Annotated in this window: 38 protein-coding genes and 1 tRNA gene; 11 read left to right on the top strand and 28 right to left on the bottom strand. The window is 63.8% G+C overall.

The features are described from left to right. Positions 1-25: 25 nt before the first annotated feature. From def to gltX, 3 genes are all read right to left on the bottom strand, one after another. Positions 26-562 carry a peptide deformylase gene (def, locus tag DW661_RS06985; protein ID WP_118935155.1) on the bottom strand — a complete coding sequence of 179 codons (537 nt, stop codon included), beginning with the start codon at positions 560-562 and terminating at the stop codon, positions 26-28. A gap of 18 nt (positions 563-580) precedes the next feature. Beyond that, positions 581-3,034, bottom strand: coding sequence for a primosomal protein N' (gene priA / locus DW661_RS06990; protein ID WP_118935157.1), 2,454 nt, complete (start codon positions 3,032-3,034; stop codon positions 581-583). Between the two features lie 211 nt (positions 3,035-3,245). Further along, positions 3,246-4,721: a glutamate--tRNA ligase gene (gene gltX / locus DW661_RS06995; RefSeq protein WP_118935158.1), complete on the bottom strand. Its 1,476-nt coding sequence runs from the start codon at positions 4,719-4,721 to the stop codon at positions 3,246-3,248. A 301-nt stretch (positions 4,722-5,022) separates the two neighbouring features. Between gltX and metK the strand changes: the two genes are divergently transcribed. From metK to DW661_RS07025, 6 genes are all read left to right on the top strand, one after another. Beyond that, complete coding sequence (gene metK / locus DW661_RS07000; RefSeq protein WP_118935160.1) at positions 5,023-6,303, top strand: methionine adenosyltransferase; 1,281 nt, start codon at positions 5,023-5,025, stop codon at positions 6,301-6,303. Positions 6,304-6,616: 313 nt separating this feature from the next. Further along, positions 6,617-8,224 carry an L-serine ammonia-lyase, iron-sulfur-dependent, subunit alpha gene (gene sdaAA, locus DW661_RS07005; RefSeq protein WP_118225765.1) on the top strand — a complete coding sequence of 536 codons (1,608 nt, stop codon included), beginning with the start codon at positions 6,617-6,619 and terminating at the stop codon, positions 8,222-8,224. 149 nt (positions 8,225-8,373) lie between these two features. Next, positions 8,374-10,089: a L,D-transpeptidase gene (locus tag DW661_RS07010; protein WP_158568427.1), complete on the top strand. Its 1,716-nt coding sequence runs from the start codon at positions 8,374-8,376 to the stop codon at positions 10,087-10,089. Positions 10,090-10,221: 132 nt separating this feature from the next. Beyond that, positions 10,222-11,643 carry an efflux RND transporter periplasmic adaptor subunit gene (locus DW661_RS07015; RefSeq protein ID WP_118935165.1) on the top strand — a complete coding sequence of 474 codons (1,422 nt, stop codon included), beginning with the start codon at positions 10,222-10,224 and terminating at the stop codon, positions 11,641-11,643. After that, positions 11,643-12,416 (top strand): ABC transporter ATP-binding protein, encoded by a 774-nt coding sequence (locus DW661_RS07020; protein WP_118935167.1) that lies wholly within the window; start codon positions 11,643-11,645, stop codon positions 12,414-12,416. The genes DW661_RS07015 and DW661_RS07020 overlap by 1 nt, the downstream gene beginning before the upstream one ends. Beyond that, entirely contained in the window at positions 12,413-13,627 is a 1,215-nt protein-coding gene (locus DW661_RS07025) for an ABC transporter permease (protein WP_118935169.1), read from the top strand. Before DW661_RS07020 ends, DW661_RS07025 begins: the two co-directional genes overlap by 4 nt. 233 nt (positions 13,628-13,860) lie before the next feature. Here the strand turns inward: DW661_RS07025 and cobK are convergent, their stop codons facing one another. From cobK to cobM, 17 genes are read right to left on the bottom strand one after another with little or no spacing between them, the layout of a single operon-like run. Then, positions 13,861-14,634 (bottom strand): precorrin-6A reductase, encoded by a 774-nt coding sequence (cobK, locus tag DW661_RS07030; RefSeq protein WP_117633800.1) that lies wholly within the window; start codon positions 14,632-14,634, stop codon positions 13,861-13,863. Continuing rightward, positions 14,631-15,272: a precorrin-8X methylmutase gene (locus tag DW661_RS10240; RefSeq protein ID WP_117806204.1), complete on the bottom strand. Its 642-nt coding sequence runs from the start codon at positions 15,270-15,272 to the stop codon at positions 14,631-14,633. Before DW661_RS10240 ends, cobK begins: the two co-directional genes overlap by 4 nt. After that, positions 15,273-15,788: a cob(I)yrinic acid a,c-diamide adenosyltransferase gene (locus DW661_RS10245; protein ID WP_199584865.1), complete on the bottom strand. Its 516-nt coding sequence runs from the start codon at positions 15,786-15,788 to the stop codon at positions 15,273-15,275. After that, positions 15,785-17,284 (bottom strand): cobyric acid synthase, encoded by a 1,500-nt coding sequence (locus DW661_RS07040; protein ID WP_233547470.1) that lies wholly within the window; start codon positions 17,282-17,284, stop codon positions 15,785-15,787. The genes DW661_RS10245 and DW661_RS07040 overlap by 4 nt, the downstream gene beginning before the upstream one ends. Continuing rightward, positions 17,277-18,500: a histidinol-phosphate transaminase gene (locus tag DW661_RS07045; RefSeq protein WP_158568428.1), complete on the bottom strand. Its 1,224-nt coding sequence runs from the start codon at positions 18,498-18,500 to the stop codon at positions 17,277-17,279. Before DW661_RS07045 ends, DW661_RS07040 begins: the two co-directional genes overlap by 8 nt. Continuing rightward, positions 18,497-19,471, bottom strand: a complete 975-nt coding sequence (gene cbiB, locus DW661_RS07050; protein ID WP_118935175.1) for an adenosylcobinamide-phosphate synthase CbiB — start codon at positions 19,469-19,471, stop codon at positions 18,497-18,499. The genes DW661_RS07045 and cbiB overlap by 4 nt, the downstream gene beginning before the upstream one ends. After that, entirely contained in the window at positions 19,471-20,472 is a 1,002-nt protein-coding gene (locus DW661_RS07055) for a histidine phosphatase family protein (RefSeq protein ID WP_117786288.1), read from the bottom strand. The genes cbiB and DW661_RS07055 overlap by 1 nt, the downstream gene beginning before the upstream one ends. Further along, complete coding sequence (cobS, locus tag DW661_RS07060) at positions 20,469-21,236, bottom strand: adenosylcobinamide-GDP ribazoletransferase (protein WP_117758118.1); 768 nt, start codon at positions 21,234-21,236, stop codon at positions 20,469-20,471. Before cobS ends, DW661_RS07055 begins: the two co-directional genes overlap by 4 nt. Further along, positions 21,233-21,781: a bifunctional adenosylcobinamide kinase/adenosylcobinamide-phosphate guanylyltransferase gene (locus DW661_RS07065; RefSeq protein ID WP_117806199.1), complete on the bottom strand. Its 549-nt coding sequence runs from the start codon at positions 21,779-21,781 to the stop codon at positions 21,233-21,235. The genes cobS and DW661_RS07065 overlap by 4 nt, the downstream gene beginning before the upstream one ends. Beyond that, the gene (locus DW661_RS07070; protein WP_118935177.1) at positions 21,778-22,920 is read right to left on the bottom strand and encodes a nicotinate-nucleotide--dimethylbenzimidazole phosphoribosyltransferase; all 1,143 of its coding nucleotides are present in this window, start codon (positions 22,918-22,920) and stop codon (positions 21,778-21,780) included. The genes DW661_RS07065 and DW661_RS07070 overlap by 4 nt, the downstream gene beginning before the upstream one ends. Continuing rightward, positions 22,913-24,295: a cobyrinate a,c-diamide synthase gene (locus DW661_RS07075; RefSeq protein ID WP_233547471.1), complete on the bottom strand. Its 1,383-nt coding sequence runs from the start codon at positions 24,293-24,295 to the stop codon at positions 22,913-22,915. Before DW661_RS07075 ends, DW661_RS07070 begins: the two co-directional genes overlap by 8 nt. Continuing rightward, positions 24,292-25,764, bottom strand: a complete 1,473-nt coding sequence (gene cbiE / locus DW661_RS07080; protein WP_118935180.1) for a precorrin-6y C5,15-methyltransferase (decarboxylating) subunit CbiE — start codon at positions 25,762-25,764, stop codon at positions 24,292-24,294. Before cbiE ends, DW661_RS07075 begins: the two co-directional genes overlap by 4 nt. Next, positions 25,752-26,495 carry a precorrin-3B C(17)-methyltransferase gene (gene cobJ, locus DW661_RS07085; protein WP_042435525.1) on the bottom strand — a complete coding sequence of 248 codons (744 nt, stop codon included), beginning with the start codon at positions 26,493-26,495 and terminating at the stop codon, positions 25,752-25,754. The genes cbiE and cobJ overlap by 13 nt, the downstream gene beginning before the upstream one ends. Further along, positions 26,495-27,586, bottom strand: coding sequence for a cobalt-precorrin 5A hydrolase (locus DW661_RS07090; protein WP_233547472.1), 1,092 nt, complete (start codon positions 27,584-27,586; stop codon positions 26,495-26,497). The genes cobJ and DW661_RS07090 overlap by 1 nt, the downstream gene beginning before the upstream one ends. A gap of 42 nt (positions 27,587-27,628) precedes the next feature. Continuing rightward, on the bottom strand, positions 27,629-28,318 hold the full coding sequence (gene cobI, locus DW661_RS07095) for a precorrin-2 C(20)-methyltransferase (RefSeq protein WP_117757225.1): 690 nt from the start codon (positions 28,316-28,318) through the stop codon (positions 27,629-27,631). Further along, positions 28,311-29,495 carry a cobalt-precorrin-5B (C(1))-methyltransferase CbiD gene (cbiD, locus tag DW661_RS07100; protein WP_233547473.1) on the bottom strand — a complete coding sequence of 395 codons (1,185 nt, stop codon included), beginning with the start codon at positions 29,493-29,495 and terminating at the stop codon, positions 28,311-28,313. The genes cobI and cbiD overlap by 8 nt, the downstream gene beginning before the upstream one ends. A gap of 1 nt (position 29,496) precedes the next feature. Beyond that, complete coding sequence (gene cobM, locus DW661_RS07105) at positions 29,497-30,288, bottom strand: precorrin-4 C(11)-methyltransferase (protein ID WP_118935183.1); 792 nt, start codon at positions 30,286-30,288, stop codon at positions 29,497-29,499. A 458-nt stretch (positions 30,289-30,746) separates the two neighbouring features. On the opposite strand from cobM, the gene DW661_RS07110 reads away from it, so the two are divergent. The 5 genes from DW661_RS07110 to DW661_RS07130 all read left to right on the top strand — a co-directional run bounded on the left by DW661_RS07110 (position 30,747) and on the right by DW661_RS07130 (position 36,291). Next, positions 30,747-31,673: a sirohydrochlorin cobaltochelatase gene (locus tag DW661_RS07110; protein ID WP_117583469.1), complete on the top strand. Its 927-nt coding sequence runs from the start codon at positions 30,747-30,749 to the stop codon at positions 31,671-31,673. 146 nt (positions 31,674-31,819) lie between these two features. Next, complete coding sequence (locus DW661_RS07115; RefSeq protein WP_118935185.1) at positions 31,820-32,353, top strand: hypothetical protein; 534 nt, start codon at positions 31,820-31,822, stop codon at positions 32,351-32,353. Positions 32,354-32,357: 4 nt separating this feature from the next. After that, positions 32,358-33,929 carry an ABC transporter substrate-binding protein gene (locus DW661_RS07120; protein WP_147356440.1) on the top strand — a complete coding sequence of 524 codons (1,572 nt, stop codon included), beginning with the start codon at positions 32,358-32,360 and terminating at the stop codon, positions 33,927-33,929. 22 nt (positions 33,930-33,951) lie between these two features. Further along, positions 33,952-34,974, top strand: coding sequence for an iron ABC transporter permease (locus DW661_RS07125; protein WP_118935189.1), 1,023 nt, complete (start codon positions 33,952-33,954; stop codon positions 34,972-34,974). Continuing rightward, positions 34,975-36,291, top strand: coding sequence for an ABC transporter ATP-binding protein (locus tag DW661_RS07130; protein ID WP_117757229.1), 1,317 nt, complete (start codon positions 34,975-34,977; stop codon positions 36,289-36,291). A gap of 111 nt (positions 36,292-36,402) precedes the next feature. Here DW661_RS07130 and DW661_RS07135 read toward each other — a convergent pair whose 3' ends face one another. The 8 genes from DW661_RS07135 to DW661_RS07170 form a co-directional block, all read right to left on the bottom strand. Continuing rightward, on the bottom strand, positions 36,403-37,014 hold the full coding sequence (locus tag DW661_RS07135) for a TetR/AcrR family transcriptional regulator (RefSeq protein ID WP_158551920.1): 612 nt from the start codon (positions 37,012-37,014) through the stop codon (positions 36,403-36,405). Between the two features lie 116 nt (positions 37,015-37,130). Continuing rightward, complete coding sequence (locus DW661_RS07140; RefSeq protein ID WP_117757230.1) at positions 37,131-38,438, bottom strand: lysylphosphatidylglycerol synthase transmembrane domain-containing protein; 1,308 nt, start codon at positions 38,436-38,438, stop codon at positions 37,131-37,133. Between the two features lie 150 nt (positions 38,439-38,588). Then, positions 38,589-38,665, bottom strand: a tRNA-Glu gene (locus DW661_RS07145). Between the two features lie 128 nt (positions 38,666-38,793). Then, positions 38,794-40,188, bottom strand: coding sequence for a CCA tRNA nucleotidyltransferase (locus DW661_RS07150; protein ID WP_118935191.1), 1,395 nt, complete (start codon positions 40,186-40,188; stop codon positions 38,794-38,796). 164 nt (positions 40,189-40,352) lie between these two features. Beyond that, positions 40,353-41,285, bottom strand: a complete 933-nt coding sequence (locus DW661_RS07155) for a 1-phosphofructokinase family hexose kinase (RefSeq protein ID WP_117583462.1) — start codon at positions 41,283-41,285, stop codon at positions 40,353-40,355. Positions 41,286-41,468: 183 nt separating this feature from the next. Next, the gene (locus DW661_RS07160) at positions 41,469-42,401 is read right to left on the bottom strand and encodes a 1-phosphofructokinase family hexose kinase (protein ID WP_055250439.1); all 933 of its coding nucleotides are present in this window, start codon (positions 42,399-42,401) and stop codon (positions 41,469-41,471) included. Between the two features lie 74 nt (positions 42,402-42,475). Beyond that, positions 42,476-44,179: a phosphoenolpyruvate--protein phosphotransferase gene (gene ptsP / locus DW661_RS07165; protein WP_035138206.1), complete on the bottom strand. Its 1,704-nt coding sequence runs from the start codon at positions 44,177-44,179 to the stop codon at positions 42,476-42,478. Between the two features lie 133 nt (positions 44,180-44,312). After that, the gene (locus DW661_RS07170) at positions 44,313-44,576 is read right to left on the bottom strand and encodes an HPr family phosphocarrier protein (protein ID WP_022094575.1); all 264 of its coding nucleotides are present in this window, start codon (positions 44,574-44,576) and stop codon (positions 44,313-44,315) included. Positions 44,577-44,812 lie beyond the last annotated feature (236 nt).

Here is a 44,812-nt window from a genome sequence, read left to right on the forward strand (position 1 = left end):
GCGGGCGCCCCGGGGACGGACAAACCTACTCCGTCTCGCCCGGTCGAGCGCCGCGGGCCAGGGCGTCCTGGTACTCCTTGACGGCCTTGAGCCTCTGCATCGGCTTCAGTCGCTCGAACATGGTGTTGCCGTGCAGGTGATCGATCTCGTGCTGCAGGCACACGCAGAACAGGTCGCCCGAAGCCTCATAGCGAATCAGGTTGGCATCCAAGTCGTACGCCTCGACGACGACATGGTCGGGACGCTCGATCTCGCAGCTAATGCCGGGGATGGACAGGCAACCCTCGCTATACGGCACGAGATGGTCGCTCTGCTCAACAATGACGGGGTTGATGAGCACGTATGGGTCGTAGTCATTCTTGTCGGTGTAGTCGCAGTCGATGGTGACGAGCTGAATGAGTTCACCGATCTGCGGGGCAGCAAGGCCGCAGCCGCCGTTCTCGAACATCATCTTCTTCATCTTCTCGGCAAGCGCCTCGATCGCCGGGGTGATCTCCTCGATGGCGGCGCACTCCTGGCGCAGACGAGGGTCGGGCGACAGTACGATTCCGTTGGCTTCCATGGCCATCCTTTCGGGTTGTTACATCAAATCATAGGCGTCGACGTCAACGCTTACGCTCACGCCGCGCACGGAGCCCACCTCATTGAGGCAGGCGTCGATATCATCAGAGACATGGTACCCCACGGGCGACTTCACAAGCAGGTGGAAGCGATAACGGTCCTTGGCTCTCTCGATTACACACGAAGCCGGGCCCAGCACCTGCGGCACGGCACTCCCTGCCCGCAAAAAGTCGGGCGCGGCGGCATGCCAGCGGCGCTTAAGGAGTTTTGCAATGCGCCCAATGTAGTCCTGCGCGTCATCCGCGTTCGCCGACCACACCAAAATGTTGACCAGGCGCACAAAGGGCGGATACAGCGCGTCGCGCCGCTGGTCAAGGTCGTAGTCGGTAAAGATAGAACGGTCGTGCTCGACGACGGCGCGAATGACCGGATCCTCGGGCAGATAGGTCTGGATGATGACCTCGCCGGGACGATCGCCGCGGCCGGCGCGGCCCGCCACCTGCTCCAGCAGATCGTAGGCGCGCTCCCCTGCGCGGAAGTCCGGCAGCTTGAGGGCGAAGTCAGCATTGACCACACCCACGAGCGTGACCTCGGGAAAGTCGAGACCCTTTGCGATCATCTGGGTGCCCAGCAGCACCGCGCAATCGGCGGCATCGAACTGCTCGAGCAGCTTTTTGTGCGCATCCTTCCCGCGCGTGGAATCGGCATCCATGCGAATAATGGCGACGTCCTCGGGCAGCATCTGGTGCAGCGCGTCCTCGATCTGCTGAGTGCCCAGCCCCATTTTTGCCAGGTAGCGACTGCCACATTTGGGGCAACGGCTCGTGGGCGCGGGATACGGCTGCACGCGCCAAGACGAACCGCATGTGTGACACTGCAGCGTGTGCGTGCGCTCGTGATACGTAAGCGCGGTGGAGCAGTGGTTGCAGGTGGGAACGCAGCCGCACTCGCGGCACATCAAAAACGGCGCAAAACCGCGGCGGTTGTGCAGCAGCACGGCCTTTTCGCGGCGCTCGACCACACGCTCCAGGCCTTCCATCAGCGGTTTTGAGAACATGGAGCGGCTGCCGTGTGCGAACTCGCGACGCAGGTCGGCAATGCGGACCATAGGCAGCACGGCGTGTCCGGGGCGCTCGGGCATCTCGACACGCGTCCAGGTGGCACCGTTATACATGCCGCGGCGGCAGCGGTCGAGGGCCTCGGCAGAAGGCGTGGCCGACCCCAGCACGAGCGGGCAGCGATAGCGGCGCGCCATCTCGGCTGCCACCTCGCGCGCATGGTAGCGCGGACTGGAGCCCTGCTTGTAACTAGTCTCGTGCTCCTCGTCGATGATGATGAGACCAAGGTCGCTGAGCGGGCAAAAAAGCGCCGAGCGGGCGCCGACCACCACGCGGGCCGCACCGCTGGCGACCATATCCCACTGGTCGAGACGCTCGCCAGCAGAAAGACGCGAATGGAAAACGGCCACCGTCTCGCCAAAGCGCGAGCGGAAGCGGCCGACGGTCTGGGCCGTCAGCGAGATCTCGGGCACCAGCACGCAGGCAGAGCGACCGGCTACGAGCACGCGCTCGATGGCGGAGAGGTAAACCTCGGTTTTGCCGGAGCCGGTGACGCCGTCGACCAGCACCACGTCGCCATGAGCGTCCAGACGGGCGCGCTCAATCTGCGCGAGCGCTTGCTGCTGACCGTTCGTAAGCGCGACCGGCGGTTTGCCGCTTGCAGAGGACAGCGTAGTCTGCTCGCTGCAACCGCGCCAGGCGCGGCGCTCTTCCACCACCACGACGCCACGTTTTTCGAGCGCCTTGATGGTCGCCGACATACTGTTATAGAGAAGGTTGAGGTCGCGCGTCGTGACAGGACCACACTGGAGCGCCTCGATGAGTTGGCGCTGGCGGACCGCGGTCTTGGGTGGCGTGTAGTCAAAGCCTTCGGGCGTAAGCATCACCCAGCGGTTTTGGATGGGTTTGACGGCTGGACGTTCAACCGTCCACACGCCGTCGTCGCCCTTGACCACACGCGGGCTGCCACCCGGAGGCAAGAACAGGCGCAGGCACTCGGAAAGCGTCGCGACATACTCGCGGCTCATCCAACGTGCGATGCGGGCGGCTTCGGCGGTAAAGAGCGGTTTGCTGAGGATGGCCTCGATGGGCTTGATGCGCACGGGGTCGAGGGCGTTGTTGCCCGGCAGATCGCCCAGATCAGGCGCAATGTCGACGACATAGCCCGCGGCGGCACGGTTACCAAAGTGGACCAGGACCGTGGACCCGATCTGGACCTCGTTGGCAAGGGACTCGGGGATGCCGTAAGCAAACGGTTCCGACAGCGCACGGGTGGGGATGTCGAGGACCACGCTCGCGTAGGCGGCAGGGGGCTCGGGCGCAGGCTTAGACTGAGCCGAGGCAGCGGCAGGCTTGGGCTTCACCGGAGCTTCCTCCGGTTCCGGCGAACCAAACAGCGACAGTTGTTGAGCCATACACCACCTCTAACGAACGGACCTGAAAGGGGTGGGACAAAATAATCAGTAGAGTTTGTCCCATGGCCGATACGAGTGTCGAGCTTGTTGCGTCACTCGAACATGGGACAAACACTACTGATTATTTTGTCCCAGCAACCCACTCATCGGTACAGAAACAAGAGCCCCGCTCGGGTGGAACGGGGCTCGGATACAAACGTTTGCGCAGCGATTACAGCGCCATCGTGCGGGCGCGGTCGATGCGCGCCAGGCAGTCGTCGCGGCCGACGAGCGCCATGGTCTCGCCCAGCGGAGGGCTCACCATGTTGCCGCAGACAGCGACGCGCACGGCCTGGAACACCACGCGCTTCTTAAGGTCCATCTGCTCGGGCAGCGGCTCAAGCGCGGCGTCGATGGCCTCGGCAGTCCAATCGTCCACGCCCTCGAGCGCGGCCTTGGCGGCGTCCAGAATTGAACCCATACCCTCCTTGGCCAGGCCCTTGTTAACGGATTTCTCGTCATACTCGAGCGTCTCGGCCGTAGCAAAGATGGGAGCGGCGACGGTCACGGCGTCGGCCGGCATCTTGGTGCGCGGCTTGACGATGGCGGCAAGCGCATCAATCCAGTCCTCGCCGTACTCGACGTTGCCCTCGATGAGACCCGCCTCGTGTAGCTCGGGGACCATGATCTCATCGGCAAACTGAGCATCGGACATGCCGTTGATGTACTCGGCATTGACCCACTCGAGTTTCTTGGGGTCGAAGGTCGCCGGGTTCTTGGAGATGCGGTCGAGCGAGAACTTGCTGGCCAGGACATCGCGCGGGATGATTGTGGTCTCGCCGTCGAGCGACCAGCCGAGCAGCGCCAGGTAGTTGACGAAGGCGTCGGACAGGTAACCAGCGTCGCGGTACTCCTCCACCGAGGTGGCGCCATGGCGCTTGGAGAGCTTCTTGCCGTCGGCGCCCAGGATCATGGAGATGTGGGCGAACGTGGGCACGGACGCGCCGAGGGCCTCGTAGACCATGACCTGACGCGGGGTGTTGGACAGGTGGTCGTCGCCGCGGATGACATGGGTGATCTTCATCATGGCGTCGTCGACGACGGTCGCAAAGTTGTACGTGGGCGTGCCATCGGAGCGGAAGATCACAAAGTCGTCGAGCTCCTTGGCGTCGAAGGTCACCTCGCCGTGGACGGCATCGTGGATGACGACGTCGCCGCGGTCCTCGGGCACCTTGATGCGTAGGACGTAGGACTCGCCGGCCTCGATGCGACGGCGGGCCTCCTCGGGATCAAGATCGCGGCAACGGCGCTGATAGCCCTGGAAGGGGTCCTTGCGCTCCTGCGCGGCCTTGCGATCGGCGTCGAGCTGCTCCTTGGTGCAGAAGCAGGGATAGGCCTTACCCTCGTCCCAAAGCTTCTGGGCGGCCTGCTTGTACAGGTCCAGGCGCTCGGTCTGGGCGTAGGGGCCAAAGTCTCCGCCCACCTCGGGACCCTCGTCCCAGTCCAGGCCCAGCCAACGCATGGCGCGCAGGATAATCTGCGTGTTCTCGTCGGTAGAGCGGGTGGGGTCAGTGTCGTCGATACGCAGGATGAACGTGCCGCCGTTTGCACGGGCGAAAGCCCAGTTATAGATAGCGGTGCGGGCGCCGCCGATGTGCAGCTTACCCGTCGGTGAGGGTGCAAAGCGGACGCGAACGTCTGATGCCATGGAAATCTCCTCGATTGCAGGATGGATGTTTAACCGCACCAGTATAAAGCAACAATGCCCACCTCCGCACAAAGGGCACCGACCCACTCATTGGGGACTACTCATTGGGGCCAGACTTAAATGACCAGTCGTTGTAGTCATTGGGGACATTCTTGGTTTAAGACTGGTCATTTAAGTCTGTCCCCAATGAGTAGGTGCGGAAAGGGTGTGAATGTTTGATTTACGCGCTATGATGTGCCCTTGCATAGAGAGCCCGGCGGAATGGTAACGGTCGCCGGGACACGTTTTTGAAAGGACAATCATGTCAGAAGAACTTCGTTCCATCCCACCCCAACACGGGTCCTTTGTTTTTACGTCGGAGTCGGTGACCGAAGGTCATCCCGATAAGATCGCTGACCAGATCAGTGACGCCGTCCTCGACGCAATCCTCGCCAAAGAAATAGAGCTCCAGGAGCAGGGCTACATCGCCCCCAACGGCGTGCCGGCCAACGTGGAGAACGTCCGCTGCGCCTGCGAGACCCTCGTGACCACCGGCACCGTCATCGTCGCCGGCGAGATTCGCACCCAGGCCTACGTCGACGTACAGGAAATCGCCCGCGGCGTCATCCGCCGCATTGGCTACAACCGCGCCAAGTTCGGTTTTGACTGCGACACCTGCGGCGTTATGAGCCTCATCCACGAGCAGTCGCCCGATATCGCCCAGGGCGTTGACGAGTCCTTCGAGACCCAGACCGGCGCTACCACCGACCCGATCGACCTGATCGGCGCCGGCGACCAGGGCATGATGTTCGGCTATGCCTCCAACGAGACCAAGACCCTCATGCCCATGCCGCACTACCTGGCAAGCCGCCTGGCCGAGCGCCTGGCCGCCGTGCGCCACGACGGCACCCTGCCCTACCTGCGCCCCGACGGCAAGACCCAGGTCACCGTGCGCTATGAGGAAGGCAAGCCCGTCGAGGTCACGACCATCGTCATCTCCACGCAGCACGCAGCCGAGATCGAGGACATGGGCAAGATCAAGGACGACCTCATCGAGCATGTCATCGCTCCCGTCATGGCTGCCGAGAACATGCCGTGGAACAACGCGGACATCTATGTGAACCCCACCGGTCGCTTTGTCGTGGGCGGCCCCATGGGTGACACGGGCCTGACCGGTCGCAAGATCATCGTCGACACCTACGGCGGTTACGGCCGTCACGGTGGCGGTGCCTTTAGCGGCAAGGATTGCACCAAGGTCGACCGCTCCGCCGCGTACGCCGCGCGCTGGGTCGCCAAGAACGTGGTCGCCGCCGGTCTGGCCGACCGCTGCGAAGTCGAGCTTGCCTACGCCATCGGCGTTTCCAAGCCCCTCTCAATCATGGTCGACACCTTCGGTACCGCGCATGTTGCCGAGGACAAGATCGTCGAGGCCGTTGAGAAAACCTTCGACCTGCGCCCGGGCGCCATCATCCGCGACCTAGACCTGCGTCGCCCCATCTACGAAAAGACGGCAGCCTACGGTCACTTCGGCCGCGAAGACGCCGACTTCACCTGGGAGAAAACCGACCGAGTCGATGAACTCAAAGCAGCCTGCGGCCTGTAAGCTAACGAGAAAAGCCACAGCCAAATAGAAACGCACCAATAGAAGTACCGGCTCCAACCGGTACTTCTTTTTTATTAATCCGGTGGTGAAGATATATCGATATGAGCCCACGCTGCGTCACCAGCTAATGAATTTTGCAGCATGCGCACTTCTACCATGTATCCTTAGTCCCGAGGGGCGGGGCATAAGGTCGATCGCGAGTTCCGCACGAGCCGGAGAGCACTTAATGTGCTCTCCGTGCGAGCAGGACTGCCCGAGCAGGCGACCTTATGCCCCGCCCCTCGGGACGACGAGACAAGGCAAAGGAGCAGCCATGGCAGGCAAGCCGCAAACACTAGCTACGACCTCGGCATTCGAGATCTTGGGGCCCGTCATGGTCGGCCCCAGCTCATCGCACACCGCTGGCGCCCTGCGCTGCGCCCAAGTTGCCGCCAGCCTGCTGGAAGGCCGCATCACTAAGGTCACCTTTGGCCTGTGGAACTCCTTTGCCCACACCTACCGCGGCCACGGCACCGATCGTGCGCTCGTCGCGGGCATCCTGGGCCTCGACACCGATGACGAGAACATCAAGCAGGCCTTCGACCTCGCGCACGAGCAGGGCCTCGAATATCACTTTGACATCAAGGGCGACGACGCCTCCATCCACCCCAACACCGTCGACATCGACATGGTCGACGACACGGGCGCCACGGCCCAGGTCCGCGGTGAGAGCCTGGGCGGCGGCAAGATGCGCATCAGCCGCATTAACGGCGTCGGCGTCGACATCTCGGGCATGTACTCCACACTCTTCGTGGCGCACTACGACGTCCCCGGCGTGCTCGCCGCGCTCACGAACCTGCTCGCCTACGCACACGTGAACATCGCCTTCTGCCGCACCTACCGCACCGAAGTGGGCGGCCAGGCCTACTCCGTCTTCGAGACCGACGGCGCGCCCGACGACACCGTCGTCCCCATGCTCCGCAAACTCGACAATGTCGATTACGCGACCTTTATCGAGCTCCCCGGTTCTGCCTCGTCGCTCTCCCCCGGTGTCTCGGCAAAGGAGATCTTCGACGACGGCGAGCAGCTGCTCGATGCGTGCGCCGAGCTCGGCCTGAATATCGGCGCCGTTATGGCCGTGCGCGAGGCGCGTCTGACCGGCGAGGCCCACGCCGTCGCCGCCATGCGCCGCGTGCTCGACGTCATGCGCGAGGAGACCACGACCCCCATCGTCAATCCGCAACGATCGCTCGGCGGGCTTATCGGCGGCGAGGCTAAACTCGTCGATGCCACCGGCCGCAACGATTTGAGCACGAGCCTGATGGGCACCGTTCAAACCGACGCCGTGGCCCGCGCGATGGCCGTGCTCGAGCGCTCCGCCACGATGGGAGTGATCGTCGCCGCTCCCACGGCAGGCTCCGCGGGTGTCGTGCCCGGCTGCGTGCTGGCGCTCGCCGATCACCTTCAGCTCGACGACGAGCAGGTCATGGACGCGCTCTACTGCGCAGCCGCCATCGGCCTCAACCTCACCACGAGCGCCTGCGTCGCCGGTGCCGAGGGCGGCTGCCAGGCTGAGGTAGGAAGTGCGGCCGCCATGGCAGCCGCCGCGCTGGTGCAGATGCTCGGCGGCACGCCCGGGCAGGCGCTCGACGCCAGTTCCATCGCGCTGAGTAACTTGCTGGGCCTCGTTTGTGACCCCGTCGGTGGCCTCGTGGAGGTACCCTGCCAAAACCGCAACGCCATCGGCGTGGCAGCCGCCTTTAGCTCGGCGCAGCTTGCACTTGCCGGTATCAAGAGCCTGGTGCCGTTTGACCAGATGGCGCACGTCATGCTCTCCGTGGGCCACGCGTTGCCGGCCACGCTGCGCGAGACGGCAAAGGGTGGCATCGCGCAGGCTCCGGCCGCACTTTCGGCCTGTGCAAAATGCGGTGTGTGCGGATAGCGACAAAGAAAGACTCGAAGGTGGGACAAATGTCCCACCTCTTTTGAATGCCACCGTTTCCATACCACAAACAACTAGGTAATCGCTATAATGCAAGCCCAGTAAAAACACGATGAGCCGCAAGGCGAAATTCGAAGGATATGCATACGATGTCGCAAAACGATCGAACTCAACTGATTCCCGATCCGCAGCAGCCGAGCAGGCACACCGGCGGCGTTCAATCGCCGCGTCCTATCGCGCCGAGCCGCGGTCAGCAGCGAGGTGCGGCAAACGTTTCCCAACGTCCGAACAAGCAGCATCAGCAGCGCCAGACAAATGGCAATGCGCCCAAGCAGCCCCCCACGCACGCTCGAGGCGATCGCGGCCCCGCACGCAAACCCGCCGAAAACAATAAGTCGGGCAAAAAGACGACGCTCTTTGTCGTTCTGGGTCTTATCGTCATTGTCTATATCGTAGGCGTCGTAGCGTTTTCGCAGGTAGCCTACCCCAACACCACTATCGCCAGCGTCGATGTCTCGTTCTCCAACGCTTCGTCTGCCGCCACCAAGGTCAACTCGGCTTGGAAGCACTATAAGCTCACCGTGACAGGCGATGACTTTAGCTGGACCTATCAGCCCGAGTCCGATGAGCCCATTGTCGACGGCGAAGCTGCCGCAAAAGAGATTATCAGCCGCAACGAAGCCATTGTATGGCCGGTTCGCCTTGTAGAATCCTTAAGCGGCAAGACCAAAACAACCGCTAGCTCCAACGAAGTCGATCTTGATCAAGACGTCGACCTGTCCATGCTCTCCGACACCTTTGACCAAAAGCAGTTTGAGAAGGATCTGGGCGCCGCCATCGACGAGTTTAACGAGGGGCGTTCGGGCGCGTTCGAGGCCAATAGCTCCTATGACGAGCAGGCCGGCAAGTTTACCGTCGAGAAGGCGCGCTCCAACGAAAAACTCAACCGCGAGCATGTCATTAAGTATGCCGAGCTCGAGCTTGCCTCGCTGGCCGAGACCGTAGATCTTTCCAAGCTCGGCAACGATGCCTATGAGCCGCTCAATGGAACGCTGACCGATGATCAGATTCAGTCTGCATGCGATGCCGCCAACAACTTCTTGGGCGTCAACGTGACCCTCAAGCTCAACGGCGAGGATGCCGGCAAGGTTGATGGCAGCTCCGTGTTGCAGTGGATCAGCTTTGCCGATCCGGCCAACCCCACGCTCGATACGTCGCAGATCAGCAGCTGGGCAGCCGAGCTCGCCAACGGCTTTAATACCGTGGGCTCCACTCGCTGGTGGACGCGCGCCGATGGCAAGCAGTGCGCCGTCGAAGGCGGCGACTTTGGTTGGTCCATCGACAGCAGCTCGCTCGCCAAGCAAGTCGAGGACGCCATCAACAACAAGCAGACCGGCGAAATCGAGATCAAGTACTCCCAGAAGGCCGACACATTTACCGCCAAGGGCGAGCCCGACTGGAAGGCCTATATCGACGTCGACCTGTCCGAGCAGCATGCGCGCTACTACGACGAGAGCGGCAACATCGTGTGGGAGGCCAACTTTATTTCTGGCAAACCGGGTGAAGACGCCACCCCCGAGGGCGTATGGCAGATCAACAGCAACGATGGCGCCAGCAAACTCATCGGTGCCAAGGACCCCGAGACCGGCAAGCCCAAATACGAGAGCCCGGTAAGCTACTGGATGCCGTTCGAGGGCAATATGGTCGGATTCCACGACGCCACCTGGCAAAACGATTCGAGTTTCGATAACGCCGAATCGTACAAGTGGTGCGGTAGCCACGGTTGTATCAACCTGCGTCTGGCCGATGCCAAGTCGCTCCACGAGCGCATCAAAGTCGGCCTCTGCGTGGTCGTGCACTCGTAACGCAGCTAACGTCTACAACAAGTAAACAGCACGGCGACAAAACTTACAGTACCGTCATCCGCAACTTCTATACGCCCGCCTATCGCGACGGGCGTATATACTTATCGGAGCCATATCGATAAAGGAGACGCTATGTCCAAGGTCCCCACGATCAATCCGGGTCCTGACGATTCCGATCGCATGCCCCAAGATGCCACCGAGACCCTGCCGATTATCAGCGCTGCAGACACCAAGCAGCCCCAAACGAGTCTCGACGATTCGACCGATATCTCCGATGAAGAAGCCTATGCAAAGCTCAAGGCAAAGCGTGCCGAACGTCGACGCAAAAAGCTGATTCGACGCGGCATTGCCGCCGGCATCGTGGGTGTCATCGCGCTCATTGCAATTGTCGCAACTCTGGTTATCAATGCGCAGCCACAGGGCGATAGCGGGCCTGCGACCGACATGGTGACTGAGGGCACGTTTAGCACAACGGTCGAGGCAAAAGGCCAGCTCAAACCCATTTCGTCCTCAGTGGTCTCCCCTTCTGTCGACGGCACGGTCGATTCGATCAACGTGCAGGCAGGCCAATCCGTCAACGAGGGCGACGTGCTTATGACCATTAAAAACGAAGAGCTCGATCGCAACGTTGCCGAGGCGCAGCGTGCAGTTGCAGCCGCTCAAGAAGATCTCGCCAACGCGAAGAAAGCCGCAGCTGCCGCGCAGGCCAACCCAACGACGGACGTCGACGGAGGTTCCGCAGCGGCTGGCATCTCCGCCGCATCAGCGGACACGAACGCCGTATCGGCCGCGCAGCGCAGCCTCACATCGGCCCAGGCAAACCTCGATCAGGCGAACGCCAAGGCCGCAAGCCGTACGGTCACGGCCCCGAGCTCGGGCAGCATCGTGGCGCTCAACGCCAAGGTGGGCGCCACGGTAACAGGCGGCATGATCATGGGCGAAAGCGATACGAGCGGCGGCAAGCAGTGCATGCAGATCGCCGACCTGTCCAAGATGAAGGTGACGGTTCAGGTGGGCGAAAAGGATATCGCCAAAATTGCCGTGGGCCAAAGCGCCAACGTGGCCTATCCCGCGTTTCCCGATATCGTGAGCCAGGGCACCGTCACGGCTATCGCCTCGGTAGCAAACTCCGACTCCTCCTCCGGGAGCGGCGGCAGTGTGACCTTTAACGTCGACATCCTCATCGAAGCACCTGACAGTCGCCTTAAGCCGGGTATGACTGCCGAGGTCTCGGTAGTGACCGAGAAGCTCGACGACGTAGTGATGGTGCCGACCATGGCGCTCATGACCGAAGATGGCGAGCACTATTACGTCAATCTGGCCACCGATTCGGAGGGCAAAAAGACGCGCCGCGTGAAGGTGACCGTCGTGACGCAAAACGACAACGAGGCTGTAGTCGGTAAGACGCAGGTCAAGCGCGACGACCAAGGCAACGAGATCAACCCAGACGTCCCGGTTACCAAACTTCGCGACGGCGACACCATCGTGACGGATACCGGCACAGGCATGACGGCAGACGGCGGCGACAACATGCCTGCCGACGAGGGCAAGTAATGCGTCCCGTCATCGACATTCGCAACGTGCATCGCATCTTTGAGAGCGAAGCGGGTTGCGCCCATATCTTGCACAACGTGAGCCTGGCAGTAGGTCCCGGCGAGTTCGTCGCCATCACCGGCCCCTCGGGCTCGGGCAAGTCAACGCTCATGAACATCCTGGGCTGCCTGGACAAACCGACGGCGGGCGATTACTTCCTGCAAGGGCTCAACGTCGCCGAGCTCGACGATGACGAGCTCACCGAGGTGCGAGCGCTGAGCATCGGCTTTGTCTTTCAGAGCTTCAACCTGCTGCCGCGCCTGACGGTGATCGAAAACGTCATGCTGCCGCTGTCCTACACCAATGTGCCGCGCAGCCAGCGTGAGATGCGCGCCGTGCACGCGCTGCAAGCCGTCACGCTTCCGGTCGACCATTGGGACCATCGTATATCGGAGCTGTCGGGCGGACAGATGCAGCGCGTCGCCATCGCGCGCGCCCTTGTCAACGATCCACCCATCATTTTGGCCGACGAGCCGACGGGCAACCTGGACTCCGCCACGGGAGCGCTCGTCATGGAAACCTTCCACAAGCTCCAGGAGCGCGGCAAAACCATCGTGCTTATCACACACGACCCCGGCATCGCCGCCGAGGCCGACCGTGCCGTGACCATCCGTGACGGTCGCATTCACGACGGCGCGTATATTCCGCATGCACCGCGGACCCTACGCAGCGCCGTAGATAGCCTGCCCATGATTTCCGCCTCCGCCAACCCGCCGAAAGGAGTGATGGCATGAGCGCCCGCGATCTTATCCAGGAAGCCCTTCACTCGCTCGAGGCCAACAAGGGGCGCAGCCTGCTCACCATCCTGGGCATTGTCATCGGCATCGCCTCGGTCATTGCCATGACTTCGCTCATCGGCGGCATCCAAAACAGCTTGGTCAACAGCCTGGGCCTCAACGCAGCTCGCATGGTTCAGATCTATTCGTCCCAAGAACTCTCTGATTCTGACGTCCAGAAGCTTAAAAAACTGGTGCCGCAGATAGAACAGATCGGCATTGTCAAAAGCGCGTATACCGAGTACAAGACCGGCGATAAAAGCTATACCGTCATGGCACAGGGTGTCGATAGCGACATGCTCGACGCCGTGGGTGCCAGTAAGCTCGTTGCGGGGCGCACCTACACCGATGTCGAGTCAAAGGCAGGCTCGCGAGTGGCGCTCATCAGCCGCGGCGGCGCCGATCAGCTTTACGGCAACGAACAGGATGCGCTGGGAAAAACCATCAAAGTGTCCAACGGTGAGGTGCAGATTGTAGGCGTGATTGATGGCGGCAGCGACTCCATGGGCTCGCTCACTTTGTATATGCCACGCGAAACCATCTCCGGCCTATTTGGCGACGAGAATCCTTCATTCCCCAGCGTGACGGCACTTGCCGCCGAAGGCACGGACATGGATGAGCTCTGCAAGACCATCGAGTCCAAGGTGCGCGCGATGAAGGGCATCGCGGAGGATGATGAGTACGACAGTGTATCGGCGACCTCCATGAAAAGCGCTATCGACTCCCTCAATTCCTTTATGGGCGCCTTCTCGCTCATCATGGGTGCTGTCGCCAGTATCTCGCTGCTTGTCGGCGGTATCGGTATTATGAATATGATGCTCACGAACGTGACTGAGCGCATCCGCGAGATCGGCATCCGTCGCGCTCTGGGCGCCAGTCGTCGCGATATCACCGCGCAGTTTTTGGCCGAGTCCTCGGCGCTGTGCGTCACCGGTGGCCTGCTGGGTGTCCTGATAGGCTATCTGCTGGCCTGGGGCCTCGCGATGTTTGCCTCCGGATCCGGGATTCTTGGCGAGCTCGGTGCCAGCGGGCAAATCACACCGAGTTTTTCAATCGCCACGGTGCTGCTGGCCTTCGCCGTCTCCGTCGGCATCGGCGTAATCTTTGGCTTCTACCCCGCTCGCCGCGCGGCAAAGCTCAACCCGGTGGAGTGCCTACGCTACCAGTAAGCCACCACCAGCTACCAGTAAGCCACCACCAACAAGTTGCGGTGAATTAGGGACTGAATATGCTATCTAGCAGCAAAAACAGACACTATTTCACCGCAACTTATTGAAGGGCTGTTTGCGCCAGTTCTGGGCGTCGTCCTCGAGCTATTGATGGATGACGGGCTTGTACGGGTCGAGCTTGCTCGGGACGCTCCTCCTCGCGGGCGGGAGGGCGCGCTAGGCGCGGCAAGCGCCTAGCGCGCGAACTCCCGTAAGAGCACGTCTTCCACTTCCCGAAGCGAAAGGGCCCCGCTTCCCTCGGCGGGACGGGTGACCACGATGCAGCGCGCTCCCACGTCGCGCGCGGCGGCGAGCTTCTCGGCCGTGCCGCCTACGGTTCCCGAGTCCTTAGTCACAAGCCACTGGGCGCCCACCTGCCGAAGCATCGCCTCGTTGAGCTCGCGGGTGAAGGGCCCCTGCATGCCGATGACGTGCGACGGCGAAAACCCCGCGTCGATGCACTTCGTTATAGCACCGGGCAGCGGGAGCACACGCACGAAGAAGCGCTCCGCGAAATCGGCGACGCTCGTGTAGGGAGCAAGCTCCTTGCTCCCCGTCGTGAGAAGCGCGCGACCCGGGTTCTCGGAGAGAAAGCGCGCCGCGCAGGCGATCGACGCGACCGGCACGACGCCTTTGGGCAGCGCCTCGACCGGGCGCGCAAGGCGCAGGCATCGTGCACCCACGGCGAGCGAAGCGGCCCGGATGTTGCCGCTTGCGAGCGTAGCGAAGGGGTGCGTGGCGTCGACAACGATGCACGCGCCGGAAAGCTCGCGCTCCATGTCGGCATCGTCGAGCCTGCCCGCATGCACCTCGATGCCCGGAAGCTCGCCCAAAAGCTCGCCTCCGTACTCGGTTGCCGCGTAGGCACGGGCGGGGATGCCCGCCCTGCTCGCCCATTCGCACAGAAGGCGGCCCTCGGTGGTGCCGGCGAAGATGCGCAGCGCCGGCGCGGATGCGGGCGCCGTCACTTCGGGCCGCCTGGGCGCGTGATCTGGTAGAGCAGCGCGTTCATAATGGCAGCCGCCACGGTCGAGCCGCCCTTGCGACCCCTCGCGACGATGGCTGGCACGCGCCGTGCGAGTAGCTCCTCTTTCGCCTCGACCACGTTCACAAACCCGACCGGCACCCCAACGACGAGCGCGGGCGCGATCTTCCCCGCGTCCATGAGCTCGGCGAGGCGCAGAAGTGCTGTGGGAGCGTTGCCGACGGCCACGATGAGCGGACCCTCGATGCCGCAAGCTTTGTCCATGCTCGCAACGGCGCGAGTCGTGCCCGCGGCGCGCGCAGCCGCGGCGACATCAGGGTCGGCCATGAAGCACACGGCCTTGCAGCCGAGCTTCGCGAGCGCGGGCTTGCTTATGCCTGCGAGCGCCATGTTCGTGTCGGTGAGCACCGTGGCCCCTGCGCGCAGTGCGTCGAGCGCACAGTGCGCGGCGTCATGGGTAAACACGAGGGAATCGGCGTACGAGAAGTCGGCAGTGGTGTGGATGACGCGCTTCACGACGGGCTCTTCGAGCGGCGGGAACGTGCGGCCGCCGAGCTCTTCGGTGATGATCTCGAAGCTGCGCCGCTCGATGTCGCCGGGCGCCATCTCCTTGGAATCCATCTAGTACTCCACTCCTTCCCTTGCACATATCCCCTGCTCGTAGGGATGTTTCTTGCACCGCATCTCGGTTATGTAGTCGGCCTTCTCCACGATCTTGCGGGAAGGCGCGCGCCCGGTGAGCGCTACTTCGACGCCGCGCGCGGACATATCGAGCGCGCGGTCCACGAGCGCCTCGTCGACAAGCCCCTTCGATAGCGCGTCGAGCGCCTCGTCGAGCACGAGCAGCCCCTCCTGAGCGCCCTCGAGCTCGGCGAGCGCGGAAGCGAGGTTCCCATCGTGCAGCTCGCACGTCGCGGCAAGTTCTTCCGACGTCATTGACCAGGTAAACTTGTCCGACACCTTCCCCGCGAACACGGGCACGCCGAAATGCTCGGCGAGCAGGCGCGCCTCCCCGCTTTCGCCGTCTTTCAGGAACTGCACGACGACGACGTGGCGGCCTGCGGCGAGCATGCGAAGGGCGAGGCCCATCGCCGCCGTGGTCTTGCCTTTGCCGTCGCCATGATACACGTGGATCATACGCCCTCCTCGATAATGCGGTAGATATACTCCATGTCGAGCGCCCCGCGCACGACGTCGGCCAGGCGGTCGAATTCGCGCGCACGGTGATCGGCCGCGGACGCTGCGCCCGCAGCACCCACGACGCTCTCGGGCAGGCCGCGCATGCGCGCGAGCGAGCGCGCGAGGGCGAGCGCCACCCCCGGTTCGTCGAACAGGCCGTGGAGATAGGTTCCGAACACGTTTCCGCAGGCCGCGCCTTCTGGTTTGCCGCCAATCGTGCCCGCAGGAGCGCAGGAGACGGTCGTTTCTCCGTCGTGAATCTCGTACCCGCGCGCCGTCATGCCGTTCCACACCGAAAACGCGCCTTGGGCGCCCGTGATGCGCAGCTCCGACTGGGCGAGGCGCTTTTCCTCCTTGAACACCGTACTTGCAGGGATGAGCCCGAGCCCGCGCGCGGTGCCAGCGCCTTCCCTGCCGTGCGGGTCGGAAAGCTCGTCTCCCAAAAGCTGGTAGCCTCCGCATATGCCGAGCACCGGTGTGCCCGCGCCCGAAAGCGCGCGGACACAGGCTCCGATGCCGCTAGCCGCAAGCCAGCGCGCGTCGTCGAGCGTGGACTTCGAGCCGGGAAGCACCACCAGGTCGGGTCGGCCCAGATCGGTCGTCGAGGAAACGTAGCGCACGCCCACGCCGGGCACGCGCGAAAGCGGGTCGAAGTCGGTGAAGTTCGACAGATGTGGAAGGCGCACGACGGCGACGTCGATGACGCCGCGCGCCTCGCGGGCAGATAGGCGCGGCGCGAGCGAGTCCTCGTCGTCCAGGTCGAGCGTAAGATACGGCACGACCCCCACGACGGGAACCCCGCACATCTTCTCGAGCGGGGCCAAACCCGGGCGCAGGATTTCCACATCGCCGCGGAACTTGTTCACCACAAGCCCCCGCAAAAGAGCGCGATCCTCGGGCGCAAAGAGCGCGACCGTGCCGTAGAGCTGGGCAAACACCCCGCCTGGGTCGATGTCGCCCGCGAGCAGCACGGGGGAGGACACGGCGCGCGCGAGCCCCATGTTGACGATGTCGTTTTCGGCAAGGTTGATTTCGACGGGGCTGCCGGCGCCCTCGATGACGATGACGTCGTTTTCCTCCGCGAGCGAATCGAACGCCTCCAAAATCTGCGGCATGAACGCCTTCTTTCGCGCGAAGTAGTCCCTCGCAGCGAAGGCTCCCTGCGCCTTGCCGGCCACGATGAGCTGGCTTCGGTGGTCGCTTTCGGGCTTGAGCAGGATGGGGTTCATGCGCACGTCGGGCGCGATGCCGCACGCCTCGGCCTGCATGATCTGGGCGCGCCCCATCTCGAGCCCATCGGCCGTGACACCGCTGTTGAGCGCCATGTTCTGGCTCTTGAAGGGAGCCACGCGCAGGCCGTCCTGCGAAAGCACACGGCACAGCCCCGCCGCAAGCAGGCTCTTCCCCGCGTTCGACATGGTGCCCTGGATCATGATGGGCTTCGCCCTACCCACGGGTATCGACCTCCTTCGCCGAGCCTCGGCCATCCGCGCCCGCCATAGCGTTGCTGCAAGAAGCGCCGCCCCGTTCGTCGGGTTCGCCTTCGCCCGATGCGCCTTCCGCCCGAAGCGCGCGGCTGAACGCCATCGCAAGCCGGGCGTTCTCCTTGCGCGTGCGCACCGCGACGCGGCACCAGAAACGGGACAGTACCGAAAACGAGTCGCACGTGCGGACCAAAACCCCCTGTTTATACAGGCGCTCGGGGATGTCTTTCGCCGGCGTGCGGACTAAAAGGAAGTTCGCATCCGACGGCACGACGGAAAGCCCGAGCGAGGAGAGCTCATGGGAAAGCCACGCTCGCTCGCCCGCCAATACATCGCGCGTGCGCGAGACGTATTCAACGTCTTCCAGGGCGGCGATGCCCGCGGCCTCGGCGACCGAGGAGACAGGCCACGCCTGCCCCGCCCGGCGAATCCCCTCGATGAGTTGGGCGTTTCCGCTGATCAGATATCCCAACCGCAACCCCGCCATTCCGTAGAGCTTGGTGAACGCGGAGAGCACGGCCACATGGCGCGAACACGCGGCGCGTGCGGCCACGCTCCTTTCGCGGGCGTCGGGCGCAAATCCGAGGAAGCACTCGTCCACGACGAGCAGCGCGCCCACCTGCTCGCAGCGGCAAGCCGCGGCCTCGATCACGCTGGGGTCGACGAGGCGCCCCGTCGGGTTGTTCGGATTGCAGAGGTACGCCACGTCTCCCGGCCCCTCGATCGCGCGGGCGAAGGAGGCGGGCACGTCGAAGTCGTCCGCTTCGGAGAGCGGGAACTCCTGCACGCATGCGCCGTAGTACGATGCCGCCTCCGCATATTCAGAGAACGTCGGCGCGCACACGACGATGCGTTTCGGGCGCACCGCCGCGGCGAGCCGCCAGATGATGTCGGACGCGCCCGCGCCGCAGACGATAGTATCTTCGGGAATGCCCTGGTCGCGCGCTAGCGCGCGAACGAGGGCGAGGCTTTCCCTATCGGGGTAGGCGTCGATTCGAGAAAGCGCCTTGCAAGCTGCGGCGACGGCGCGCGGCGAGGGGCCTGCCGGATTCACGTTCACCGAAAAGTCAATGAGGTCGGAGGCGCCCCCTTCGCAAGCGATGCCGAGCGATTGCGCGCTGCCCCCATGCGTACGGGCGCGCAGGATTCCCCCGGCAGCCCGGGGCGCGGCGTGGTCTTCCCTCATGCCATCGCCCCCACGGCGAGCACGACCGCCGCGCGCGCGGCGCCGAAGACGACGAGCGCGCATACGGACGCAGCGAGCATGAGCCTTGTCGCCCGGGCGATGTCGCCCCACTCGATTTCGCGGGACGCGTCTCCTATCGTCGGTTTCTCAACGAGCTTGCCGAAATACACCGCGGGTCCTGCCAGGCGCAGCCCGAGCGCGCCCGCGCACGCTGACTCGGTCTGCGCCGCGTTCGGGCTCGCATGGCGACGCCTGTCGCGGCGCCAGATGCGCGCCGCCCCGCGCGCGTCGAGCCCGACGATCGGGCACACGGCGATCATGAGCAGGGCCGATAAGCGCGCGGGAATCCAGTTCGCCGCATCGTCGAGGCGCGCCGAGGCGCAGCCGAAGTCGATGTAGCGCTCGTTTTTGTAGCCCACCATGCTGTCGAGCGTATTCACCGCCTTGTACGCCATGCCCAAGGGCGCACCCCCGATCATAAGGTAGAAAAGCGGCGCGATGACGCCGTCGCTCGCGTTCTCCGCCACCGTTTCCACGGCGGCACGCGCGACGCCGTGCTCGTCGAGAACAGACGTGTCGCGTCCCACGATGAGCCCGACGGCTTCGCGCGCCGCGACAAGGCCGCCCTTCGAGAACGCGCGGGCCACGGCCAGGCTCTGGCGGCGCAGCTCGCATGTCGCGAGAATCTGATAGCTCGCCCATGCCTCGGCAACGAAGCGCAAGCCGGAGTGAACCATGCTGCAAAGATGCAGGATGCCCCAGGTCAAAAGCCCACACGCAAGCGGAAGCGCCACGGCGAGCACAAGACCTGCGGCGCGCGTGCCCGCGGACGTTTGCGGGAATGCGCCCCGCAGGCGGCCTTCGGCCCACGTGATCGCGCGCCCCATGGCGACGACGGGATGGGGAAGCCAGCGCGGGTCGCCGAAGGCAAGGTCGGCCGCGAACCCGGCGGCGACGGCAAGAATCGTCATCACCGGGCATCGCCCCCCGAAGCGGGGCGAACGTCGCGAAGGCAGCGCCCATCCCAGGTGGCGGCCCATGCGCCGCCCGGCTCGGTATGCACGTCGAAGTATCCAATTTTCGGGACAGCTAACTCGGAGAGCAGCGCTTTCACGGTACCCGCGTGAACGACGAAGACGGCGCGCCCACTCCCCTGGGCACGCTCCGATTTGCACGCCTCCCGAAACGCCGCGACGACGCGGCGGGTGAAATCGCTCTTGCCCTCGCCATGCGGGCAGCGCGTCTCGCACCAGGAGTCTACCCAGGCGCGGTAGCGCGCATCCTCTTTAAGCTCGGCGGCGCTTCGTCCCTCGAAGTCGCCGAAATCCATCTCGCGCAGACCGGGGCACGCCATAAGCTCCGCGTTCGGGAAGAGGATGCGCGCCGTCTGGTCGGTGCGGGCCATGCCGCTCGTGATAACACGGAACACGTCACGATAGCATGCGAGGTCGCGCAAAGCGCGCTCGCCCGCGCTCGACAGGGGCTCGTCGGTGCCCGCCCCGCTGTAGCGATGGTCTTCCGTGCCCGCCGTGGCACCATGGCGCACGAAGACGACTTCCAAAGGCGCGCCCGCGCCCTGCGTCCCTCGAGGCGCATCATCAAGGTTTCCCTTGATGACCTGGGGAATCCCGCACGTCATGCGCACGACGACGTCGGCGCGCGCAGCGAGCGCGCATCCCAGGCGCCCCGCGCGCTCGCGCCATTGGGCGTCTTCCGCACGCATAGGGACGACCCCCGAGCCGACCAAGGACAGAATCACTACGTCGAAGCCGATCAGCCGCTCGAGCGCCCGGTCAGCGTCGAGCGCGCGTACGAGTTCCTCAGCACAGTAAGCGACACGGCCGGCAAAAGCCGCGGGCACGCCGCCCTCCGCAAACTGCGCCGCGTCGACGAAATCGTCCGCCGCGAACCCGAGCTTTTCGCGCACGAAGGTCCTCTTCCCGGAATGCGCGCCACCTACCACGAGCATCATAGGAGCATGCCCCCCGCCACCAGCATGGCAAGCATCGCGAGCTCGGCCCATTGCAGAAACCATCCGGCCAAATCCCCCGTCACCCCGCCGAAGCGGGACAGGGCAACATGGCGGTACCACGCGAGCGCCAAAAGCCCCGCCACCGCCATAAGGGCGCCGACGGCCTGAGCGCACGCGACCATCCCTGCAGCCGAAGCCGCAGCGAAAGCGCAAAGCGGCACGACGATCGCCGCGCGCTTCTTAGCAGGCGAGAGCCCCGCGGCCATGCCGTCCGCACGCGCGGCAGGCCAGCATTCAACGGCGAGCCCCGAAAGCGAGCGGGAGAACACGAGCGAGCACAGAAGTGCGAGGAACGCCCCCGCCGTAAGCGGCAGCGCGGTGAACAGGGAAAACTGCAGAATAAGGTACACAACAACACCGATGACCCCGAAGGCGCCCGCCCGCGGGTCGTGCATGATCTCGAGTTTTCGCTCGCGCGGGGCCCAACTTGCAAGCGCATCGGAGGTGTCGCAGAGCCCGTCTAGGTGGATGCCCCCCGTCACCGCCACAGGCAGCGCCACGAGCACGGCCGCGACGATGGTCGCGGGCACGCCGAGCAGGTTCGCAACGTGTCCCCACGCCGTCATGAGGAACCCTTCCGCAAGGCCCACCAGGGGAAACGCGGCAAGCGCATGGGTTGACCCGAAATCGGTCCAGGCCGATTTCGGGACGGGGATGCGCGAGAACGTTCCGAACGCCGCGCCGATTGCCTCTGCTATCTTCACCTTGTAGGTCCTTCACCTTTCATCCACACGGGAATCCCGCATACCACTTCGACTGCGCGGTCGGCCAGCGCCGCCACGCCCGCGTTCACGCGCGCGAGCGCGCGCCTCCATGCCTCGGTCCCCTCATCGTAGCGCATCCCATCGGCGAACACGTCGACGGTGACCACCACCGTATACGCAGCGGCCTGAGCGAGCCGTTCGATGCCTCCGAGTACCTCGCGCGCCGCAGCGTCGGGGTCACGTGGGGACAAGCCGCCTTCCGCGAAAAGCTCGTTCGCAACCAGGTTGCCCACGTCCTCCAAAAGAAGCGTGCAGCCGCGCGGAAGCCCGGGCACTGCGGCGCCCACGTCACGCGTGCGCTCGAGGGTGGAAAACCCCTTGCCCTCGCGCAGCGCCCGATGGCGCGCGATGCGGCGGGCGCCCTCTTCCCCGAAGGGCTCCATCGTTGCCAGGTACACGCGGGGGCCGTCGTGCCCGAGGCACAGGGACTCGGCGTAGGCGCTCTTGCCGCTCGTGGCGGCGCCGATGACGAGCGTCACCGTCATTTCCCGGCCTCGAAATGCTCGTAAGCAGCCATGCCAGTCGCCGTGAACGTCTTCCCATCCCGGTACACGCGCAGAGCCGAATCCAGAAGGGGCAGATACGCCATGGCGCCCGCGCCCTCGCCCAAGTGCATGCCTGCGTCGAGGGGTGCCTTTATGCCGAGCTCGCGAAGGAGCTCCCGGCTTGCGGGTTCACTTGATGCGTGGGTGCCCACGAGGTAGCCCAAGGCGTTGGGGCACAGGCGCGCCGCGCACAGAGCCGCCGTGCAGGATATGACCCCGTCGAGGAGCGCCGGCGCCTTCGAGGCCGCGGCCCCCAGGTAGAAGCCGCAAATCGCCGCGATGTCGAAGCCGCCCACCTTCGAGAGCACGTCGATCGGGTCGGCGGGATCGGGCAAGTTCGCGTCGATAGCGCGCTCGACCACGTCGCGCTTGCGCGCGAGCGAGGCGTCCGAGAGCCCCGCGCCGCGCCCGACGAGGCTCCGCGCGTCCGCCCGGATGAGCACTGCGGCCACCGCCGCCGAGGTGGTCGTGTTGCCGATGCCCATCTCGCCCGCGGCGAGAAGGCGCACGCCGGCGCGGGCAAGCCCGCACGCGACGGCGATTCCGACCTCGATCGCGCGCACGGCCCCATCTCGAGACATAGCGGAGCCGTGCGCGATGTTGCCGCTCCCCCGCCGCACGTTCGCGCGCACCATGTGCGCGTCTTCTATGCCCCGGGCCATACCCACGTCGACGGGCACGACCTCGGCACCCGCGAACGCCGCCATGCGGCAGGCGCTCGTGGCCCCCTCGCACATGTTACGCGCGACGGCTCGCGTCACGTCTTGCCCGCTTTGCGACACGCCTTCGGCAACAACCCCGTTGTCGGAGAAGAATACCGCGAGCGCACGGGGAAACTCGGCCACCTCGGCGCTCCCCTGAGCTGCGGCGATACACGCGACGGCGTCTTCAAAGTCGCCCAATCCCCCCAAGGGGTGCGCGATGGAGTCCCACGCGGCGTACGCGGCGGCGCGGGCGCACTCGTCTGCGGGCTCGATCCGGGAGAGAGTGGCTTCGAGCACGGCGCCCGGCGCCGACGAGAACGCGCGCTCGACTTCCTCGCGGATGCAGGCAAGCGCGGTTTCGGTTGCTTCAGCCATGCCGTCTCCTCTCTGCAAACGACGCCGCGGCAGACGCGAACGCGCGCGCAACGTCGGGGTTCGCAGGATAGTACACATGCGGGAAGCCCGCAACCAGGGACGGGGTGGTCGACATGCACGGCCAGCCCTTGTCGCGCCGGGGCTTCTTCGCCCAAAAGTCGCCGCCCGGGCAGGTGGACTGCCAGTAGTGGAACTCGTGCGCGCGGATGCGTGTGCCGCGCGGCCCGTAGAGCCCGTCGCGTTGGGAAGTGAGCTCCACGTACCCGAAATGGGACAGCCTTCCCCCGTTCTCGCTTGCGCCCTCAAGGGCGCCCGCAACAGGCCAGCGCCGCCCCTCGCTATCGGCGATTTCGCGCTGCAGGTACAGAAACCCACCGCATTCGGCGACCGTCGGCATGCCGGATTCCACCGCGCGCCGCACCGCCTCGCGCATCGGCGCGTTCTCGGAGAGCTGCCGCGCATGGAGCTCCGGGTAGCCGCCCCCCAGATAGAGGGCGCTTGTCCCCCGGGGCAACTCGCTATCACACAGGGGGCTGAAAAAGGCCAGCTCGCAACCAAGGTCCTCGAGCGCGTGCAGGTTCTCCTCGTAGTAGAACGAGAACGCCTCGTCACGCGCGACGCCGACGATGGGCCGCGCTCCCGCGATCGGCTCCAACCGGTAAGGTTCCTCGCGGATATCGGGGGCCGTCGCAGCTATTTCGAGCAAGCGGTCGACGTCGACGCTCTTTTCCACCAGCTCGGCCATCTTGTCGATGCGCGCGGAGAGCTGCTCGACCTCGTCGGCGGTCACAAGCCCCAGATGCCGGCTTTCGAGCGAGAACGTCTCGTCGGCGGGGATATTCCCCAAAACCGCGACGCCCGTGTGCTTCTCGATCGCAGGCGCCGCGTAGGCGCAGGCAGCGGCGCTCGTCCTGTTCAGCACGACGCCGCGCACGTTCGCACAAGGCAGGAACTCGGCGATGCCGCGGATTACGGCGGCGAGCGATAAAGACGCCCCGCGCCCGTTCACCACTAAAACGACCGGCGTTTCCGTGTCGCGCGCAACCTGGTAGCTGCTCGCTTCGGCCACGCCGGGCGCCATGCCGTCGTAGAAGCCCATGACCCCCTCGAGCACCGCGACATCCGCACCCGCGGCGCCGCGTGCGAGCAGGGCGCGCAGCGTCGGGGCGTCAGCGAAGAAGCCGTCTAAGTTGCCCGAGCGCGCACCCACGACGCGGCGGTGAAAGAGCGGGTCAATGTAGTCGGGGCCACATTTGAAGGCCGCGCATGCAAGGCCGCGACGCGCGAGCGCGCGCAGGAGCGCGCACGTGACGACCGTCTTGCCGCTCCCGCTCGAGGGCGCAGCGACCATGAAGCGCGGGATGGACGTGCTCACCGGGCACCGCCTTCCCCGCCTGCGGCGTTGCAGTTAGCAAGCGAGACCACCTCAACGGATGGTTTCCCCTCGGTAGAGGGGTCCTCCCCGACAGGCGACTCAACAAGCGCCCCGACATCGGCAAGCTCCTCGGCATCCGCGCCCGTACCACGCGCGCTGACGAGGAACACGGGGTTTTGTGCCTTCATAAGATGGTGCGAGCCTACAGCCTCGGCGCGGGCGGCCGACACCTGGCAGGCCTCGAACCCCTTAAAGCGCGAACCCGAGAGGAGCGCGCACGCCTCGGTGAGCGTCTCAACGGTTACGCATGGGACGCACAGGCGAACCTGCGAGTTCTTCTCGAGCGCCGCCTCCACGATGGAGGGAAGCTCGCCCGCGCTCCCGCCGACGAACACGGCGTCGGGGACGGGCAGTTTTGCGAGCGCTTCGGGGGCAACACCGGGGACCGCATGCACGTTGCCGCACCCGAATGCATCCGCGTTCTCTCGGATGAGCCGCACGCCGGCCGCGTTGCGCTCGACCGCCCATACCGACCCCGCTCGCGCGACGAGCGCCGCCTCGATCGACACGCTCCCCGTGCCGGCGCCGACATCCCACACGGTGTCGGTCGCGGTAAGGCGCAGCTTCGCGAGCGCGACGGCGCGCACCTCCTGCTTGGTCATGGGAACGTCGCCGCGGATGAAGAGCTCGTCGGGAATGCCCGAGGAAGCGTACGGCCAGCGGGAGCTCGCGGCGCGGGATGCGCCCGCAGAGTCCGCCGCGAAAGAAGCCGCCGCGGGCGCAGACGCGCCGGCCGGCGCCTCGGAGGCTGCGCTAGAGCCCGCAGGCGACCCGGCGCAGCCTGCGAGCTCGATAAGCATCACGTTCAAGTCGTCGAACGTCTGACCTGCGATTTCACTTGCGGTCGCGCAGGTGATGCGCTCGTCGGGGTACGACAGGCGCTCGGCCACCGTCACGCGCGCGTCCGCGAAGCCCGCCTGCACAAGCTCGCCCGAAAGCCGCGAGGGGTCTTCCCCGCCCGAAGTGGCGAGGAAGAGCTCACCTGCGCGCTCGGCCTCGGCCACGATGTCGCACGCCACGCCGTGAGCGCTCGCGAAGCGCCAATCCTGCCATGGACGCGCGAGGCGCGCGGCGAGATACGACGCTGAGCTTATGCCGGGAATGACGCGCACGTCCACCCGCGCGTCGCCGGAGAGCGCCTCCACCAGGCGGCGCGCGCCGCTGAACAGCCCCACATCGCCCGTCATCACGACCACGGCGCGCTGCCACGACGCCGCATCAGTGAGCGCGGCGACGATGTCCGCCGTCTTCACGAGCTCGCATCTCACCACGTCGGGCGGCACGTCGATGCCGACAAGCGCGCGATGAGCGCCGATGACCACGTCGGCGATGTCGATCGCGTCGAGCGCCGCTCGCGAGAGCAAGTCGGGGTTTCCGGGCCCCGCCCCGATGATCGTTACCTTTCGCATGGAATCTCCCGATACCCGCGCGGCGTGACCATACGGCCGCCTACGCGCTTCGTGTCCGCGTTGCCGACGAACACGGTGGTGAACATGTCGGCGTCGAACTCCCCCAGCTCGGAGAGCCTGCACATGCCCGACTGCTGCCCCTCGCGCCCGATGTTGCGTACCCAGCCGCAGAGCGTGTCGGGGGCCTTCCATTCGAGCATAATCTTCGCCGCGCGCGAGAGCCTGTCGGCGCGCTTTCTGCTGCGCGGGTTGTACAAACAGATGCAGAAGTCGGCGCTCGCCACGGCAGCGAGCCTGCGCTCGATGACCTCCCACGGCGTGAGCAGGTCGGAGAGCGACACGACCGCGAAGTCGTGGGCAAGCGGGGCGCCGAGCACCGCCGACCCGCTCTGAGCCGCGGTGGCCCCGGCGATAACTTCCACGTCTACATCGGGGTAGTCCTCCGCAAGCTCCAGCACGGGGCTCGCCATGCCGTACACGCCCGCGTCACCGCTGCACACGAGCGCCACGGCTTCTCCGCTCTGCGCGCGCGAAAGCGCCAGGCGGCACCGTTCGACCTCGTGCATCATCGGCGTCGCGAGATGCGCCGCGTCGGGCACGGCGGCGAGCGCGAGCTCCACGTATTTCGTGTACCCCACAACGATGTCGGCCGCCTCGAGCGCGCGCCGAGCCGCAATCGTCATGCCGTCGGGGCCGCCCGGGCCGATCCCCACCACGAAGAGCTTTCCCATCACCGCTCCTTATACGAAAGTTCGATAGTTACCTTGGAAAACGCGACGGTCACGCCGCCGTGAGCGAGCTTCGGGAAGATAAGTTTGCCCCCGCCCGCGAGCGCCGCGCGCTCGCACACATTGTCGACCCCCACCGTCGCACGCACGAAATCAGATGGCGAAACGCTGCCTTCGACCTGCGACAACTCCTCTGCGGAATACGTCGCAAGCGGAATCTTGCGCGCGCGGCAGAAGGCGAGCAGACCCTCCTCGTGCGCCTTCACGTCGATCGTCGCCGCCTCGCGCACGGCCGAAGGCGAGATACCCGCCTGCCCGCACGCGAGAAGAAACGCCTCCCCGATCGCTTCGGCGCACGCACCGCGACGGCACCCTATGCCCGCAACGATGCAGGGCACGACAAGGCGAAGCGGCTCGGGCGCAGGCGCCTGCGCCCGCACGCCCGCCGGCTTCCCCGCCTCACCGGCGGGCACGACATCGCCCGTCGTCTCCGCTGCGCGAACGGACGCACCTGCATTCGCGCCAGCGAACGGCGACACGACGATATCGGCCCGAGCGCGGTCGGACGCAATGTCAACCCCCTCAGGCGGCTGTCCCGAAATCGGCATGTCGGAATAGAGCGCCACGCGCCCGCCCGAAAGCAGCCGCGCCGACACTCGCTTGATGGCCTCGGGATTCGAAACGGCGAGCCCCGCACAGCGCGCCCACGTATCCACCGCCCACACGCCGCGGACGTCGGTCGCCGTGGTGATGACGGGGATGGCCCCTGCCGCGCGTGCCACAGTTTGCGCAAGCTCGTTCGCACCGCCCAAATGCCCCGACAAAAGCGGGACGGCAAAGCGCCCCGCCTCGTCGATCGCCACAACCGCGGAATCGCTTGCCTTCGAGGCGACATGCGGCGCGATCGCCCGCACGGCGATGCCCGCCGCGCCCACGAACAGAAGCGCGTCCGACGCTTCCCACGCGAGCGCCGTCCATGCGCGCAGGTCGGCCTTCCCCTCGCCGAACCCGCGCGAAACGGAAACGTCCCAGCCAGGGTCATCTTCACCTGTCTGCGCGCAATCGGAAAGCGCGCGTGCGGTGCGCTCCGCCAACGCATACCCCCTCTCAGTGAACGCTATGCAGGAAACCCTCATCTAGCGCACCACCATCGTCGAGAAGTAGCTGCCCCGATCGGGCACATCGTCGAGCGAGCAGTACACGCGCTCGCCCGGAAGCCCACAGTCCTCTACGAGCTCGGCACCGTCGAAGGCGCCCTCCTCGCGAAGGATGCGCTTCGTGTCCGCAAGCGAGCGGCGCGCCTTCATGACCACCTTCGCCCCCGGCCAGCCGATTGCGCGGCGCACGTCGTCGTAGCCGCCGGGCACGATGTGCAGAGGCGACGACATCTCGGGCGTGAGGTCGCGCTCGAGCGCCGCGGCGACCGCGCAGAAGCTCGGCACGCCGGGAATAGCGCGCGCCTCGAACCCGCGGGCGCGCACGTCGGGCGCTATGCGCTGGAAGGTGGCGTAGATGCTCGGGTCCCCCAGGTTCAGCAGCGCGACGTCGCGGACAGCATCCAGGTGCGCGACAAGCTCGCGAACAAGCGAGGCATGCTCGGCCGCGCGGCGCTCGACGTCGCGCGTCATCGAGAATCGCACGGGGATCACCGTCTTGCCTGTAAGGTCGACGGCACCGCGTACGATGTCGAGCGCGACCATGGCCCCGTCCGCCGTCTGCGGTGCGGCGATGACCGGACACGATTCGATTGTGCGGACGGCCTTGATCGTGAGCAGCTCGGGGTCGCCAGGCCCCGTGCCCACCCCGTACAGCACGCCTTTACTCATACGTCGCCCCCAATTCCCCGATAACTGCATCGGCGCCCGACGTGCGGAAAAGCTCGCGGCGCTCGGCGTCGAACACGACCGCGGCGATGTCGCATCCGCCCGCCGCGCGGCGGCGCAACCTGTCCTCGATTGCCACAGCGAGCGAGGCGCGCGCAGCGTCCCCCACGCCGGCGGTCTCGATTACCTCAAGCGCCGCCGTGGTCGTGACCGACGACATGATATCGCGCACGGTCTTCGCGCCAGCGCCGGCCAAGGCCGCGTGGGCGGCCAGAATCTCCGCGCGGCAGTCGGCGGTACGCGAATGGGTGTCCATGATGCCGCCCGCAACCTTCACCAGCTTGCCGATGTGTCCCACAAGAAGGACATTGGTAAATCCCTCGCGAACGCAGCAATCAATCGCATCGCCCACGAAGTTGGAGATGAAGACCACCGGCGCACCGTTTAGGTGGAAATGCCCCGAGATGAACTGCCCGCCGTAGTTGCCGGGCGTGAGCACGACTCCGCGCCGCCCCATAGCCGCATGCTGCCGGATCTCGAGCTCGATGCTGTCGCGCAAGGCAGCAAGGCTGCGCGGCTCGACGATGCCCGTCGTGCCCAGGATGGAAATGCCGTCCTCTATCCCCAGGTGCGGGTTGAAGGTCTTTTCGGCAAGGGCAACACCCTCGGGTACCGAAATCGTCACAGCAATATTTCCAGAAAAGCCGTGCGCGGCACACACCTCGCGCACCGCCGAAGTGATCATCGCGCGCGGCGTCGCGTTGATGGCGGCCGCCCCCACCGGCTGCTCGAGCCCGGGCAACGTCACGCGCCCCACGCCCACGCCGCCATCGACGGAAACTTCCGATTCGCGCGCGGGCACGCCCTTGCTGCCCGCAGCGCCCGTGCCCGACCCCGCATGTTCCACGCGCGCGTACACGAGCACGCCGTCGGTCACATCTGCATCGTCGCCTGCGTCCTTTCGCACGGCGCACTGGGCGCACCCCTCGCCGATACATGCGTCGACCACGTTCGCCTCGACGGGCAGCCCGCCGGGGGTGACGATCGACACGCGGCCGACGGGCTTTCGTGACAAAAGCATCTCGCAGGCCGCCTTCGCCGCAAGCGCGGCGCAACTCCCCGTGGTGTAGCCGCAGCGCAGGCGGGTCGTCCCGGTATATATGTAGTGCTCGAAGGCCACGCTAGCTGCTCGCCTTCCGATACCCCGTGGCAAACGAAGGGTCGTAAAGCTTGCTGCGCTCGTACGACTCCGCTTGCGCGCCGTTGTGCGCAAGCCCACCGCGAACTCCGAGCACGCGGCCCACCACCACGAGCGCCGTGCGGTCGATGCCCTCTCGCGCGCCCGCATCAACGAGCGTGCCCACTGTGCATCGCACCACGCGCTCCTCAGGCCAGGTCGCCTTGTACACGAGCGCCGCCGGCTCGTCGGAGCTGCGGCCCGCGGCCAAAAGCTCGGCGGAAAGCTCGGCGAGCATACCCGAGCTCAGGAAGATGACCATAGTCGAGCCGCTTTCCGCCATGGTGCGCATGCCCTCGCCCGCGGGCATGGGGGTGCGCCCGGAAAGCCGCGTGATCACGACCGACTGGCTGATTCCCGGCAGCGTGTATTCCTGGCGAAGCGCCGCCGCGGCACCGCAAAAGCTCGACACGCCGGGCACCACCTCGTAGACCACGCCGCGCGCGTCGAGCGCGTCCATCTGCTCCTGGATGGCGCCGTACAGGCACGGGTCGCCCGTGTGCAGGCGCACCACTTCCTCGCCCCGCGCATCCGCCGCGCACATCACGTCGAGCACTTCCTCCAAGGTCATGTGCGCGCTGTCGTAGACGACGCAGGATTCCTTGCACTCGGCGAGCAGCTCGGGGTTCACAAGGCTCCCCGCCCAAACGACCACGTCGGCCGCGCGTAGAAGACGCGCCCCGCGCAGCGTGATAAGGTCGGCGGCGCCCGAACCTGCGCCAACGATATGAATCATCCGAGCCTTCCCTTCCCGTTTCTCATCGCAACCGTTTACGCCGCCATTCGCGCAGCGGGCAAAACACGGCGCCTGCGGCAGCAATCGGCGCAAATACGCAGGCAGGAGGCGCAATGCCGCCCGCGCTGGCTTTGACACGTTCACAAGTGCCCACTATCATAGTAAAAGTTTCGGCAACGAGCATATGACAATCGGATAAAAGGAAATGACCGGCGCGGCGCCTGCACAGCCCGCGCTGGCTTGCGGAGGGAACCAGGTGGGAATCCTGGGCAAGGGACATTACTGTATAGGACGCGCGGGCGAACCGCCTCGCGCCCCAAGCCAGACTGCTTCGCCTTTTCCTCACGGCATCGCCGTGGCGTTAGCTCCTTGTGAACCCCGAGGGGTGCGCTTTTCTTTCGCTTGTGCCGACAAGCAACTGTCGCCGGGGGACCGGCAAACCGAGGAAAGGAAAAAACATGTCCGACCAGATGTCACGCCGCGGCTTCATGGGCGCCGCAGCAACCGGAGCCGTCGCGCTCGCCGGAGTCGCGCTCGCGGGCTGCTCCAACACCTCCGCGAGTTCCGAGAAATCTAGTGAAAAGGAGAAGGCCGCGAAGCCGGTCATCCTCGTCACGAGCTTCGGCACGAGCTACAACGACTCGCGCCACATCACCATCGGCGCCATCGAAGACGCTATCCGCGAGAAGTACTGGCAGGACTACGACATCCGCCGCGCCTTCACCGCGCAGATCATCATCGACAAGCTGAAGAAGCGCGACGGCATCACGATCGACAACATGACCGAGGCGCTTGACCGCTGCGTGGAAGACGGCGTGAAGGAAATCGTCGTGCAGCCGACGCATCTCATGGCTGGCCTGGAATACGCCGACGTGAAAGACGAGCTCGACAAGTACGCCGACAAGTTCGACAAGATCTCGCTCGGCGACCCGCTGCTCACCTCCGACGACGACTACAAAAAGGTGGCCGCAGCCATTAAGGAGAACATGGCGTCCTTCGACGACGGCGAGACGGCGCTGTGCCTCATGGGCCACGGCACCGAAGCCGATTCCAACGCCGACTATGCCAAGATGCAGGAAGTGTTCAAGAACGAGGGTTTGACGCAGTTCTTCGTCGGCACCGTCGAGGCTGAACCGACCTGCGAGGATGTTATCGCCGCCGCGAGCGCCGCAGGCTACAAGAAGGCCGTGCTCGCGCCGTTCATGGTGGTCGCGGGCGACCACGCGAACAACGACATGGCAGACGAGACCGACCCCGACAGCTGGGCTGCGAAGTTCGTGGCCGCCGGCTTCGAAGTGACGTGCCTGCTCCAGGGTCTGGGACAGAACGTCGCGGTCGACGACATCTACGTCTCGCACGTGGACGACGCCATCGCCAAGCTGTAAACTCGCCGCGCACGGGGGCGCCGGTCGCGTCCCCGTGCAACGGGCATGCGCCTTTCCCCGACTGACGACGCATGCCCGTTGCATTCGCATCCCGACCGCCCACCGCACGGCACGGGCGGTCGAAGCGATTGAAAGGAACCCCCTCCATGTTGAAGAAAACCCTCGTCTTCGCCCTGTCGGCGGCGCTTTGCGCATTCTCGCTCGCCGGCTGCGCCGGAAATTCAATCGACAGCGCAAAGGCAAGCGATGCCGATTCCCAGGAAAAGACCGAACAGGCGGCCGATGCGCCCGCGGGCGCAAGCGCTGCCCCCATCACCGCCGACAAGATGGCCGACGGCACCTATCCAATCACCGTAGATTCCAGCTCGAACATGTTCAGGATCGTGGACGCCCAGCTCATCGTGGAAAACGGCTCCATGCACTGCGTGATGACGCTTTCCGGCACGGGCTACGGCAAGCTCTTCATGGGCACGGGCGACGAGGCTGCCGCCGCGAGCGAGGCCGACTTCATCCCCTATGTGGAAAACGCGGAAGGCAAGTACACCTACGACGTGCCCGTTGATGCGCTCGACGAGGACACCGCCTGTGCCGCGTGGAGTATTAGAAAAGAGCAGTGGTACGACCGCACACTTGTGTTCGAATCCGCCGGCGTCGATCTGCGCGCCGACGCACTGAAGTAACGCCATGCGGTCGATTCTTCCCAAGGGGGAAAACAGGAAGCTCCACAGCATCGCGGCGCGCGCGATCGCCTGCGTTCTCGTCGCCCTGCTCGCGCTTCCCTTCGCGGGGTGCAGTGCGAGCCCGAACGCGACCGGTGGCACGGCGGGCTCTCAGGAATACACGGTGAGCGTCTCGCTTTCCGGCGGGTCAGGGCGCGCAAGCATCGCCTCACCCACCACAATTGTGAAGGATGGCGACACCTACACCGCGACCATCACCTGGTCGAGTTCGAACTACGACAAGATGACCGTCGACGGCGTGGACTACGCGCCCGTAAACGACGGCGGCAACTCCACGTTCGAGATACCCGTCACGCTCGACGAGGACATCGCCGTGTCGGCCGAGACCGTCGCCATGTCGACGCCGCACACCATCGACTACACGCTCCACTTCGACTCATCCACCATGAAGGAGAAATCGGGCGACGATGCAAGCGGCGGCTCCCCTGCGGGAACGGCTTCAAGCGCCGCGGCCGACTTCCACAACGCCGATTTGGGCTGCGGCTGGGAGCCGACGGGAGCGCTTCAGCTTGAATACGCCGAGCACTTCACTGTCGACGAGTTCGAAGGCGGCCTGCGGCTTATCTGCGTTTCGAACGGGGAGCGCTTCCTCGTGGTGCCGCAAGATGCGAAGGTACCTGATGGGTTAAGCTCCGACATCGCGGTCATAAGGCGCCCCGCCGACAAGGTGTACCTCGTGTCGTCGGCGACGATGTGCCTGGTCGACGCGCTCGATGCGAACGACAATATCTTAATGTCGGGCACGAAAGCCGACGATTGCTCGGTCGCGGGCTTCAAAAGCGCGCTCGGAAGTGGGGCGATCGCCTACGGCGGCAAGTACAGCGCGCCCGACTACGAGCGAATATCGGCCTCGGGCTGCACGCTCGCCATCGAGAACACCATGATCAACCACACGCCCGATGTGAAGGAAAAGCTGCAGAAGCTCGGGCTCGTCGTGCTCACCGAACAGTCGTCGAGCGAGCCCAAAGCACTCGGGCGCGTCGAGTGGATTAAGCTTTTCGGCGTCCTGTTCGACAAGGAAGACGAGGCCACGCACCTGTTCAACGAGCAGAAGGCCCGCGTCGAGCAAACGTCGGGGCTCGCGTCGTCAGGTAAAACCGTGGCGTATTTCTACATTAACTCGAACGGGGCCGCCGTCACGCGGCGGGCGGGCGACTACGTGGCGCAGATGATCGAGCTTGCAGGCGGCAGCTACGCGCTCGATGACGCGCAGACGGCGTCGACGTCAGGTTCGTCAGTAACGCTCGAAATGGAGCGCTTCTACGCGACAGCGAAGGATGCCGACATCATCGTCTACAACGGCACCATCGACGAATCGGTTGCCACCTTGAACGACTTCGTAGGCAAAAACGCGCTATTGTCGCAGTTCAAAGCCGTGAAGAACGGCAACGTCTGGGTCACAAGCGCCGACATGTACCAGCAGATGACTTCTACCGCCGACATTATCGACGAGCTGCACGGGGCGTTCACCGGCGATGACACGAGCGACTTCCATTATCTGAGGAAGCTCGGCTAGCACCATGAGAAGCCGACTTTCCATGGCATACGACGAATCGGGGCGCGCCGCGCGGTGTCGCGTCGTGACGGCGCTGCTCGCTGTTGCCCTCATCGTGCTCATCGGGACCAACCTGTGCATCGGGAGCGTGCTCGTGCCCGCAGACCACATCCCCGGCATCCTTTCGGGCGGCGCGGCCAATTCCATGGAAAGCCAGGTCATCTGGGAGATTCGACTGCCGCGCGTACTTTCAGCCGTGCTTCTCGGCGGGGCACTTTCGCTCTCCGGGTTCCTGCTGCAGACGTTTTTCAACAACCCCATCGCCGACCCGTTCATCTTGGGCGTCTCCTCGGGCGCAAAGTTCGTCGTCGCGCTTACGATGATCGTACTTCTGGGCGCAAACCAGGCCATGTCCTCGCCGGCCATGGTGGCCGCAGCGTTTCTGGGCTCGCTTATCACCATCGGTTTCGTGCTCCTCATTGCACGGCGCATAAGTTCCATGGCCATGCTCATCGTGGCGGGCGTCATGGTGGGATACATCTGCTCGGCGGCGACGAACTTCCTCATCGCCTTCGCAGACGACCAGTCCATCGTGAACCTGCACAACTGGTCTTTGGGTAGCTTCTCGGGTTCGAGCTGGGACGACGTCGCGGTCATCACGGCCGTGGTGATCACCGTAAGCGCATGCGTATTCGCGATATCGAAGCCCCTTTCCGCCTTCCAGCTGGGAGAAGCCTACGCGAAAAGCGTCGGCGTGAACGTCGCACGCTTCCGCGTGGCGCTCGTCCTTCTAGCGAGCATGCTCTCCGCCTGCGTGACCGCGTTCGCTGGTCCGGTGTCGTTCGTAGGCATTGCGGTTCCGCATCTCGTGAAGTCGGTGCTAAAGTCGTCGAAGCCCATCCGCGTGATTCCTGCGTGCTTCTTGGGAGGCGCCATCTTCTGCGCGGGCTGCGATTTGATCGCGCGCACACTGTTCTCTCCTGTCGAACTTTCCATCAGCGCTGTCACCGCCATCTTCGGCGCGCCGGTGGTTATCGCGCTCATGTTGAAGAAGCGGGTGAGGTAGATGGGAGAATTCGCGCCGCGGCCCAAAACGCTCGGAGGGGACATTCCATGCTTAGACAGTCCTGAGCTCGCACGAAAGCGCCAGAAGGCACTTTCGGCTCGTGCGGAACTGCGCGAGGAACGCCTCCTCCGAGCGGAGCCGAACCTCGAAACTCCGGTCGAAACGCAGGCTGACGGAGCGCCGCTTTTCCGCATAAGCGACCTGTCGGCGGGCTACGACAAGAAGGTCGTAGTCGAAGGCGTCGATCTGGAGGTTCGCCCGGGCGATGTCGTGGCGCTCATCGGGCCGAACGGCTCGGGCAAGTCGACCATCTTGAAAACCATCACACGCCATCTGGCACCGCTTGCCGGCGCGGTCGAGCTCGACGGGCGGGAGATTTCCCGATGGAAGACGGCGGAGTTCGCAAGGAACCTTGCCGTTATGCTGACAGATCGCCCCCGGACCGAGCTCCTCACCTGCCGCGATATCGTAGAGGCGGGAAGACATCCCTACACCGGGCGAATGGGCGCACTCTCGCCTAACGACCATAGTCGGGTCGACGAGGCCATGAAAACCGCACATATGGAAGAGCTCGCCGAGTGCGACTTCATGCAGATAAGCGACGGGCAACGCCAGCGCGTCATGCTCGCACGCGCCATCGCACAGGATCCGCGTGTGCTCGTGCTCGACGAGCCCACGTCGTATCTCGATATCCGCTACCAGATCGACCTGCTGCGAATACTTCGCCACCTTGCGAAATCGCGGAATGTGGCTGTCATCATGTCCATCCACGAACTCGAGCTCGCGCAGAAAAGCGCCGACAAGGTGATTTGCGTGAAGGACGGCCGGGTCTTCCGCGCCGGCGCACCCGAGGACATATTCACGCGCGAGACGATTGGCGAGCTCTACGGCCTTCAACATGGCACCTTCAACGAGCGCTTCGGCAGCGTGGAAATTGGACGCCCGCACGGCGATGCGCACACGTTCGTCATCGCCGGCGCAGGTACGGGGTCGGCTGTGTTTCGCCAGCTCATCCGGCAGGGCAAGGCGTTCTACGCGGGCGTTCTGCACGAAGGGGACATCGACTGCGAGCTTGCGCGCGACCTAGCGGCGGAATGCGTGGCCGAGCGCGCCTTCGAGCCGATCGGGGATAAAACCATAGCCCGCGCCAAAGAGCTCCTCGTCCACTGCGCGCGTCTTATCGTGTGCCCCGCCGCCTTCGGCACCATAAACGCCCGCAACGTAGAGCTCGTCGAGTTCGCACGATCGCATGGTATCGAGGTCATGCAAGCGTGCGAAGGCGCATCGGAGGATTCCCAATTGGAGTGGGAAGGATAAACTGGACTTTCTTTTAAGGATCCTCAGGCTACAGCTCCTACGCGGCGAGGTCTACAAGGCGCCGGAGAACTTCATGAACAGGAATTTCCACGCCGACGAGCCCAATTAGGCCTAATCCAAGCGAGATTCCAGACTCGACAGGCCATTGAGAGTCAGGTCGTTGGCGACCTCAGAGACGCGCTCAATAGGAACCGAGCCGTCAGACAGCGCCCACGTGCGATAGATACCGATAATGCCTGACAGCAAAAACGCCAGATAGTAGTCGAACATCTCATCCTTAAGGCCTTGGGGCAGCAGATTGCGCTCGGCAATCTCGTGCTCGAGCGGTGCACGAAGACGAGCCATAAAATCATCGAGCGGAATGTTCTCGATCAGCTGACGATTGAGCACCAGGTTGTTGCATAACGCCTCGTTAACGGTTTTAAAGAAGGTCGCCGCCGCTCCCAGGGCGCGCTCGTTGGTGTCACCGTCCATTGAAGCAAGCGTTTTCTCGACCGAGTCGACAATCATCTCCACCACATCGACGGCAATGGCATCGAGCAGGCCGTCGACCGTACCAAAGTGAACGTAAAAGGTCTTGCGGTCGACATTGGCCTCGCGCGCGATGGCACTCACCGTAATGTCTGCCAGCGGCTTTTCCATGAGCAGGCGCTCGAAAGCGGAAAGGATGGCATTGCGGCTGCGAACGATGCGGCGATCAATACGCGGTTTGCTGGTGGCCATGGGCGTGTCCCTTCGATATGCGGGCATTCATCAACAGATGAGAGATAATCTACGTAAGAGGATTATCCCCCATCCGGCACAAAAAAGCCCGGCAATATGAAGAACGCACGACTGCCCTACTGCGACTTAGGGTGCTTCTTCTTATTGAGTGCCGACGGAGATACGCGAATACCGTCGCCTGTCTGGCGCACATAGGCTTTATGAGCCGGCTTAGCGGTCCCAGAAGCCTTCTGAGCGTGCTTCTTGGGATCAACGGTAACAGCATTCGTGGGGTGCGGCTTAGTGGGCGCAGAGGGCGTCTGAGGCGTGCGGCCGAGTTTGCGCATCACGCGATCCCAGCGCGCATGGATGCTCTCGTTGTGGGCGCTCTTAAGGCCCAACAGGGGCGCAGCCAAAATGGTCGGCGCAATAAACGTAATGAGGCGCCACAGCAGATAGCCGGCGGTCGAAGCCGACCCAAAGAAATGACCCAAGAACAATGCAAAGCCGCCCTCAGCGCCACCAGTTCCACCGGGCAAGGGGACCGCAGAGCTCAACAGCTGGACAAAGGCGCTCGCGGCCATGACCGAGAAAAAGTCGACCTCGTGGTGGCCAAAGGCAAGCATCAGGAAATACGGCACGAGGTAGAAAAACGCGAGCTGCATCATGGTGATGACCACCGTGAGCAGCATGGACGAAAAGTGGCCGGCTGAAAGCTTGAACTTCTCGGAGAAAGAGTAGATTTCGCCGTCGACAAACGTACGCCAGCCCTCAATCTTGGTGGCCGAGACGCCCATTCGCTCGAGCCAATTGATAATGCAGTGCGCGACGCGCGTGACGGTCTTAGGCATGAGCGCGACGGCAAAGATGCCAAGCAGAATGCAGCAGTGACCGCCAAAGCTAAAGACGCACAGCAGCGTCATGTCGCCATAGCGCTCGGCGAAAAACGGCATTCGGGCAAGCAGCAGAATGGCGCCCCAGGCAACGAGGCCAAACTGATACACGATAAAGCGCGTGAACTGCGTGGCACCGGCCTCGCCGACATTTTGGCCTGCCTTGGTCAGGCGGTAAATCTGGGCGGGCGTAGAGCCCATCATCATGGGCGTCAGGTTGCCAAAGAAGATACCGCTCGCCTCGACCGAGATCAGGTCGCGAATGCCGACGGGCGAATAAGGGTCGAGCCAAACGGCGATCGCATAGGCCACAATGCCAAAGAACAGATACATGAACATGCAAAGACACGCGATAACGAGCCATGGCGCCTGGACGCTCGACATAGCGGCCCAGAACTGCCCCATCTGCCCGGTTACCACCAGATAGACGATATAACCCACCAGCACGACGCCGATAAAGATGGCGCCGCGGCGTGCGCTCTTATTGTCATCTCCGCCCGAGGCCTCAACCTCGACCTGGGGCTTAGACGTATGCTGAGAGGACTCCGTCATGAGACTCCTTCTGACCGTCCAAATATCTTGGTTATTGTACCCGTAAGGGCCATAGGCAGAACGCAAAGCTCTGGTTCAAACGGGAATTGCAGACGGTTGTTTGAAAATAAAAAACCCGGCCTTCCATGGGAAGACCGGGTATCAGATGCGTGGTAGCCCGTACCAGATTCGAACTGGTGATCTCCGCCTTGAGAGGGCGGCGTCCTAAACCGCTAGACGAACGGGCCACATGACATCTGCACTGCCGTGCTGCGAGGAAATATATTACGGGACAAAAAACATCAGCGCAAGAAGAAATTCCAAATTGCCGAAAAAATTGTCGGCAGGTTATGGAACGCGCAGGTCAACTGGTTAGCTAGTTCAAGTTGAGATGAGCCAGGAGGGCTTCGCGGTTGTTGGGGATGTTGTCCTCGATCACGGCGTCGAGGGCAGCGTTGAGAAGCTGCCCCAGCTCCGGCCCCGGCTTGACGCCGGCGCGGATCAGATCGCCACCATTGATGGCAAGCATCTTGAGTGTATAGGGCTCCCCCGCCTGCAGCAGATCGTGGGCGAGCGTACGCATCTCCTCGATCGTCTCGACGTAATAGAAGCACGAGGGCGCCTTGCCGAGCGTGTCGGCACGCTTAAGGTCCATGAGCTCGTCCATCAGACGCGGCGTATCGACACCCTCGCCCGAAAGCGCGCGCATCATATTGAGCAGGCAGGAGCGCTCGGGGCGCAGCGGCTTGTCATGGTATTTGATCAGCAGGCACACATCGCGCACCAAATCGTGCGAGAGCGCCAGGCGATCCATGATGACACGCGCCTTCTTGGCGCCGAGCTCGGGATGACCGTAGAAGTGGCCGCTGCCGTCGTGATCGACCGTAAAGCACTCGGGTTTGGAAACGTCGTGCAAAAACGCCGCCCACATTAGGCTCATTGAGGGTGTAAAGCCGTCGCACAGCGCCAACTCCCCCGCCACCGTCAGCACGCGGGCGATATGCTCGTAGACGTTAAACGCATGATAGACGCTGCGTTGATCAAACCCGCGAGCGGACGCGAGCTCGGGCACCGCGGCGCAAACAAGCTCGGGGTAGCGCAGCATCGCGTCTCCCCCATGGCCGGTCGAAAGGATACCCTCGAGCTCAATGCCCACGCGCTCGCGCGCCACAGCATCGAGCAGCGGCGCGCACTCGGCAAGCGCCTGTTTAGTCTTAGGCTCGATCATAAAATCCAGACGGCAGGCAAAACGCACCGCGCGCAGCATGCGAAGCGCGTCCTCGTTAAAACGACGCTTGGGATCTCCAACGGCGCGGATGAGCTTGCGGTCTAGGTCGCCCTGACCATCGTAGCGGTCGACAAGACCACGCTCGGGATGCCAGGCCATAGCGTTAACGGTAAAGTCACGACGCGCCAGATCGTCCTCAAGCGACGCCGCACGCTCCACACTCTGGGGATGGCGGCCGTCGGTGTAAAAGCCGTCTAGGCGGTAGGTGGTGACCTCAATGCGCTCATCATCGCAAATAGCCGTGATGCCGCCAAATTTTATGCCCGACTCAACCACGGCAATATCAGCCGCTTCGAGCGCCTCTTTGGACTCCTGCCACAGGCCGCTGCAGCACATGTCAACATCGTGGCTGGGGCGTCCCATCAGGGCATCACGTACCCAACCGCCCACGTACCAAGCCTCAAGACCTGCTGCCTCAAGCGCACGCAGGACACGGATAGAGGCATCGGTCGGCTGCGTACCGTTGAGCGAAACATTGCACATGCCTATGGCCTCCTGCGACTATCAAATTGGCTATCGATTGCGTCTGCAAGAAGTCTAGCAAGAAACAGCCTCCACTGCACACGCAAGTCCGATAAACAAAAACGCATCCGTCCTGGTCTAAGACGGATGCGAAATAATTGAACTATTCAGGCAAGGTGCCGGAACTAGCAAACCTGACGGATTGCAATACCCTTCTGATACTCATCGACCTTGGCAAAATCGCCCAGACCCGGGCACTCGACCACGTTGGCGCCGGTGGCCATCGAGAGGCGCAGGGCATCCTCGACGCGCTCGGGGGCGTCGTGCCACACGGACAGGAAGGCGGCCAGCGAGGAGTCGCCCGCGCAGACGGTCGACAGCAGCTTGACGTCGAAGGTGCGGTTGGCAAACCAGATGTGCTCGCCGTTGGAGAAGTACGCGCCGTCGCCGCCGAGCGTCAGCAGTACATTCTTAGCGCCCTTGGCGTGCAGCTCGGCCATGGCGCCCTTGACGGACTCGTCGTCGCCACCGCTCACCTTAATGCCAAAGATGTCGAGCAGCTCGTCGTCGTTAGGCTTAATGAGCAACGGCTCCATAGCAATGAGGTCGGCCAGCTGATGGCTCGAGATATCGAGCACGAACTCGGCGCCCTTCGCCTTCACGCGACGCAGGACCTCTGCCAGGAAGCTCTCGGAGGTGTTGGGGGGCAGCGAGCCGCTGATAACCAGGCAGGTCATGTCATCGAGCGAATCGATAAGCTCAAACATCTCCTGCTCGTTGGCTTCGTTGATGGCGGCACCGGCGTTGACCATGTTGTACTCGGTGTCGGGACCGGCGTTGAGGAACACGTTAACACGCGTGATGCCGTCAGTCCACACGGGCTTGACGGGCACGCCCAGGGCCTCGGCGCCCTTAACGATATACTCACCCGAGAAGCCGGCGAAGAAGCCCAGGATCGTGGTGTCGACGCCGTAGTGGTCGAGCGTAAACGAAACGTTGAGACCCTTGCCGTTGGGGGTGTAGACAGCGTTACGGGTGCGGGTAACGGTGTTGGCGGACAAGCCATCGCAGGAGATGTTGTAGTCAATAGCGGGATTTGCAGTAAGCGTGTAAATCATGAATGTTCCTTTCACGAAGCAACGTGTTAATGAAAGTATATTCCACGCTTCGGCAAAAGGCTACAACAACTCGGTGAACGGTGTGGAACGCGTGAAGCGCGGCTCCGAGGTTCGAGTGGGACAAAAAACGGCGCCCCGGTCGAAACCGGGACGCCGTATGCGCACGAGTTTGTCGTGTTTCGCTTACTTGCGATCGAGCTTGCGAACGGCAACGCGCTTGCTGTACTCGTCGACGTGACCAAAGTCGCCGATGCCGACGGACTCAGCAACGTTGGCGCCGGTGGCCATAGCGAGCTTCATGGCCTCCTCGACGTTGTCGCGATCCCTGTACCACTTGTGCAGGAACGCAGCGAGGGTGCAGTCGCCGGCGCAGACGGAAGAGACAAGCTTGATGTTGAACTCACGCTTGGCATACCAGATGTCCTCGCCGTTGGAGAAGTAAGCGTCACCGCGGCTACCACGGGTGAGCAGCACGTTCTGGACGCCGGCCTCGTGAGCCAGCTTCATGGCAACGCGGACCTCGTCGTCGGTGTCGACCGGCACGCCGAAGATAGCCTTCATCTCGTGATGGTTCGGCTTAATGAGCAGCGGCTTCTTGTGAGCGAGCTCCTTGAGCTTGTCGGAGGACAGGTCCAGGACGACGTCGGCGCCACGGGCCTGAGCGTGCTCCATGACCTGAGCCAGGAAGTCGGGCGTAGCTTTGGGAGGCACGGAGCCGGAGACGATCAGGCACTCAAGGTCGCCCGCGGTGTCCAGGATGTTGTAGAGCTCCTCCTGATGCTGCGGCGTGATCGGAGCACCGGGGTTCAGGATGCCGTACTCGTGCTGGCCATCGTTGACGTAGGTGTTGATGCGCGTGATACCGTCGGTCCAGACCGGGCGGCACAAGCAGCCCAGGTTCATGACCTCCTCGACGATAAACTTGCCCGTAAAGCCAGCGAAGAAGCCGAGCGCGACGGTGTCGACGCCCATCTTCTTAAAGGCGAAGGACACGTCGAGGCCCTTGCCGTTAGCCGTGTAGCTGGCCGAACCGGTGCGGACGTTCTCGTCGGGCTCGAGCGGAGAGCTCGAAACCGTCATGTCGACAGCCGGGTTAGCGGTTAGCGTGTAGAACATTTACAGTACCCCCTGTATATGTGAGGGCCGCGTGGCCGGCCCATTCCAACCACGCGGTTACCTCTGATACCAAATTAGCGAGCTGCGGACTCGAGCAGTGCCTTGACCTCGGCGGCGGTGTTGCAGGCGAGCGCCTTCTCGGCGAGCTCGTCGCACTCGGCCTTGGTCCACTGGCTGATGGTCTTGCGGGCGCGTAGGATCGACGGAGCGCTCATCGAGAACTCCTCCAGGCCCCAGCTGATCAGCAGCGGCTCGAGCAGCGGATCGGCAGCGGCCTCGCCGCACATACCGACCATGATGCCGGCCTTAACGCCGCTCTCGATGATGTTCTTGAGCGAGCGGAGCACGGCGGGATAGTACACCTGGTACAGGTTAGAGATGGTGTCGTTGCCACGGTCGGCGCACATGGTGTAGCCGATTAGGTCGTTGGTGCCGATAGAGAAGAAGTCGGCGACCTCGGCCAGACGGTCTGCGAGCAGCGAAGCGGCGGGCGTCTCGACCATAATGCCGACCTCGATGTTCTCGTTGAACTTGCGACCCTCTTCGGTCAGCTCGGCCTTGCACTGCTCGACGAGCTCCTTGACAGCCAAGACCTCCTCGACGCAGGTGACGAGCGGGATCATGATCTTGACGTCACCGAAGGCGCTAGCGCGCAGCAGAGCGCGGAGCTGTACCTTGTACTGGTCGGGATTGGCCAGGCAATAACGCACGGCGCGGAAGCCCATGAAGGGGTTATCTTCCTTGACCATGTGCAGATACGGAATCTCCTTGTCGCCGCCCACATCGAGCGTGCGGATGATGACCGGAGCACCCTTGAGCGCGCTGGCGACCTTACGGTAGGCGTTGAACTGCTCCTCCTCAGAAGGAAGCTCAGCAGAGTCCATGAACAGGAACTCGGAGCGGAACAGACCGATGGCCTCGGCGTCGTGATCGAGCGCGTTGGGCACGTCATCGGGGTTACCGATGTTGCAGGCGATGATCTTCTTGATGCCATCGGCAGTCACAGACGGCTTGCCACGGAAGGCCTCGAGGGCTGCCTTCTCGGCAGCGAAAGCCTCGGCCTTGGCGGTGTAGGCTGCGAGCGTCTCCTCGTCGGGATCGGCCTCAACGATACCCTTGCCGCCGTCGACGACAACGGTCATACCGTTGCGCAGCGCGGTGCAGCTGTTGGAAACCGAAAGGACAGCCGGGATCTCGAGGGCGCGCGCAATGATCGCGGAGTGCGACGTGCGGCCACCGGTCTCGGTAACGATACCGGCAACGTGGGCCTTATCGATCGTGGCGGTCATGGACGGCGTGAGGTCGTGCACGACAACGACGGTGTTCTCGGGCAGGACGGAGAGGTCGACGACCTCCTTGCCCAGCAGCTCGGCCAGAATACCGGTGCGGATGTCGGCGATGTCGGCCGCGCGCAGACGGAACATCTCGTCGTCCATGGACAGGAACATGTTCTCGAACATGGTCGAGGTGTCCATGAGCGCCTGCTCGGCGCAGGTACCGCCGTCAATGGCGGCGTTGATGGCGTCGGTCATGCCCGGGTCCTGAGCCAGGACAATGTGTCCGCTCATGATCTCGGCCTCGGCCTCGCCCACCGTCTCCTTCATGTGGTCGGCCTGAGCCTGGGTCTTCTCGCAGAAGACCGAAAGAGCGGACTGATAGCGCTCCTTCTCTGCTGCCGAATCAGCAACCTCGTGCGGCTCAAACGTCAAGTCGGGATCGACGGCGACCATGACGGTGCCGATACCGATGCCCTCGGAAGCGTTGACTCCCTGATACATTCCCATTCCTCTCTCCGTGTCATGTGATAAAGCGTTTTGCCATATCCATGACAAAAGAGCGCAGCTACCTTACAACAGGTCACTGCGCCCCCAAATATGAACTTAGTTGTTCAACATGCGACCCGTTTGAGTTCTACTCGCCAAGACCGCTCTTGATGAGCTCGATGGCAGCAGCCAGAGCCTCGGCCTCATCGGCGCCGTCGCACTTGACCTCGACCTCGGTACCGCAGGGGATACCAGCAGCCATGAGGGCCATCGGGGACTTGCCGTTGACCTCCTTCTCGGGGGTGACGACCGTCACGTCGCAGGCGTACTTGCCCATGGTGGAGGCGAAGAGGCCAGCCGGACGCATGTGAAGACCCTGCGGATTGACGAGGGTAGCCTTCTCAGAAACCATAATTGACTCCTTTTTGTGTTTAACCCCTGTCATGCATGCGGCAGGAGTCAGATTCACGACGTTGTTTATATTAACTCACATCAAACGGTTTTTCATTGTGTTTCGCACGAATTGTTGGACAGTTGTCTGTTCTGTCCGCTTGCTCGCCCCGGACCCCGCGCGCGGGGGCCATGAGATTTCCTGCTCTACAGTCCTGCTCGCACGAAGAGCACATTAAGTGCTCTTCGGCTCGTGCG

Source organism: Collinsella sp. AM24-1, assembly GCF_003470325.1.
Classification (GTDB): Bacteria; Actinomycetota; Coriobacteriia; order Coriobacteriales; family Coriobacteriaceae; genus Collinsella.

Coding starts and splice junctions, on each gene's coding strand:
- def (WP_118935155.1), bottom strand. CDS start 562: ATGGAAGCCAACGGAATCGTACTGTCGCCCGACCCTCGTCTGCGCCAG.
- priA (WP_118935157.1), bottom strand. CDS start 3,034: ATGGCTCAACAACTGTCGCTGTTTGGTTCGCCGGAACCGGAGGAAGCT.
- gltX (WP_118935158.1), bottom strand. CDS start 4,721: ATGGCATCAGACGTTCGCGTCCGCTTTGCACCCTCACCGACGGGTAAG.
- metK (WP_118935160.1), top strand. CDS start 5,023: ATGTCAGAAGAACTTCGTTCCATCCCACCCCAACACGGGTCCTTTGTT.
- sdaAA (WP_118225765.1), top strand. CDS start 6,617: ATGGCAGGCAAGCCGCAAACACTAGCTACGACCTCGGCATTCGAGATC.
- DW661_RS07010 (WP_158568427.1), top strand. CDS start 8,374: ATGTCGCAAAACGATCGAACTCAACTGATTCCCGATCCGCAGCAGCCG.
- DW661_RS07015 (WP_118935165.1), top strand. CDS start 10,222: ATGTCCAAGGTCCCCACGATCAATCCGGGTCCTGACGATTCCGATCGC.
- DW661_RS07020 (WP_118935167.1), top strand. CDS start 11,643: ATGCGTCCCGTCATCGACATTCGCAACGTGCATCGCATCTTTGAGAGC.
- DW661_RS07025 (WP_118935169.1), top strand. CDS start 12,413: ATGAGCGCCCGCGATCTTATCCAGGAAGCCCTTCACTCGCTCGAGGCC.
- DW661_RS10240 (WP_117806204.1), bottom strand. CDS start 15,272: ATGGATTCCAAGGAGATGGCGCCCGGCGACATCGAGCGGCGCAGCTTC.
- DW661_RS10245 (WP_199584865.1), bottom strand. CDS start 15,788: ATGATCCACGTGTATCATGGCGACGGCAAAGGCAAGACCACGGCGGCG.
- DW661_RS07045 (WP_158568428.1), bottom strand. CDS start 18,500: ATGAGGGAAGACCACGCCGCGCCCCGGGCTGCCGGGGGAATCCTGCGC.
- cbiB (WP_118935175.1), bottom strand. CDS start 19,471: ATGACGATTCTTGCCGTCGCCGCCGGGTTCGCGGCCGACCTTGCCTTC.
- DW661_RS07055 (WP_117786288.1), bottom strand. CDS start 20,472: ATGATGCTCGTGGTAGGTGGCGCGCATTCCGGGAAGAGGACCTTCGTG.
- DW661_RS07065 (WP_117806199.1), bottom strand. CDS start 21,781: ATGACGGTGACGCTCGTCATCGGCGCCGCCACGAGCGGCAAGAGCGCC.
- DW661_RS07070 (WP_118935177.1), bottom strand. CDS start 22,920: ATGGCTGAAGCAACCGAAACCGCGCTTGCCTGCATCCGCGAGGAAGTC.
- cbiE (WP_118935180.1), bottom strand. CDS start 25,764: ATGCGAAAGGTAACGATCATCGGGGCGGGGCCCGGAAACCCCGACTTG.
- cobJ (WP_042435525.1), bottom strand. CDS start 26,495: ATGGGAAAGCTCTTCGTGGTGGGGATCGGCCCGGGCGGCCCCGACGGC.
- cobI (WP_117757225.1), bottom strand. CDS start 28,318: ATGAGTAAAGGCGTGCTGTACGGGGTGGGCACGGGGCCTGGCGACCCC.
- cobM (WP_118935183.1), bottom strand. CDS start 30,288: ATGATTCATATCGTTGGCGCAGGTTCGGGCGCCGCCGACCTTATCACG.
- DW661_RS07110 (WP_117583469.1), top strand. CDS start 30,747: ATGTCCGACCAGATGTCACGCCGCGGCTTCATGGGCGCCGCAGCAACC.
- DW661_RS07115 (WP_118935185.1), top strand. CDS start 31,820: ATGTTGAAGAAAACCCTCGTCTTCGCCCTGTCGGCGGCGCTTTGCGCA.
- DW661_RS07120 (WP_147356440.1), top strand. CDS start 32,358: ATGCGGTCGATTCTTCCCAAGGGGGAAAACAGGAAGCTCCACAGCATC.
- DW661_RS07125 (WP_118935189.1), top strand. CDS start 33,952: ATGGCATACGACGAATCGGGGCGCGCCGCGCGGTGTCGCGTCGTGACG.
- DW661_RS07130 (WP_117757229.1), top strand. CDS start 34,975: ATGGGAGAATTCGCGCCGCGGCCCAAAACGCTCGGAGGGGACATTCCA.
- DW661_RS07135 (WP_158551920.1), bottom strand. CDS start 37,014: ATGGCCACCAGCAAACCGCGTATTGATCGCCGCATCGTTCGCAGCCGC.
- DW661_RS07140 (WP_117757230.1), bottom strand. CDS start 38,438: ATGACGGAGTCCTCTCAGCATACGTCTAAGCCCCAGGTCGAGGTTGAG.
- DW661_RS07150 (WP_118935191.1), bottom strand. CDS start 40,188: ATGTGCAATGTTTCGCTCAACGGTACGCAGCCGACCGATGCCTCTATC.
- DW661_RS07155 (WP_117583462.1), bottom strand. CDS start 41,285: ATGATTTACACGCTTACTGCAAATCCCGCTATTGACTACAACATCTCC.
- DW661_RS07160 (WP_055250439.1), bottom strand. CDS start 42,401: ATGTTCTACACGCTAACCGCTAACCCGGCTGTCGACATGACGGTTTCG.
- ptsP (WP_035138206.1), bottom strand. CDS start 44,179: ATGTATCAGGGAGTCAACGCTTCCGAGGGCATCGGTATCGGCACCGTC.
- DW661_RS07170 (WP_022094575.1), bottom strand. CDS start 44,576: ATGGTTTCTGAGAAGGCTACCCTCGTCAATCCGCAGGGTCTTCACATG.